Origin of the sequence: Streptomyces sp. NPDC058459, from assembly GCF_042721685.1 — a bacterium.
Taxonomy (GTDB): Bacteria; Actinomycetota; Actinomycetes; order Streptomycetales; family Streptomycetaceae; genus Streptomyces.
This window is the reverse complement of record NZ_JBHXLV010000024.1, coordinates 1-45607: the sequence shown is the minus strand read 5'-3', so window position 1 is coordinate 45607 and position 45607 is coordinate 1. Positions and strand designations below refer to the sequence as shown.

Sequence of the window (45607 nt, the reverse complement as noted above, 5' to 3'; positions counted from 1 at the left end):
ACGTCGCCGCCCTCCGCGGCCTCGCCCAGCCCGCCCCCCCCCTCCCCGCCCGCGTGCTCGCCGCGCACGCCGTGGATGTCCCCGACCAGACCCGGGCCGAGCACCGCGCCGAACCGCTGCCGCTGTCCTTCGCCCAGCGCAGGCTGTGGTTCCTCAACCGGTTCGAGGGCCCCAGCGACACCTACAACGTGCCGCTCGTGCTGCGCCTCGACGGCCCGCTGGACGCCGACGCCCTGGAGGACGCGCTCGCCGACGTGGTCGAACGCCACGAGAGCCTGCGCACCGTCTTCCCCGACACCGACGGCGTGCCGCGTCAGCTGATCCTCGACGCCCGCACCGCCGACCTCGACCTCACCCCCCGCGACACCGACCCCGCCCGGCTGGACGAGGTGCTCGCCGCCGAGGTCGCCCACGCCTTCGACGTGAGCGCCGAGGCACCGGTGCGGGCCCGGCTGGTGCGGCTCGGCACCGAGTCCCACGTCCTCGTGCTGGTCCTGCACCACATCGCGGGCGACGGCTGGTCACTCGCCCCGCTCGCCCGCGATCTCGGCGAGGCGTACCGGGCGCGCCTCGCGCGGGAGGAACCCGGCTGGACCGGACTCGCCGTCCAGTACGCCGACTACACGCTGTGGCAGCACGCGCTGCTCGGCGACGAGGAGGACCCGGCCAGCCGGGCCGCCGGGCAGCTCGCCTTCTGGCGGGAAGCGCTGGCCGGGGCACCCGAGCTGCTGGAACTGCCCGCCGACCGGCCGCGCCCCGCAACGACCGAGCACCGCGGGGACGCGTTCGCCTTCCCCGTGGACGCGGCCACCCACCAGGCCCTCGCCGCGCTGGCCCGCGCCCGCGGGTGCAGCCTCTTCATGGTGCTCCAGGCCGCCCTGTCGGTACTGCTGTCCCGGCACGGCGCGGGCGAGGACATCCCGCTGGGCACCGCCGTCGCCGGACGCACCGACGAGGCCCTGGACGACCTGGTCGGCTTCTTCGTCAACACCCTGGTCCTGCGCACCGACCTCACCGGCGACCCCACGTTCGCCGAAGTGCTGGACCGGGTGCGGGAGTTCGACCTCGCCGCCTACGACCACCAGGACGTGCCCTTCGAGCGGCTGGTGGACGCCCTCAGCCCGGACCGGGCGCAGAACCACCACCCGCTGTTCCAGACCATGCTGGTGCTCCAGAACACGGCAGGCGCCGACATCGAGCTGCCCGGACTCACCGTCTCGGAGCAGCCGGTGCGCACCGGCATCAGCAAGTTCGACCTCACCTTCACCTTCACCGAGACCGAGGACGCGGCCGGGCGGCCCGCGGGGCTCGACGGCAACCTGGAGTTCTCCACCGAGCTGTTCACCCACGCCACCGCCTACAGCCTCGCCGACCGGCTGACCCGCCTCCTCGCCGCCCTCGCCGCCGACCCCGGCCGGCGGGTCCACGAGGCCGACGTGCTCAGCGCGGGCGAGCGGCGGCGGCTGGCGGAGGCGGCGCTCGGGCCGGTGCGGCCGGTGGCCGTGCGGACGGCACCCGAGGCGTTCCGCGCCCAGTGCGCCCGGACCTCGGACGCCGTCGCGGTCCGCGCGGCCGACCGTACCCTCACCTTCGCCGAACTCGACCAGCGATCGAACGACCTCGCGCACCACCTCGCCGGGAAGGGCATCGGCCGCGGCGACCTCGTCGCCCTCGCCCTGGAGGGCACCTCCGACCAGGTGGTGGCGATGCTCGCCGTCACCAGGGCCGGGGCCGCCTATCTGCCCGTCGACCTGGAGCACCCCGAGGCGCGCATCGCGTACACCCTGTCCGACGCCCGCCCCGCCCTCCTGCTCACCCACGCCCACCGCATCCGGGAGCGCCAACTTGGCGTGCCTGTGCTCACGTTGGACGACCCGGCCGCCTGGTCCACCGGGCACACCGCGCCGCCCGCCACCGTGCCGGACCCGCGTGACGCGGCGTACGTCATCTACACCTCGGGCTCCACCGGCCGCCCCAAGGGTGTCGTCGTCACCCACGCCTCGCTCACCAACCACATGGCGTGGATGGCCGGCCACCTCGCCCTCACCGGCGACGACCGGGTCCTCGCCCGCACCTCACCCAGCTTCGACGCCTCGGTGTGGGAGACCTGGCTGCCGCTGCTGCACGGCGGCTCCACCTGCCCGGTACCGGCCGCCCTCAACCACGACCCCGCCGGACTGCTCGGCCGGGCGCGTGAACTGGGCGTTACCATCGCCCAGTTCGTCCCCTCGCACCTCTCGCTGGTCCTCACCGAGACGGCCGCCGAGGAAGCTCCCCCGACCCTGCGGGCCGTCCTGTGCGGCGGCGAACCCCTGCCGCGCACCCTGGCCCGGCGGGTCCGGGACGCCTGGCGGGCCGAGCCGCACAACCTGTACGGGCCCACCGAGACCACCATCGACGCCACCGCCCACCACCACACCGGTGACGCCACCGACACGGGCGAGGGGAGCGTGCCGCTCGGCCGCCCCGTCGACAACACGCGCGCCCATGTCCTCGACGCACGCCTCCAGCCCGTGCCGCCGGGCGTCACCGGCGAGCTGTACCTCGCCGGCGACGGGCTGGCGCGCGGTTACCTGGGCCGGGCCGGGCTCACCGCCACCCGCTTCGTCGCCGACCCGTACGGGCCCGCCGGAAGCCGGATGTACCGCACCGGCGACCTCGTCCGGCGGGACACGGACGGCCTGCTCACCTATGTCTCGCGCGCCGACGACCAGGTCAAGCTGAACGGCTTCCGCATCGAACTCGGCGAGATCGAGACCGCCCTCACCGCCCTGCCCGGCATCAGTGCCGCCTGCGTCCTCGTCCGCGAGGACCAGCCGGGCGAACGCCGCCTCGTCGCCTACGTCGTACCCGGCGGGGGCGCGGACGCGGGCCCGGCCGACGACGCGCTGCGCCGGGGGCTGGCCGACGCGCTGCCGCCGTACATGACGCCCGCCGTCTTCGTGCGCCTGGACGCGCTGCCGCTGATGACCAACGGCAAGACCGACCGGCGCGCCCTGCCCGCCCCCGAGCGCGCCACCGGCACCAGGCCCGGCGGACAGCCCCGTACCGAACGTGAACGCGTGCTGTGCGAGGTGTTCGGCTCCGTGCTGCGTGCGTCCGCCGTGCGCACCGACGACGACTTCTTCGCGCTCGGCGGCGACAGCATCCTCTCCATCCAGCTCGTCAGCCGGGTCCGGCAGGCCGGGCTCGCCGTCACCCCGCGCGATGTCTTCGTGCACCGCACCCCGGAGGCCATCGCTGCCGTCGCCACCGTGCTGACGGCGGACTCGGCCGAACCCGCCGAGGCGGGCACCGGCGAGATGCCGCCCACGCCGATCGCGGCCTGGTTCCTGGAGCGGCCCGGTGCCACGGACGGCTACAACCAGTCCGCCGTCCTGCGCACCCCGGCCGCCGCCGACGAGGAATCCCTCGTCGACACCCTCCAACTCCTCATCGACCACCACGACATGCTCCGGATGCGGGTCACCCGCTCCACCGAGGAAGAGCCGTTCCTGTACGCGCAGCCGCCCGGCTCGGTCCTGGCGCGCAAGCGCCTCACCCGGCTCGACATCACCGGCCTCGACGCGTCCGCCGCGTCGGCCGCGCTCGCCGAGGCGGGCGAACAGGCCCGCGCCCGGCTGCGGCCCGCCGACGGCCATGTCATCGAGGCCGTCTGGGGCGACGCGGGAGCGCACACACCCGGCCGGCTGCTGATCGTCGTCCACCACCTGGCCGTCGACGCGGTCTCCTGGCGGGTGCTCGGCGCCGACCTCGCCACCGCCTGGCAGACGGTCACCGGCACGGCCCCGGCGCTCCCGGCCGTCGCCACGCCGTACCGGAGCTGGGCGCGCCTCCTCGCCGCCCAGGCCCGCACCCCGGAGCGGGAACGCGAACTCCCGCTGTGGGAAGAGGTGCTGAACACGCCCGATCCGCGCATCGCGCACCGGCCGCTGGACGCCGAGCGCGACACCGCCGAGCACACCCGTACCGTGACCACCCGGCTGGACGCCCGCTGGACCGGCCCGCTGCTCACCACCGCGCCCGCCGCCTTCCACGCCGGCGTGGACGACGTCCTGCTCACCGCGCTGGCCCTCGCGATCCGCGCCTGGCGCGAGGACCGGGGCACCGGCCGCACGGACGACACCGCCGTCCTGATCGACCTGGAGGGCCACGGCAGGGAGCAGCTCGCCGACCACATCGACCTCTCCCGTACCGTCGGCTGGTTCACCAGCCTCTACCCCGTCCGCCTCGACCCCGGCCCCGGCCGGGTCGTGGACCCCGCACGGTTCGACGCGACCCTGATCGACCGCGCCGTGAAGCAGATCAAGGAACAGCTCCGGGCGATACCCGACCACGGCGTGGGCTACGGGATGCTGCGGCACCTCAACCCCGCCACCCGCGACCGGCTCACCGCCCCGGCCCCGCAGATCGGCTTCAACTACCTGGGTCGGTACGCCAGTTCGGCCGAGAGTGCGGGGGACTGGGAGATCCTTCCCGAGGGCGGCCAGCCGCGCAGCCAGGACCCGGACATGCCCGTCCACCACGTCATCGACATCAACGCGCACACCGAGGACCGCCCCGACGGGCCTGTCCTCGTCACCCGCTGGGCCTGGCCCGTCGACCTCCTGAAGGAGGAGGACGTGGCGGACCTGGCCGACGCCTTCGCCCGTGCCCTGCGCGCCGTCGCCGAACACGCCGAACAGCCCGACGCGGGCGGCTACACGCCCTCCGACCTTCCCCTGGTCTCCCTGGACCAGGCCCAGATCGACCGACTTCAGAACAAGTGGGGTGGACGCAAGTGACCGGGTTCCAGCTGGAGGACGTACTGCCCTTGACGCCGTTGCAGGCGGGCATGCTCTTCCACTCGCTCTACGACTCCCAGGCCGTGGACGTCTACACCACCCAGTTCGTGTTCGACCTGGAAGGCACCGTCAGCGTGTTCGCGCTGCGCGGCGCCATCGCCACCCTGCTGCGCCGCCACGCCAACCTGCGGGTCGGCTTCCTGCACGAGGACCTTGACCAGCCCGTCCAGGCGGTCGCCGCCGAAGTGCCGGTACCGCTGGAGGAGCTGGACCTCACCTCGGCGGACGGTCCCGAGGCGCTGGAGGCGTTCATCGCCGAGGACCGCACCCGCCGGTTCGACCTCACCACGCCGCCGCTGATGCGGTTCACCCTCGTCCACACCGGGCCCGCCCGGCACCGGCTGGTGATGACCAGCCACCACCTCCTCTTCGACGGCTGGTCCGTCCCGCTGCTGGTCCGCGAGCTGTTCGAGCTGTACGCCCGCCAGGGCGACGACCTCACGCTGCCCCGCGTCACCCCGTACCGCACCTACCTCGCCTGGCTGGCCGCGCAGGACCGGGACACCACGCTGGGCACCTGGCGGGACGCCCTCGACGGGCTGGAGACACCGACCCTGCTCGCCGGGCGGAGCGCGCCGGAGGGCCCGGACTCCGCCGAGCTGCCCGAGACCCTGGTACTGGAGCTGGACCGGGACACCACACACCGGCTGCGCGACACGGCCCGCGCCTCCCGGCTCACCCTCAACACCCTGGTCCAGGGCGCCTGGGGCCTGGTGCTGGGCCACCTCACCGGACGCTCCGACGTGGTGTTCGGCACCACCGTCTCCGGTCGGCCGCCGGAGATCCCCGGCATCGAGACGATGATCGGCCTGTTCATCAACACCGTCCCGGTACGGCTGCGGCCCGAGCCCGGTGAGAGCCTGGCCGCGCTGCTCACCCGGCTCCAGGAGGAGCAGGCGCGGCTGCTGGGCCACCAGTACGTCGGCCTGACCGAGATATGCGGGACCGCCGGACTCGACCGGCTCTTCGACACCCTCGCCGTCTTCGAGAACTATCCGCTCGACGCCGAGGCCCTGCGCACCGCCCAGCAGGGCATGGCCGGGCTCACCGTCGCCGGCATCGAGGGCACCGACGCCGCCCACTACCCCCTCACGCTCACCATCGCCCCCGGCGAGGACAGCCTCCGTATCACCTTCGGCTACCGCGCCGCCCTGCTCGACCAAGCGGAGATCGAGCAGACCGTGGCCCGTGTGCGCCGGCTGCTCACCCGGATGGCGGAGGGCCTCGACGTACCGGCCGACAGCCTGCCGCTGCTGCTGGAGGGGGAGCGGGAACGGCTGCTCGCGCTCGGGCGCGGCGCGGAACTCCGCCTCGACACGCGGAACTTCAGCATCCCCGACGCCGTGGCCCGGCAGGCCGTGCACCACCCGGGCACGGTCGCCGTCACCGGCGCGGGCGAGGAACTGACCTACGGGCAGCTCCAGGAACTGTCCACCGGGCTGGCCAAGGCCCTGACCGGCTCCGGGGTCGGCGCCGAGGACGGCGTGGGCATCCTGCTCGGCCGGTCCTCCGCCCAGGTCACCGCCTCCCTGGCCGTCCTGCGCGCGGGCGCCGCCTACGTCCCGCTGGACCCGCGCTGGCCCGCCGAACGCCTCGACCGCGTCACCGAGTCCGCCCCACTGCGCGCCCTGATCGTGGACGCGGGCACCCGCGAGAACCCGTGGGTGCGCGGCCTCGACATCCCCGTACTCACCGTGGAACCCGCCGGTCGCGTCGTCAGCGGCGGCCCCTTCGCCCCCGGCCCGCTGCCCGCCGTGTCCGGCGGCGACCGGCTCGCGTACGTCATGTTCACCTCCGGCTCCACCGGCCTGCCCAAGGCCGTGGGTGTCACCCACGCCGACATCGCCGCCCTCGCCGCCGACCGCACCTGGGCCGACGGCGTGGCGGAGGCCGTGCTGCTGCACTCGGCGTACGTCTTCGACGCGGCCACCTTCGAGATCTGGGCGCCCCTGCTCAGCGGCGGCCGGGTCGTCGTGGCCCCCGAGGGCACCCTCCAGCCCGCCACGCTCCGGGACCTCGTCGCCCGGCACGGCGTGACAGCGGCCTTCCTGACCACCGCGCTGTTCGACGTCATCGCCGAGACCGACCCCGGCGCCCTCGGCCTGCTCCGGCTCGCGGCCGCCGGCGGCGAGGCCGCCACCCCCGGTGTGCTCCAGCGGCTGGCCACGGCCCACCCCGGCACGACGGTCCTCAACGCCTACGGCCCCACCGAGACCACCACCTTCGCCACCCTGCACCGGGTAACGGCCGACGCCCCGCCCGGCATGCCCCCGATCGGCCGCCCGCTGGACGGCATGCGGGCCCACGTCCTGGACGCGGCCCTGCGCCCGGTGCCGGCCGGCGCCGAGGGCGAGCTGTACATCGCGGGCCCCGGTGTGGCGCGCGGCTACCTCGGGCGGCCCGGCCTCACCGCCACCCGTTTCGTCGCCGACCCCTTCGAGGGCGACGGCACGCGGATGTACCGCACCGGTGACGTGGTCCGCCGGGACGCCGAGGGTCTGATCCACTACGTCAGCCGGGCGGACCAGCAGATCAAGCTGCGCGGCCACCGCATCGAGCCCGCCGAGATCGAGGCCGCCCTCCGCACCGACCCGTCCGTGCGGGCCGCCTGCGTCCTGGTCCGCGAGGATCTCCCCGGCGACCGCACCCTCACCGCGTACGTCGTCCCCGCCCCCGGCCACACCGTGGACCCCGGCCGGCTGGCCGCGCACATCGGGCGCCGACTGCCCTCCTACATGGTGCCGTCGGCCATCCAGCCGCTCGACGCCCTCCCGCTCACCGGCAACGGCAAGCTGGACCGGGCCGCCCTGCCCGCCCCCGACACCACCGGTCCGGGGGCGACGGGGCGGGCGCCGAGCGGGGCGCACGAGGAGATCGTCGCCGGGCTCTTCGCGGACGTGCTGGGCGTGCCCCAGGTCGGCGTCGACGACGACTTCTTCGCCCTGGGCGGCCACTCCCTGCTCGCCACCCGGCTGGTCGGCCGCGTCCGTACCGCGCTGGGCACCGAGACCGAGATCCGCACCCTCTTCGAGCACCCGACCGTCGCGTCCTTCGCCGCCGCCCTCGCCGCCGGCGACCGCCCGGCCCGGCCCGCCCTGGTCCCGCAGCCGCGCCCCGAGGTGCTGCCGCTGTCCTACGCCCAGCGGCGCCTGTGGTTCCTGCACCGGCTCGACGGCCCCTCCGCCACCTACAACATCCCCTTCGCCGTACGCCTCGACGGCCCGCTGGACCAGCGGGCCCTGCGTGCCGCGCTGGACGACGTGGTGGCCCGGCACTCCGCGCTGCGCACCCTGTTCCCGGCCGACGGGGACGGTCCGCGCCAGCACATCACCGAACCCGGGGCTCACGGCGTGCCGTTCACCGTCCGCGGCACCGAAGAGGACCGGCTCGACGCGGCCGTGGCGGAGGCCGCCGCCGAGGTCATCGACATCGAGACCGAACCACCGCTCCGAGCGACCCTGCTGCGGCTCTCCGGCGACTCGCACGTGCTGGTCCTCGTCGTCCACCACATCGCCGCGGACGGCTCCTCGCTCGCGCCCCTCGCCCGCGACCTCGGCACCGCCTACCGGGCCCGGGTGCGCGGCGACGCCCCGGCCTGGACCGCGCCGCCCGTCGACCACGTCGACCACGCCCTCTGGCAGCGGGCCCTGCTCGGTGAGGAGAACGACCCCGACAGCGTGCTGTCCGGGCAACTGGACCACTGGAAGCGGGCGCTGGACGGGCTGCCCGAGCTGATCGACCTGCCGTGGGACCGGCCGCGTCCCGCGGTGCCCCACCACGTCGGTGCCACCCATGACTTCACCCTCGACGCCGGCACCGCCCGCCGGATCGCGGACCTCGCCCGCACCGGCGGCTGCAGCGTCTTCATGGTCCTCCAGGCCGCCCTGTCCCTGCTGCTCTCCCGGCACGGCGCCGGCGAGGACATCCCGCTGGGCACGGCGGTCGCCGGCCGCACCGACGAGGCCGCCACCGATCTGGTCGGCTTCTTCGTCAACACCCTCGTCCTGCGCACCGACCTGTCCGGTGATCCCACCTTCCGTGAACTCCTGGAGCGGGTGAAGGAGTTCGACCTCTCCGCCTACACCCACCAGGACCTTCCCTTCGAGCGCCTGGTCGAACTCCTCAACCCCGCCCGCTCGCAGAGCCACCACCCGCTGTTCCAGACCATGCTGGTCCTCCAGAACCACAGCCCGGCCGCCCCCGTCGAGCTGCCGGACCTCACCGTGAGCCCGGTACCTGTCGAGCTGGACGTCGCCAAGTTCGACCTGTCCTTCACCTTCACCGAGACCCACGACGACCGGGGCGCACCGGGCGCCATGCGGGCCGCCGTGGACTACGCGACGGAACTCTTCGACGCGGCCACCGTGCGGGCCCTCGGCGAGCGACTCACCGGGCTGCTCGCCGCCGTCACCGCCGACCCCGACCGCCCCCTGCGCTCCTACGACGTGCTCACCGACGCCGACCGCGCCCGCGTCACCGCCTGGGGCACCGGCCCGGAGGCCGGCCGGGCCGAGAGCGTCCCCGCCCTCTTCCGGCGCTGGGCGACGAGCACCCCGGACGCCCCGGCGGTCCGCGACGCCACCACCACGCTCACCTACCGCGAGCTGGACACCCTCGCGGACACCGTCGCCGCCGGCCTCACCGCGCGCGGCATCGGCCCCGAGGACCGGGTCGCCGTCGCGCTGCCCCGTGACCGCCACCTCCTCGTCACCCTCCTCGGCGTCCTGAAGGCCGGCGCCGCGTACGTACCGCTCGACCCGGAGTATCCGGCCCGCCGCCTCACCCACATGGTCGAGGACTCCCGCCCGCGCCTGCTGCTGACCACCCCCGAGGTGCGCGAGCGGCTGCCCGAACTGCCGGTGCCGTACGTCCACGCCGACGACCTCGCCGCCGGCACGGCGCCCGTCCCTTCCGCCGGTGACCTGGACCCGGCGCACCCGGCGTACGTCATCTACACCTCCGGCTCCACCGGCCTGCCCAAGGGTGTCGTGGTCACCCACCGGGGCGTCGGCGCGCTGGCCCGGACGCACGCCGAGCGGCTGCGGGTCGGGCCCGGCGACCGGGTGCTGCACCTGGCGTCCGTCAGCTTCGACGCCGCGTTCTGGGAGCTGTGCATGGGCCTGCTCACCGGGGCCTGCCTGGAGATCGACGAACGCGACGCCCTGCTGCCCGGCCCCGCCCTCGCCGGCACCGTCCGGGAACGCGGCGCCACCCACCTCACCCTGCCGCCCGCCGCGCTCGCCGTGATGCCGCCCGGCTCGCTGCCCGAGGGCACCACCCTCACCCTCGCCGGAGAGACGTGCCCGCCGCACCTGGTGCACACCTGGGCGCGCGACCGGCATCTCGTCAACGCCTACGGCCCCACCGAGACCACCGTCTGCGCCACCATGAGCGCCTTCCAGCACGCCGACGGGCCCCTCGCCCCCGACCGCACCGTGCCCATCGGCGTCCCCGTCGACGGCACCCGTGTGCACGTCCTTGACGACCGGCTGGCCCCCGTACCGCCCGGTGTGACCGGCGAGCTGTACGTCTCCGGGGTGAGCCTGGCCCGTGGCTACCACGAGCGCGCCGCGCTGACCGCGACCCGGTTCGTCGCCGACCCCTTCGACCGGGCGGGCGGCCGGATGTACCGCACCGGCGACCTGGCCCGCTGGAGCAGCGACGGCGAACTCGTCTACGTATCCCGCGTCGACGACCAGGTCAAACTGCGCGGCTTCCGTATCGAGCTGGGCGAGATCGAGGCCGCCCTGAGCGCGCTGCCCGGCATCGCGTCGGCCTGCGCGACGGTCCGCGAGGACCGGCCCGGCGACCGGCGCCTGGTCGCCTACACCGTCACCGAGGAAGGACAGCGGGCGCCGGACGCGGCCGAGGTGCGGGCCCGCCTCGCCGAGACCCTGCCGGACCACATGGTCCCAGCCGCCTACGTCACGCTCGACGCCCTGCCCCTCACCCCCAACGGCAAGACCGACCGGCAGGCCCTGCCCGCACCCGAGCGGACGGCACCCGGCACCGGCACCGCCCCGCGCACCGACCTCGAACGCGAACTGTGCACGGCGTTCGCGGAGACCCTCGGTGTGCCCCAGGTCGGCGTCAGGGACGACTTCTTCGCCCTCGGCGGTCACTCCCTGCTCGCCGTCACCCTCGCCCGGCGGATCGAGGAACGCTGCGGCCGGCGCCTCTCCCTGCGGGACCTCTTCGCCGCGCCGAGCGTGGAGGGCGTCGCCCGCCTGCTGGACCGGACGCCCGGCGAGCAGGGTTTCGGCGGCGGGCCCGACCTCACCGCCGAGGTGCGCCTCGCCCCGGACATCACCGCCACCGCCCGCAGGAGCTCCCGCCCCGGCGCGCGCCCGCTGCTCACCGGTGCCTCCGGGTTTCTGGGCGCGTTCCTCCTGCGGGACCTCGTCGAGAGCACGGACGGCCCGGTCGACTGCCTGGTCCGCGCCGAGGACCCCCGCCGGGCCGCCGAGCGGCTGCGCGCCAACCTGGAGCACTACGGGCTCTGGCAGCCCCGCTACGAGAGCCTGATCAACGCGGTGCCTGGCGACCTCGCCGCCCCCGCCCTGGGGCTGACCCCGAAGGACCGCACCGCGCTGGTCCGCCGGCTCGGCCCCGTCCTGCACAACGGCGCCCGCGTCAACTTCGCCGCCGGGTACGGGGATCTGCGCGCCCCCAACGTCGCGGGCACCGAGGAACTGCTGCGGCTGCTGGCCGACTCGGCGTCACCGGGGATGCACTACATCTCGACCACCAGCGTGTTCGCCCCGGCCACCGGTCCCGACCCCGTCACCATCACGGAGGCCACCCCGACCGGCCCGCCGGCCGCGCTGCCCGACGGCTACGCCCGCAGCAAGTGGGTCGCGGAGGGCCTCGTCGGGCTCGCCCGTGAACGCGGTCTGCCGGTCACCGTGCACCGGCCCGGCCGGATCAGCGGTGACACCGCCACCGGTGCCTGCCAGGACCGGGACCTGCTGTGGCAGCTCATCAAGGGCTGCCTCCAGGCCGGGGCGGTGCCCGACCTGCCGTACGGCTCCACCGACTGGGTGCCGGTGGACCACGTCAGCAGGGCGGTCGTGGCGCTCGCCGGGCCGGTGCAGACGGGCGGCGAGGTCTACCACTTCACCAACCCCGACGCCCCGGACCTCGGCCGCGTCTTCGCGGCGGCCGCCCGGCTCGGCCACGAGCTGAGCACCGTACCCGTAGAGGAATGGCAGGCGCGCGTCGCCGCCGACCCGGACAACGCGGCACAGCTCTTCCTCGGTGACGAGCCGCAGACCCGGCACGAGGTGGCTGACCGGCGCCGCTTCGACTCCCACCAGACGGCCAAGGCGGCGGGCGTCCTCGGCGTCCACCAGCCGGCGCTGACCGACGAGGTTCTCGACCGGTACCTCACCTGGTTCCAGCGCACGGGCTTCCTGCCCGCGCCGGGGAAGGGAGGCGAGCGGGCCGCGCGCTAGTGGTCGGCCTGCTCGGCGGCGCGCTTGATGCCGTGCAGGGCCTCCTCCAGGCCGCGGCTGACGTGCTCGCCCTCGACGTTGTCGGTGTGCAGCTCGACGGTCAGCCGCGAGCTGCCCGCCGCGTCGCCCGCGGCCACGTGCAGCCGGCCGTGGTAGTCGTCGGGGCCGGGCGCGCCCCACTCCAGGCTCTTGCCCGCCTCCAGCACATGGACCCACGCCTCGCTGGTGACGTCCTGCTCGGGCTTCCCGGGCGGGTCGATGTGCGCGGTGACGGTGACCCGGTCGCCGCCCTCCGGCTCGACCGAGGTCAGCCGGGGGAGGTAGGACGGGAGGTTCTCCACGTCCGAGAGATAGTCGAAGAGGCGGTCCGCCGGGACGGCCACGGTGATCGAGTTGTCGTAGTTACCCATGCTCCCGCTGTGCCCCGGCCCGGGGGGAGCTAACGGAACGCCGGGGCGGATTGGTCCGCACGGGTGAAGCGATGCAGACGGGTGGCGCAGCACGGGGTTCAGCCCTGTGCCCCCGCGCCCTGCACAGTGACGGACCCGCGCGGGCCGCGCTTTCTTCGTACCGCGCCGTCGGCGGTCCTTACCGAGTGGTGACGTGTGGCCGCCGCGCCGTGGCCGTGGCTCGCGGGGGGCCTAGCTTGGGGCCATGCGTGTATTGGTCACCGGCGGTGCCGGGTTCATCGGGTCGCATGTCGTGGACGCCCTGCGGGCGGACGGGCACGAGGCAGCGGTGTACGACGTCCGGGACGACCCCGCCGCCGACGTCCGCGACCCCGAGGCGGTCGCCCGTGCCCTGGCCGGGGTGGACGCCGTCTGCCACCAGGCGGCCATGGTGGGCCTCGGGAACGGTGTCGCCGACGCGGCCGAGTACGTCTCCCGCAACGACCTCGGCACCGCCGTCCTGCTGGCCGCGATGGCGGGCGCGGAGGTGCCCCGGCTGGTGCTCGCCGGGTCGATGGTGGTGTACGGCGAGGGCCGCTACGCCTGCCCGGCCCACGGCGTGGTGCGCCCCGGCCCGCGCGCCGAGGCCGACCTGAGGGCGGGCAGCTTCGAGCCGCCCTGCCCCGACTGCGGCACCGCGCTCGCCCCCGGCCTCGTCGGCGAGGACACCCCGGCCGACCCGCGCAACGTGTACGCCGCCACCAAGCTGGCCCAGGAACACCTGGCCGCCGCGTGGGCCCGCACCACCGGCGGCACGGCCCTCTCGCTGCGCTACCACAACGTCTACGGCCCCCGCATGCCCCGCGACACCCCGTACGCCGGAGTCGCCGCCTTCTTCCGCTCGGCACTCGAACGGGGCGAGGCGCCCAGGGTGTTCGAAGACGGCGCCCAGCGACGCGACTTCGTACACGTACGGGACGTGGCCGCCGCCAACCTGGCCGCGCTCCTGGCTCCCGACCGGCCCGGCGCGCTCACCGCGTACAACACCGGCAGCGGTGAGCCCCGTACGGTCGGCGAACTGGCGCACGCGCTGGCCGTCGCGCACGGCGGACCGGAACCGGTGGTCACCGGCGAGTACCGGCTCGGCGACGTCCGGCACATCACCGCCGACTCCGCCCGGCTGCGCGCCGAGCTGGACTGGGCGCCGAGGGTCACCTTCGCCGGGGGGATGGCGGAGTTCGCCGCGGCCGGCTGAGTTCAGGAGGCCGGCGCGGGCAGCGTCACCTCGAAGCGGCAGCCGCCGGGAATGTTCCGGACGCTCGCCCGCCCCTGATGTGCCTCCACGATCCCCCGCACGATCGCCAGCCCGAGCCCGGCGCCCGCCGGGGGCGTACGCGCGTCCGTGCCGCGCCAGCCGGTGTCGAAGACACGGGGCAGATCCTCCTCGGGGATGCCCCCGCAGCCGTCCGTCACCGACAGCACCACCCCCTCCGGACCACGCCGGGCCGCGACGGCGACCGTACCGTCGGCCGGGGTCCGCCGGATGGCGTTGACCAGCAGGTTGGCGATGACCCGGCTCATCTCCCGGCCGTCCACCTCGACCGGTACCGGCCGCACCCCGTCGCCCACCAGCCGCACCCCGTGCTCGCGGGCGAGCGGGCCCACCCCGGCGAGGGCGTCGCCCACCAGGTCGTACAGGGACATCCGGGTCGGGCTCAGCGGGAGCGTCCCGGCGTGGATGCGGGACAGCTCGAACAGGTCGCCGACCATGCCGTTGAGCCGCTCCACCTCGGTCCGGATCTGCCGGAGATAGCGGGCGGGGTCGGCGGCCACCCCGTCCTCCAGCGCCTCCGACATGGCGCGCAGACCGGCCAGCGGGGTGCGCAGATCGTGCGAGATCCAGGCGACGAGTTCACGCCGGGATGCCTCCAGAGCCCGCTCCCGGTCACGGGAGGCCGCCAGCCGGGCGCTGGTCGCGGCCAGTTCCCGGCTCAGGGCGTCGAGTTCGGCGGTGGCCGGGGCGGCGGGCGCGGCGAAGGCGTCACCGTCACCGAAGTTCCGCGCCGCGTAGGCCAGTTCACGGCTGCGGGCGACCACCCGGCGGCCGAGCAGGAGCGCGCTCGCGAGCGAGACGACCGCAGCCATGGCGACGACCATGGTGACCACCCGCAGGTCGTGCGGGGACAGGAACATCGCCCAGGCCACCGCCATGGTGCCCGCCAGCATGGCGAACACGCCGACGCCCGACACCACGGCCAGCGAGGCGGTCAGCGACCGGCGCCGCAGCAGCCGCAGCACGGCGGCGCCGAGCAGACCGGAGGAGGCGGCGCCGAGGAAGGCGTAGAGCGCGATGAGGAGGGTGTCCCGCACGTCAGTCCTCCTCCGGCCCGGCGGACAGGATCTGCTCCGCGGACGGGAACGGTTCGGCGGGCGCTTCCGGTTCGAAGCGGTAGCCGACGCCCCAGACGGTGCGGATCAGCCGGGGCCGAGCCGGATCGTCCTCGATCTTGCCGCGCAGCCTGCGGACGTGGACCGTCACGGTGGACAGGTCACCGAAGTCCCAGCCCCACACCTCCCGCATCAGCTCCTCCCGGCCGAACGCGCGCCCCGGATGCCGCAGGAGAAACGCCAGCAGATCGAACTCCCGCAGCGTCAGGGCTAGTTCGGTGCCGTTCTTGGTGGCGCGGCGGGCGCCTGGATGGATGGCGAGACCGGCCGCGGTGAGGGGTACGGGGTCGGACGGAGCCCGGTCGGCGGGCCGCGACCGGCGCAGTACCGACTCCACGCGCAGCACCAGCTCGCGCGGGCTGAACGGCTTCGTCACATAGTCGTCCGCGCCGACCTCCAGGCCGAGCACCCGGTCGTCCTCGTCGCCGCGCGCGGTGAGCATGATGACCGGCACCGGGCCGCGCTCGCGCAGCCGCGCGCACACCTCCAGGCCGTCCATGCCGGGCAGCATCAGGTCGAGCACCACCAGGTCGGGCCACCGCCCGGCGGCGGAGGCGAGGGCGGCGGGGCCGTCGGCGGCACGGTCGACCAGATGCCCGGCGCGGGCCAGGTACCCGGCGACGACCTCCGCGACGGTCGGATCGTCGTCCACCACCAGAACCCGGCCGGCGGTGTCGGGAGGCGGGGCTGTGTACGGCTGCTGCATGCCCTCCAGCCTGGCACCACGGCCGGACCAGGACGGCCGCACGGCCCCGACGTCCGCGTTTCGTAAGGAGCGGAAGTCCGCTTCGTGGTGATCCGGGTTCGTAGGGTGCAGGAGTGACCACCTCACCCCCTCCCGCCCGCCCTGCCGGTCCCGGCGTGGACATCGTGCTGCCCTGTCTGGACGAGGCCGGGGCGCTGCCCTGGGTGCTGGCCCGTGTCCCGGCCGGCTGGCGCGCGCTCGTCGTGGACAACGGCTCCACCGACGGCTCCGCCGAGGTCGCCCGAGCCCTCGGCGCGACCGTCGTACGCGAGGAACGGCGCGGCTTCGGCGCCGCCTGCCACGCCGGGCTGCTCGCGGCCACCGCCGACGTGGTCTGCTTCTGCGACTGCGACGCCTCCCTCGATCCGCGCCTGCTCGTGCCCTTCGTCGAGGAGGTGCGCGCCGGCGGGGCCGACCTGGTGCTCGGGCGGCGCCGGCCGCGGGGGCGCGGGAGCTGGCCGGCGCACGCCCGCGCGGGCAACCTCGCGCTCTCCCTGCTGTTGCGCCGCCGTACCGGCCTCGCCCTGCGCGACCTCGGTCCGCTGCGCGCCGCCCGCCGCGAGCCGCTGCTCACCCTCGGCCTCACCGACCGGCGCAGCGGCTACCCCCTGGAGATGGTGGTCCGCGCCGCCGACGCGGGCTGGCGGGTGACCGAGCACGACGTGCCGTACCTGCCCCGCTCCGGCGCCTCAAAGGTGACCGGCACCTGGCGCGGCACCTGGCACGCGGTACGGGACATGAGCCGCGTCCTGCGCGAGACACCCCCGGCGGAACGCCCATGACCACGCTCCTCGTCATCGCCAAGGAACCCCGGCCGGGCAGGGTCAAGACCCGGCTCACCCCGCCGTTCTCCCCCCACCAGGCCGCCCGCCTCGCCGAGGCGGCGCTCACGGACACGCTGCGCGCGGTGGCCGCCGCCCCCGCGAGGCGCCGGGTACTGGTGCTGGACGGGCGGCCGGGGCCCTGGCTGCCGGACGGGTTCGAGGTCGTACCGCAGCGCGCGGGCGGGCTCGACGAACGGCTCGCGGAAGCCTTCGCCCGCTGTACCGGGCCCGCCCTGCTCGTCGGCATGGACACCCCGCAGATCACCCCCGACCTGCTGGACATGGACTTCTCGGACTGCGACGCCCGCTTCGGCCCGGCCGAGGACGGCGGCTTCTGGGCGCTCGGCCTCGCCCGTCCCGAGCCCGCGCTGCTGCGCGGCGTACCGATGTCCGTGCCCGAGACGGGAGACGTGCAGCGCGAGCGGCTGGCCGCCGCCGGGCTGCGGGTACGGGACCTGCCCCGGCTGCGGGACGTCGACACCGCGGCCGACGCCCGTGCCGTCGCCGCCCTCGCCCCCCACACCGCCTTCGCCGCACGGCTGGCTGCCTTCACCTGCCCGGGAGCGTCATGACCACCGTCACCGCACCGCCCGCCTGGGCCGCCTCCGACCCGTACGCCACCGCACTGCGCGCCGGCCGGGGACCGCTGTTCCTGCGCCGGGGCGACGGCTGGCTGCTGCCGCTGGACGTGGAGCGCTGGTGCGCGGCCGCCGACGCCGTGGACCGGGCGGTGCTGGACCGCTGCGAGGGGGCCGTGCTCGACGTGGGCTGCGGGCCCGGCCGGATGGTCGCGGAACTCGCCGCACGCGGCCGCAGCGCACTCGGCGTGGATGTGAGCGAGGCCGCGGTGGCCCGTACCCACACGCTCGGCGGGCGGGCGCTGCACCGCTCGGTGTTCGACCCGCTGCCCGGTGAGGGCGGCTGGGGCACGGTGCTGCTCATGGACGGCAATGTGGGCATCGGCGGCGACGTGGCCGCCCTGCTGCACCGGATGCGTGAACTCCTGTGCCCCGACGGCCTGTTGATCGTCGAGACGGTGCCCGGAGACGTGGACGAGCGGGCCCGCGTGCGCGTGGTGGACGTGACGCACGGCCGGGGAGCGGTGGGCGAGCCGTTCCCCTGGGCCCGCATCGGCACCCCCGCGCTGCTGGAACTCGCGCGGCGCGGGGGCTGGCCGGAGACCGTTCAGTGGACGGACGGCGAGCGGTGCTTCGTGGCTCTGCGCAGCCGCAGGACGAGCAGCAGGGCGGAGCCGCCGAAGAGGACGGCCGTGATGAGCAGCCAGCGGAGCAGGAACACGTCCGGGTCGAGCCCGGTGGCGGACCGGTAGCGGTCGGCCGACAGGCCGAGGACCAGCGGGCACCACACCAGCAGCGTCAGCCCGGACAGCACGGCGGGCACGCGTACGTACAGCGTCCACCGCGCGGCGGTCCCGGCCCGCAGCGCGCGGTCGAGCGCGGAGTACAGCGGCAGCAGCACCAGGTCGTGCAGCAGCGCCGCCCCCACGAACCAGAGGGCCACCGCGAGCCAGTCGTCCTTCAGCAGGCGTACACCGGCATAGGCGACGAGCGCGAACGAGCAGACCAGCAACAGGAGTCGCACTGGACTGCCGATGACGGTGCGGAACCGCGGCAGGCGCATCACAGGTCTCCGAAGGTCAGCCGGCCCACCCACTTGGTGTTGTGGACGCCGGGAGCGGCGGGCACGATGATCCGCGCCGGATAGCCGTGGTCGAGGGACAGCGCCTCGCCGTTGACGGCCAGGGCGAGCAGGGAACGGGGGTCGGACACCTGGTTGGCCCGCAGCGCCGCCCGCCGGAAGGCACCGTGCCGCTGGAGCGACTCCACGAGCACGTCGGGCGGATCACCGTCGTACCCGGCGAGCGCGGCGAGGTCGCGCAGTCGCACCCCCCGCCACCACTGGTCCGCCGTGGACCAGCCCTCCACGCACGCGATCGGCAGCGACGCGCTGTGCTGCGGCAGGCGGAGCAGGTCGGCGAGGCTGAGCCGTGCCGTGCCGGCCGGTCCGGAGACGACCAGCCGGTAGGCGTCCGGACGCGTGTCGGCGTCGGTGATACCGGCGTAGCGGGCCGTCTTGTTGATCTGGAAGCCGTTCGGGCCGCCACCGGGATCGGAGCCGCCGTGCGGGGCGAGCAGCGCGGTACGCCGCAACGGGCCGCCGAGACTCTGCCCTACGGTCGTGACGAACAGCAGCAGCGAACCCCCGCCGACCAGCCACAGCGCACCGCGCCGGGAGACGGTGGGCGGCGCGGGTTCCGGTGCCTTCAGCCCGGCCTCGTCCCGCCGCCACGCGCGTACGGCCCGCACGGCCATCGGTGTCCTCAGTACCGCGTGCACGACGAACGCGCCGATGAACACCCAGGCGCCGTAGAAGTGCAGGGGGTAGAACGAGCCGGGGAACACGTACTCCAGCTGGACGTTGAGCAGTCCGGTGACGAACTGGAACAGGGCACCGCCGACCAGGAGCAGCAGCGAGACCCGCTCCAGCGCGTGCGCCGCCGAACGGGCCGGCGGGAGCGTGAACAGCTTCGGCACCACCGACCACAGCTTGGCCAGCAGCACCGGCACCAGCACGACCCCCAGGGTGACGTGGACGCCCTGGTTCAGCCGGTACAGCCAGGACGGCCCGGCGGGCCAGTCGAACAGGTAGAAGCCGAGCAGGCCCTTGTCCGGCGTCGTGTCGTTCACCGGCGACAGGTCCGGGTTGTAGGCGGCATAGGACACCAGGCCGGTCACGAACAGCACGCTGATGCCGCCCAGCAGTACCAGGCCGAGCACCGCGGTGAACCAGGTGCCGCGCACGGGGCTGCGCCAGAAGCGGGCAGAGGTGGGAAGCCGGGGATCGTCGCGCATGCCCCGACCGTAGGCCCGGACACACCCCGGAACGGGGGCGCGACCCATGACGAAACGCTGACGTCCGGCCCGGAAGGCGCACCGGAGCCGCCCCTGCGGCCTAGCGTGCCGGTGTGATCCACCACCGGCCCCACCCCTCGCGCCGTGACCTGTACGCCGCCGCCACAGCCGTCCTGCTGGCGACCGCCGCCGTCCTGGTCGGCCGTCACATCCAGGACGTCCACCACACGCTGTTCGTGCGCTGGCCCCCGCTCTTCGCCGAGTGGGACCCCCACGTCGGCCCCGGCACCCCGGCCGCGCTGGTCCTCGCGGCCGCCGGAGCGGCGTACGGGCCCGCGCTCGCCGCCCGGCTGCCCTGGCGCGCGCTGCCCTGGGTGACCTGGGCGGCGTCGACGGCCTGGATCGTCTCCCTCGCCCTGATCGACGGCTGGCACGACGGCATCGCCACCCGGCTCACCGCTACGAACGAATACCTTCGGGTCATCGGCCGGTTCCACGACATCCCGGCCACCCTGCGCGGCTTCGACGACCACATCCTCGCGGGCGTTCCCGGCAGTTGGCCCGCCCACGTGGCCGGCCACCCGCCCGCCGCGACCCTCACCTTCGTCCTGCTGGACCGGATCGGGCTGGGCGGTGGCGGCTGGGCCGGGATGTGGTGCGTGGTGCTCGGCGCGTCCGCCTCCGCAGCGGTCCTGATCGCGCTGCGGGCACTGGCGGACGAGCGGCTCGCCCGGCGGTCGGCACCCTTCCTGGTCCTCGCGCCGGCCGCTGTCTGGCTGGGCGCGTCGGCCGACGCGTACTTCGCGGCGGTGGCCGCCTGGGCGCTGGCCTGTCTCGCGCTCGCGCTCACCCGGCGCTCCCTGCCCCGGGCGGGCGCCTGCGGCCTGCTGTCCGGCCTGACCTGCTACCTCTCCTACGGCCTCGCCCTGATCGCCGTGATCGGCCTCGCGGTCCTCGTCCTCGCCCGCGCGGACCTGAGGGCCCGCCCCGTGCTCGTGCTGCCCTTCCTCGCCGGACTGGCCGTCGTCCCGGTGGTGTTCGGCCTGCTCGGCTTCAACTGGTGGACCGCGTACCACCTGCTGGTGACCCGCTACTACCAGGGTGTCGGCGGCATCCGCCCCTACGGTTACTGGATCTGGGCCAACCTCGCCTGCACGGCGGTCATCACCGGCCCGGCGACGGCGGCGGCCCTTCCCCGCACCGCCAACTCCCTCACCCACCGGGACTACCGTCCCACCACCCACCTCGCCCTGCTCGTCGGGGCCGCCCTGGCCGCTCTGCTGATCGCGGACCTCTCCGGCATGAGCAAGGCCGAGACGGAACGCATCTGGCTGCCCTTCGCGGTATGGCTGCTGCCCGCCTGCGCCCTCCTGCCAGGCCCCCGAGCGTGGCTGGCGGCCCAGGTGACCCTGGCCCTCCTGCTGAACCACCTTCTGCTGACGGGGTGGTGAGTCGTCCGGGGCTCTCGCGGCCGGCCGACGGCTCAGGACGTCCCGGGGCGGGTGCGAGGCCGGAGCACGCCCCGGCGCGATCCGGACCACCTGGCGGAACCGCGTCTCCTCGCCGGCGAGTACCGGCCCCGGCCTGTGCCCGTTCGGGTGAGGACCCATACGCTGCTATGGGTGACATCCGCACAGTGGACCGGTGAGAGGGGCTCCCACGTGACCGTGAACCGACAGGGCGGCACCCGGACCGGCGCCGACCTGCCCGAGCGCCTCCCGCCCGGCCAGCGCCGCGTCAACGGCTGGCCCGTCTCGCACTACGGCACCGTGCCCCGCTTCCGCCCCGCGCGGTGGAATCTCCGGGTGACCGGCGCCACCGCGGACGGCGCCGAACGAATATGGCTGTTCGACGAGCTGACGGCACTCCCGCACACGACGGTCGTCGCCGACCTGCACTGCGCCACGGGCACCACCTCCACCGGCCACGAGTGGTACGGCATCCCCGCCCGAGCCCTCCTCGACCTGGTCCCGCCGGCCCCGGGCGTCACCCATGTGATGGGCTGGGCGGAATACGGCTACACCGCCAACCTGCGGCTCGCCGACTTCGACTCCCCCGGCACCATCCTGGCCACGCACCACAACGGCGAACCCCTCACCGCCGAACACGGGTTCCCGCTCCGCCTGGTCGTCCCCCACCTCTACGGCTACAAGAGCCCCAAATGGCTCCGCGCCGTCGAGTACCTCACCGAGGACCGCCGCGGTTTCTGGGAGCAACGCGGCTACCACAACATCGGCGACCCCTGGCAGGAACAGCGCTACTCGCATCAGGAGTGACACGGGTCCGGAGAGAAGGGGCTCAGAACGCGTACCGCACCCGCAGCCAGGGCGCGTGTGCGGCGACCAGTTCCGTCAGCCGCTGTACGCCCTCGCGCTTGACGTCGTTGCGGTAGCGCACGTTCAGCGCGCCGTTCTCCGAGCGCTTGGCCTGCTGGATCTCCGGCCGCCAGAGCACGTCCTCGGCGCGCGGGTGCCAGCGCAGGTTCACGTCGTGCAGCTGCCGGTTGTGCGTCAGCATGATCACCTCGGCCGCGGCCTGCGCCTTCACCCGCTCCGGCAGTACGTCGTCCAGGTGGCGCAGCAGCTCCGCCCAGTCGTTCTCCCAGCCGGGACGCAGTACGACGGGGGAGAGGTTGAAGTGCACCTCATAGCCCGCGTCCAGGAAGTCGCCGGCGGCGGCGATCCGTTCCGCCACCGGGCTGGTCCGCACGTCAAGCAGCCGGGAGTCGCCGGGCGGCATCAGCGAGAAGCGGATGCGGGTCGAGCCGCGCGGGTCGAGACCGAGCAGGTCGCGGTTGACGTACTTGGTCGCGAAGGAGGCCATCGCGGTGGGCCACCGCCGGAAGGCCGCGACGAGATCGGCGGTGTTGTCGCAGATCAGCGCGTCCACCGAGCAGTCCCCGTTCTCGCCGGTGTCGTACACCCAGCGCTCCTCGTCGCACTGCGTGGGCTCCTGCTTCGGGCCGAGAGCGGTGATGTGCCGGTCCAGGGCGCCGATGACGTCCCCGATGTTGGTGAAGACGGTGATCGGGTTGGCGTACCCCTTGCGGCGGGGCACGTAGCAGTACGCGCAGGACATGGCGCAGCCGTTGGACGCGCCGGGCGCGATCCAGTCCGCGGAGCGCCCGTTGGGCCGGACGGTCAGCGACTTGCGCACTCCGAGGACCAGCGTCTGCCGCTTGACCCGCACCCACCGGTCGGCGTTGCCCTCGTTGCCGTGCAGGTGGGGGATGTTCCAGTGCGAGCCGACCTCCAGCACGCGCGCCCCGGGGAAGCGGGCGATGACCTGTCGGCCGCGCGGGGAGAGCGCGGCGGCGGGCTCGGCGTAGATCTCCCGCACGTCGAGCAGCCGGGACGCCGGCTCCGGTGTGCCGCTCGGCTCCGGGTCCTTGGTGCGGTCCTCGGTTCCCAGCAGCTCGGTCAGCCCGAAGAGGGCGTCGGGGTCGCCGGAGGCGGGCGACGAGGACGGTGACACGGCGGCTCCAGCGTTACGGGGGTGATGCGGTGGGCGAGGAGTGACGGCTCGGTCCCTTTCCAGCATCCCACTCCGGTGGGGTGTCCCGTCCGCCCGCGGGGGCGCGCCGGCGGTCGGGGGCGGCGCCGAGCGAGTCCTCGCGCCGGGATGGCTGGGCGACGCGCGTCAGGGGGCGGCGGAGCCGACCCGCGTCGCACCTCCCTTCGACCTCACCACCGCGCCGTCGCCCTCTCGCGCCCGTGCCGCCCGGAGCCGGTCGACGCGGCCCGCGCCCGGCACAGCCGAGTTGCTGCCACCCGCCGATGCGAGAAGGTGAGGGGAAACGTCCGCGAAGGGAGCTTGTGGTGGCAGGCGGTCCCGTCGACGATGCCGAGGTGCTGAACGCGCTGTTCGGTGACTCTCCGCAAGGGCTGTTCGTCTTCGACTCCGAGCGGAAGGTCACGCGCTACAACCCGTCCGGACGAGGGGTACGGCACCTGGCGGCCGAGGACGTCCTCGGGCATGACGCCGAGGACTTCGCGACCGGTTTCGAACCGGGTGAGCTGCGGGCCCTGATGGACGAGGCACTCGCCGGCGGCGCCCCGTTGCGGCGGCGTCTGGTCCGTGGAGTGTCGCCGTCGGGCCCGCGCCGGACGTTCACGGTCGAGGTGTCGTTCTTCCCGCTGCCCGACTCGCACGAGGGCGCCCCCGGACTGGTCGGCGTGATCGAGGACGTGACCGAGCGGCAGGCCGCGGCGGACCGGCTCGCCGTGCTCAGCACGGTGCACCGCACCGTCGGTACCACGCTGGACGCGCGGACCACGAGTGACGAGCTGACACGGGCCCTGGTGCCCGCCTTCGCCGACGCCGCGGGCGTCGACCTGCTGGACGACGGGCCCGCTTCCGGCCCCCTGTCGTCGGGGGTGCCGCTGCGCCGGATCTCCTTCGCCCCCGCCCACATCGCGACCGCGAGGAAGGAGGGGGACAGCCGTCCCTTCCCCTTCCCCACGCCGTACACGCAGGCCCTCAACGACACCGAGGCCCGTATCGTCCCGGTGACGCCGGACGCGCCGTGGCTGGTCACTGCCCCGGACATGTCCGCGCCGCTGCTCGACGCGAACATGCACTCCATGATCGTCGCACCGCTCAGGGTGCGGGACACCGTGCTCGGCCTGCTCACCCTGTACCGGCACCGGACGGACCCCTTCGAGGAGGCCGACCTCGACGTGGCCCGGCAGGCGGCCGCCACCGCCGCCGCGCACCTGGACAACGCGCGCAGCTACCGCCGTGAGCACGCCGTGGCCTCGACCTTGCAGCGCAAACTCCAGCCCAGCACCACCCCGCGCCTCTCGGCGGTGGAGACCGCCCACATGTACCTGCCCGAGAGCGCGGGCGGCGACTGGTACGACGTCATCCCCCTCTCCGGGGCCCGCGTCGCCCTCGTCGTCGGCGATGTTGCCGGACACGGCATCGAAGCGGCGGCCACGATGGGCCAGCTGCGTATCGCCCTGCGCACACTCGCCCTGCAGGACCTGGAGACGGACGAGCTGCTGACCCATCTGGACGAGGTCGCCGCCCAGCTCGTGGACGCCCCGGCCACCCATGTGGCGACCTGCGCGGTCACCGTCTACAACCCGGTCTCGCGCCGCTGCGCGATGGTGCGGGCGGGACATCCGGCGCCGGTGATCATCGACCCGGCGGGCTCGCCCGTCACCGTGGACGTCCCTCTGGGGCCGCCGCTGGGTGCCGGGGGCGGCCGGGTCTTCACCCCGGCTGTGATCGATCTGCCCGCCGGGTGCCTGCTCGCCCTCTACTCCAACGGCCTTCTCGGCGCCCGGGGCCATGACCCGGCCGTCGCCCGGCGCAGGCTCGAACAGACCCTCGCCTCTCCCGCGCGGCCGCTGCGGGAGCTGTGCGACGACGCCGTCTACCGCATGGCGCCCTCCCGCGACGACGACGCGGTCCTGCTGCTCGCCCGCACCCGCACCCTGCCGGAGGAGAACGTCGCGGACTGGACGCTGCCTGCCGAGCCGTCCGTCGTGCACATGGCCCGCAGGCTCGTCGGCCGGCAGCTTGCCGCGTGGCATCTCGGGGAGGCGGCGTACACCACGGGGCTCATCGTCAGTGAACTCGTCACCAACGCCATCCGCTACGGCACCGGCCCCGTCCGGCTGCGCCTCATCCACGACAGCGGGCGGCTCCTGACCGAGGTCACCGACGCCAACAGCACCAGCCCCCATCTGCGCCACGCCTGCGACAGCGACGAGGGCGGCCGCGGCCTCTACATCGTCATGAGCCTCAGCACCCGCTGGGGCGTCCGGCACAGCCACCAGGACAAGACGATCTGGGCCGAACAGCGGCTCCACGAGGACCCGTAGCCCCGTCCTCGCGGCACCTCAAGGGCGATCCCGGTCGCACCACGGGCCGTCCGGCACCAAGGTTCCCAGTACCGACAGCAGTCGCGGCGGTTCGACCGGGTCCGGCAACGAGTCCAGCTCCTGCCACGCGAACCAGGCGTGCGTATCCAGGGCGGCCAGCTCGTAGGGGAGCAGGCCGGTTCGCGCCAACGGTGGCTGCTCGACGGCGAATCGGGCGATGAAGAAGTGCTCCGTGCCGACGTACCGCTTGCCGTTCCACCGCACATCACGGTCGACGAGCACCGAGCGGTCCAGGACGGCAGCCGGGTCGAGTCCGGTCTCCTCGACCAGCTCGCGCCGTGCCGCCGTCAGCGGTGTCTCGCCAGGCTCGATGCCACCACCGGGCGGCTCCCAGACCCAAGCCCCGTCGAACGGGTCGCGCCAGCGCAGCAGAAGCACGCGGTGGGCGGCGTCCAGGCAGACGACCCGGGCGGCGGGCCGATGCGTCGATGTCATGGCCGGGACGCTACGCCCCTCACACCGCCACCGACCCCGTCTCCGCGCACGCCCCCCTCCTTCGCGGTCGCGGTCAAGCTCGACTCGGCGGGGACCCACCGGCCGATGGAGGTCGGCGGCCACGCCGGCACGACCTCCTGGTGAACGAATATCGACCCTGTATCCGTCACCGAACGCCCCCCGGATTGGTGTGAGATGCGTCTTCACCCGATCTGAGGAACGCACCAATCCGGGCCCCTCCCGGGACCGGATTCCCCCCGTGAGCGAGGAACAGAGGGACCCAAGGACAGCACCAGGTCCGGCGCGTACGGCGCTGGGCGCGCTGAGCGGTGTGCTGGCCGGGTTCTCCTCGCTGGCCGTGGCCGAGCTGGTGGCGGCGGGGGTGCGGCCCCAGGCCGGCCCGGTCGTCGTGGTCGGCGGAGCCTCCATCGACCAGACCCCGGCGGCCCTCAAGGACTGGGCGATCCGCAACTTCGGCACCAACGACAAGCTGGTGCTCCAGCTCGGCATCCTCGTCGTCCTCGCACTCCTCGCCCTGGCCCTCGGCGCTCTCGCCGTACGCCGCCGGGTCGCCGGAGCCGCCGGGGTCCTGCTCTTCGGTGTGATCGGCGCGGCGGCCGCCCTCACCCGCCCCGATTCCCGGGGTCTCACGGACACGCTGCCCTCCCTGGCCGGGGCCGTCGCCGGAGCGCTCCTGCTGTACTTCCTGGCCGGACGCCTCACCGCCCCCGTACCCGTCACCGGTGCCGAGTCCACCGCGCCCGCCACCTGGGACCGCCGGGGCTTCGTCGTCGCGGCCACCGCCGCGTCCGCCGCGTCCGCCGTGGCGGGCGGAGTGGGCCGGACGCTGAGCGCCTCCCGGGCGGGGGATGCCGTCGCCTCACGCAAGCGGCTCGTCCTGCCCAGCCCCGGCTCGCCCGCGCAGCCGACACCGCAGCGAGCGGCCCTGCGGGTCGACGGCGTCAGCCCCTACGTCACACCCAACCAGAGCTTCTACCGCGTCGACACCGCCCTGGTGGTGCCCAAGGTGGACGCCACCGCCTGGCAACTCCGCGTCCACGGCAAGGGCGTGAGCCGGCCGGCCACGTTCACCTTCGACGACCTGCTGCGCCGGCGGCTGATCGAGCGCAACATCACTCTGACCTGCGTGTCGAACGAGGTCGGCGGCCCCTATGCGGGCAACGCCCGCTGGATAGGCGTACGCCTGGCCGACCTGCTCGCCGAATGCGGGGTCAAGGCTCCCTCGCGCGGCGGACCGGCCGACCAGCTGGTCGCCCGCTCGGTCGACGGCATGACCATCGGCACGCCGGTCGAGGACATCATGGACGGCCGCGACGCCATGCTCGCCGTCGGCATGAACGGCGAACCGCTCCCCTTCGAGCACGGCTTCCCCGTCCGGATGCTCGTCCCCGGCCTGTACGGCTACGTCTCCGCCTGCAAGTGGATCAAGGAGATCGAACTCACCACGTTCGACTCCTACGACCCGTACTGGGTCAAGCGCGGCTGGGCGCGGAAGGCGCCGATCAAGACCCAGTCCCGGATCGACACGCCCAAGCCGTTCGCCCGGCCGAAGACCGGGACCGTGATGGTCGCCGGTGTCGCCTGGGCCCAGCACCGGGGCATCGACAAGGTCGAGATCCGGGTGGACGACGGTCCCTGGCAGGAGGCGCGGCTCGCCGCCGAGGACACCCGCGACACCTGGCGTCAGTGGTCCTTCCCCTGGCAGGCCACCAAGGGGTCCCACACCCTCACCGTGCGCGCCACCGACCGCACCGGAAGCACGCAGACGGAGAAGCGCGCGCGGACCATCCCCGACGGTGCCAGCGGCTGGCACTCCGTCGTCGTCACCCCGGAGTGAGCCGGCCCCGGCCCTCCGCCCCCTGACCAACTCGCACCATCCAGCAGCCCATCGCTGTCCTTCAACAACAGGAGAAAAACCAGATGAACGCCCGTATCCGCCGCACCACCGGTCTCGTCTCCGCCGCCGTGCTGCTGCCCCTCGCGCTCAGCGCCTGCTCCGGCAGCGACAGCGACAGCGACGCGGCGAAGTCCGACTCCAAGGCGTCGGCGTCGGTGTCCGCGCCGGCCCCGGCGAGCAGCGAGGGCATGAGCACCATGGACCAGCCGTTCGGCCCGGCCTGTACCTCGGTGCCGAAGAACGGCGCGGGTTCCTTCGACGGCATGGCCAAGGACCCGGTCGCTACCGCCGCCTCCAACAACCCGGCGCTGTCCACCCTGGTCACCGCCGTGAAGAAGGCCGGCCTGGTCGACACCCTCAACAACGCCCAGAACATCACGGTGTTCGCCCCCACCAACGACGCCTTCAACAAGATCCCGAAGGCCACCCTGGACAAGGTCCTCGCCGACAAGGCCCAGCTGACGAAGATCCTGACCTACCACGTCGTCGGCCAGAAGCTCGCGCCGAAGGACCTGGAGAACGGCTCCTTCGACACGCTGGAGAAGTCGAAGGTCACGACCTCCGGCATGGGCGAGTCCTACACCGTGAACGACTCCTCGAAGGTCGTCTGCGGCAACGTCAAGACCGCCAACGCCAACGTCTACATCGTCGACACCGTCCTGATGCCGAAGAGCTGACCCGCTCGGCTCAGAGCTGGACCACCGCCAGCGGCGCGGCCGTCGGCTGCTTGGAACCCCCCGCCGGCTCCGCCGTGATGCCGACGGCCGTCGCCCGGCCGAGGGGGCCGAGGAGTACGCGGCCCTGGCGACCGCCCGTGCCGGAGAGCAGGCCGGCCGGGCGGAAGGCGCCGTTGTCGGCGTACCAGAGCTGGTACACCCTCCCTCCGCCGAGGGCGGGCAGCCCGGCGGCGACGAACGCGCTCCTCTGCCGCTGCCGGGACACGACGACGCTAGCTCGTGCACCGTTGCTCAGCTCACCGGTGCGCACGGTGGCGTCCGGGGCCGTGACCACGTCGGCCAGCGAGGCGGTGCGCCGCTCCTGCTCCTGGGCGGTGCGCCGCGCGTCCCGCGCCTCCTCGTGCTGCCACCAGGCGACCGAGCCGCCGGCGACGGCCACCGCGAGACAGGCGGCGAGCGCCCAGGGAAGCAGCCGGCGGGCGCGGTCCGCCCGTGCGGGCGGCGTCTCCTGCCGGGTGTTCCGGATGCCGGCCAGCACGCGGGCGCGCGCCGCGTCGTCCGGGGGCAGCGCGGTGGCCTCGGCGAGTCCGACCACCGCCTCCATGAGCCGCGCGGCCTCCTCCCGGCAGGCCGCGCAGGCCGCCAGGTGGTTCTCGAAGGCCGCGCGCTCGTCCGGGGGCAGGGCGTCGAGCACATAGGCGCCGACCGCGTCGTGGTCGCCGGGCACCGAGTTCATCCGCCGGCCTCCAGGCACTCCCGCAGCCGGTGCAGTCCGGTGCGCATCCGCGTCTTCACGGTCCCGGTCGGCTTGCTCAGGGCGCGGGCGACCTCCTCGTACGTCAGGCCCTCGTAGTAGGCCAGCACCAGCGGCACCCGCAGGTTCCCGCACAGCGCCGCCAGGCAGCGGTACAGCCTGCGCCGCTCGTCGCGGTCCTGCACCAGCTCGGCCACCATGTCGAACGGACGCTCGCTGTCGGCCTGCGCCACCCGGCGGTCCCGGTCGGACGCGGCCTGCGCCGAGCGGACCCGGTCGACCGCGCGGTGGTGCGCCAGGGCGAACACCCATGACCTGGCCGACGCGCGCTCGGGGTGGAAACGGGCCGCCGTACGCCACACCTCCAGCATGACCTCCTGCGCCACCTCCTCCGCCTGCGAGGCGTCGCGCACCACGCGCAGGGCCAGACCGCGCACCGAGCCGGACAGGCTGTCGTACAGCAGGGTGAACGCCTCCTCGCTGCCGCGCGCGGTCGCCGTCAGGTAGCCGTCGAGACGGCGGTCGTCGGCGGACCTGTCGCTGTGCATCCGCGTGGTTCCTCCCCTCGTCCTCGCACTCCTCCCCTCTCAGCCTGGGTGTCCGGTGCCGGCCCCGCGCCCGCTGGACGCCCGCCTGCCCGGAAGTCCGTCCGTTCGAGTGCCCGGGGCCGCCCACGGCCGCCGGTCAGCCGTCCGCGCCGTAGAGCACGGCCCAGACGGTGTGCCCGTGCCGGGTCGGCTCGTCGCCCCAGCGGCCGGCCAGGGCGTCGACCAGGAACAGACCGCGGCCGGACTCCTCCAGCGTGAAGGACGGATGCCGCCACCGGGCCCGGACCAGGGTGGTGTCGAAGCTCGGCCCCGCGTCGGCCACCTCGATACGCAGCGTCGCCCGCCCGGTGCACCGGCGGCGCAGCGCGCACGCGACCCGCACGGGCGGCCGGCCGTGGCGCAGCGCGTTGGACAGCAGCTCACTGACCACCACGGTGGCGTCCTCCGCGAACTCGGCCGCCCGCAAGCGGGCGAGCCGGTCGCGCAGCTGGTCGCGTACCGCGTCGGCGGGTCCGGCGGGGTCGTGGCTGAGACGGGGGGAAGCGCGCTTCATGATGAACACCTTCAGTGGCCTTTCAGGTAATTCGTCACTGAACGCGCCATGGATGGGCGGCCGGCGGACGAGTGCGACGACCGCCGGCGGAAAATTCCTGAACGGCGCAAACCATGACATCCGCCGCTCCGAATCAGAGACATGAATGCTTCGAGAGCTGAAGGGAGGTGTACTCAATGCGCGCACTCAGTGTGAAGAGGGCCGCTGTCCTCGCGGCGGCCGGAGCGATGCTGGCGGGCGGCGCCGCCATCGGGACGGCCGGCACCGCGTCGGCATCCGTGCCCACATCGGCGCCGGCCTCGCACAGCCAGCACCACGGCGACCGGGGGCCGGGCAACTACGGCCACGACAACCGGTACGGCCACCACGGCTACGGCTACGGCTACGGCTACGGCCACGACCGCCACGGCTGGGGTCATGACGGCTGGGGCAACTCGCACCACCGCTGGCACCACCACTGGCATGACGGCTGGTGGGGCAACGGCCGCTGGCACTCCGGTTACTGGTACTGACCCGACGGCCGGAGCGAGCGGTGGGGCAGGCCCATGAGCGGGGGCCGGCCCCACCGCCCATGCCGTCGGCCCGGCGCCACGTCGGACGGACAGCGCACGGACAGCGGACGGACAACGCACCGCGACCCCTTGTCCCGGGCACGCGGGTCTGGTTTCGTACCGCGCGACGACTGCATGATCATGGAGACACGAGGAGAGCGGGCGGCGTGGAGCGGGGAACGGAGAGCGGCACCGGGGATTCCCTGCCCGAGGGGCTCGGCCGGGCGATTCGGGAGACCGCCGAGGCCGTCGCCGCGCTCCTGGACGGCGCGACTGACCCGGCCACTCCCGTGCCGGGACTGGAGTGGACCGTCGGGGAGACGGCTGCCCATCTGGCCCTGGCCAACGGGCTGATGGCCGAACTCGCGGCCGGCCGGGAAAGCCCCTACGGCGACGGCACACCGCGGAGCCTCGCGGCGGCCAACGCGCGCGGTCTCGCCGCGTTCCCCGAGCGCGGGGCGAAACCGCTGGCGGAGCTGATCGTGGGGCGGGCGGAAGCGTTCCTGGACGTGGTGGGCCGGGCCGGGCCGGACCGGACGCCGCTGACCCCGCTCGGCCCCATGAGCGAGGACGTGCTCGCCTCCTACCTGCTGACCCATATGCTCGGCCACGGCTGGGACCTCGCCCGTGCGGTGGGCCGTCCGCACATGATCGACCGGACGCGGGTGCGGTTGTGCCTGCCGTTCCTGAAGACGGCGATGCCGCGCGTCGCCGTCGCCCCCTCCGAGCTGACGGCCCGCTACACCCTGCGCGTCCGGGGTGGCGAGACGTTCGGCGTCACCTTCGCCGGCGGCGGGGTGGAGGTGCTTCCCGGCCCGCCGGAGCGTTCGGAGTGCACCATCCTCACCGAGCCGGTCACCTTCCTCCTCATCGCCCTGGGCCGTCTGGGTCCCTGGCAGGCCGTGGCCCGTGGCGGTGTGCTCGCGTGGGGCCGCAAGCCCTGGCTGGCGCCCCGCTTCCCCACGCTGTTCAACGCGCCCTGATTCAGGGGGTGATCGCCGGGTAGGCGTAGCCGGGAACGACGTACGCACTGACTGCGGGAGGTTTCCCATGAGCAAGTTCGGCGATCTGGCGAACAAGGCCAAGGAGCTGGCCAAGGGCCACCCTGACCAGGTCGACAAGGGTGTGGCGAGTGCCGAGCGGCTGATCGACGAGCGTACGGGAAACAAGTACGACTCCCAGACCGACAAGGCCGCCGACGCCATCCGCCGCTCCTACGGCGGCGGCGCGACCGCGACCGAGGGGACGACCGGGGCGGACGGTACGGCCGAGCGCTGACCGGCCGGTTCGGAGGACACCGGGGGCGGGAGACGCTGCGATGGCGTCTCCCGCCCCCGGTGTCTCATCCGGTGCCGCGCAGGGGGTCTTCCTGGGTGTCGCCCGGATGGCGGACCGGAGCACGCGCCAGGTCGCGCACCAGGAGGAGCGAGGTGTGGCCGCCGGAGACGATCAGAACCACGCGGGGGCCGGGCGGCGGACCACGGCACGCGGTGCGTGCGGCCGGGCCCGCGAGGCGATCTCCGGCACCACTCCGCCGTAGCGGGCGTGCTCGTCCGTGCTCGACGCCACCGCATGTCCCAGCAGCCGCCCGTCACGGACGGGTCCCGCCCCGCCAGAGATCGCCCCGGACGGGAACCCGGGGCACAGGGGTGTGCGGTGGGGCCCGGTAGAGTCCGGCTCTGTAGTCCCCGAACCCGAGGTGCCGAGTCAGTGACCCCCGCTCCGCCAAGCCCGCCCGCCGTCACGCTCGTCGGGATCGGCGCCGACGGATGGGCGGGCGTCTCCGGCGCCGCCCGTGACGCCCTGCGAGACGCGGAGGTCGTCATCGGCGGCCCGCGCCAGCTGGACCTGCTGCCGGACGAGTGCGCCGGCCGGCGGGTCCCGTGGCCCAGCCCGCTGCGGCCCGCCGTACCCCGCCTGCTCGCCGAGCACGCCGGGCGGCGCATCGCCGTCCTCGCCAGCGGCGACCCCATGTTCTACGGCATCGGCCGCGCCCTGGCCGAGGAGCCGGTCACCCTCCGGGTCCTGCCCCACCCCTCGTCCGCCTCCTACGCGGCGGCCCGCCTCGGCTGGCCCCTGGAGGACGTCGCGGTGGTCTCGCTCGTGGGCCGCCCGGCCGCCCGGCTCGCGGCGGAGCTGCATGACGGGCGCCGGCTGCTGGTGCTGAGCGCGGACGCCACCACCCCGGCCGTGATCGCGGCCCTGCTGCGCGAGCGCGGTTTCGGCCCCAGCGGGATGCGCGTGCTGGAACAGCTCGGCGGACCGGCGGAGGACACGCGCACCGAGGGCACGGCGGACGACTGGCGGCACCCGCCCGGCGACCCCCTGAACATCGTCGCCGTGGAATGCCGCCGCGCTCCCGGCACCCTGCGCCTCGGCGCCGTACCCGGCCTGCCGGACCACGCCTACGAGCACGACGGGCAGCTCACCAAGCGGCATGTCCGCGCCGCCACGCTCGCGGCCCTCGCACCCGCTCCGGGGGAGCTGCTGTGGGACATCGGCGGCGGGTCGGGCTCGATCGCCATCGAGTGGATGCGGACCCACCCCTCCTGCCGGGCGATCACCGTCGAACGGGACCCGGCCCGCGCCGAGCGCATCACGCGCAACGCCGAACACCTGGGCGTCCCCGCCCTGCGCGTCGTCGTCGGCGCGGCTCCCGGCGCACTGGCGGAACTGCCCCGGCCGGACGCCGTGTTCATCGGCGGCGGACTCACCGCGCCCGGCATCGTCGACACCTGCTGGCAGGCCCTGGACGAGGGCGGACGGCTGGCCGCCAACACCGTGACGCTGGAGTCCGAGGCCCTGCTCGCCGACGCCCGCCGGCGTCACGGCGGTGAGCTGGTACGCCTGTCGGTGGCCCACGCCGTACCCGTGGGCGGCTTCACCGGCTGGCGGCAGGCGATGCCGGTGACCCAGTGGACCGTCCAGAAGACCGCCGAACCCGTTCCAGGAGCAGACCGATGACCGTGTACTTCATAGGCGCCGGGCCCGGCGCCGCCGATCTGATCACGGTGCGCGGCGCCCGCACGCTCGCCGCCTGCGGAGTCTGCCTGTACGCGGGCAGCCTCGTCCCGCGCGAACTGCTGGCCGAATGCCCGGCGGACGCGCGGCTGGTGGACACCGCCGACCTCGATCTGGACCGGATCACCGCCGAGCTGGTCCGCGCGCACGAGGAGGGGCACGACGTGGCCCGGCTGCACTCGGGCGACCCCTCGGTCTTCAGCGCGGTAGCCGAGCAGATGCGCAGGCTCGACGCGGCCGGCATCCCCTACGAGGTGGTTCCGGGCGTTCCCGCCTTTGCCGCCGCGGCGGCCGCGCTCAAGCGGGAGCTGACCGTGCCCACCGTCGGCCAGACAGTGATCCTCACCCGCGTCGCCCACCGCGCCACGCCCATGCCCCCGGGCGAGGACCTGGCCACCCTCGGCCGCAGCGGCGCGCTGATCGTGCTGCACCTGGCCGTCCGGTACGTGGACCGGGTCGTCGGCGAACTCCTCCCGCACTACGGCGCCGACTGTCCGGCCGCCGTCGTCGCCTATGCCTCCCGCCCCGACGAGCTGGTCATCCGGGGCACCCTGGAGGAGATCGCCGGCCGGGTGAAGGAGGCCGGGGTGCTCCGCACGGCCGTGATCATGGTCGGGCGGACGCTGGGCGCCGAGCAGTTCCGCGACAGCCACCTGTACTCGCCCGAGCGTGACCGGCACCTCTGCTGAGACCCCGGCCGCGTCAGCGGGCCGGCGCCCGCCCGACCACGGTGCCGGCCCGGTCCACGCAGATGACGTCCACGGCGACCGGCGCGCCGCGCAGCACCGCCAGCGCCTCGTCCCGGGCCGCCACCGCCACCAGGTCGCCGAGCGGGACCCCGGCGTCCTGGCACAGGTGCAGCGCGGCGAGCCCGGTGTTGGCGGCGGCCACCCCGGCGGCCAGCGCCCCGTCCGCGCCGCCCCGCCGGGCCAGCTCGGCGAGAAACCCCTTGTCCACCTGGGAGCGGCCGGAGTGCAGATCGAGATGACCGGCGGCGAGCTTGGACAGCTTGGCGAAACCGCCGCAGACGGTCAGCCGGTCCACGGGATGCCGGCGGAGGTACTTGAGGACCGCGCCGGCGAAGTCCCCCATGTCCAGCAGCGCGTCCTCCGGCAGGCCGTGCTCGGCGACCACCGTCCGCTCCGACGTCGACCCCGTGCACCCGGCGACATGGGTACGCCCGGCCGCGCGGGCCACGTCCACACCCCGCCGGATGGAGTCGATCCAGGCCGAGCAGGAGTACGGGACGACGATCCCCGTCGTCCCCAGGATGGAGAGGCCGCCGAGGATGCCCAGCCGGGGATTCCACGTGGAGCGCGCGATCTCCTCACCGTGGTCCACGGAGAGGGTGATCTCCACGTCCGCGCCCACCCCGAACCGGCGGGCGACCTCGGCGACGTGCTCGCCCATCATCCGGCGGGGCACCGGGTTGACGGCGGCCTCGCCCACGGCCAGGGGAAGTCCGGGGCGCGTGACCGTACCCACCCCGGGCCCGGCCCGGAAGACCACGCCACGGCCCGCGGCCAGCCGCCGCACGGTGGCCCGGATCAGCGCGCCGTGGGTGACGTCCGGATCGTCGCCGGCGTCCTTCACCACCCCCGCCGTAGCCGACCCCGCGCCCAGTTCCTCCACCGCCAGGGCGAAGGCGGGCGTCTGGCCCCGGGGCAGCGTGATCGTCACCGGGTCGGGGAACTCGCCGGACAGCAGCGCCGTGTACGCGGCCGTGGTGGCCGCCGTCGCACACGCCCCGGTGGTCCAGCCGTGCCGTAGCCCGGTGTGCTCCAACTGCGCGCGGCGACCTCCCTGAGCCCTCTCGGAACCCCGCGCTCCGCCCCGCTGCTCACTGCTTCCCATGAACGGACCCGTAACTCCCATGCACGTGCTGATCCTCGGCGGCACCTCGGAGGCCCGCCGCCTCGCCGAACTGCTCCACGGAACCGGGGTGCCGAGGCTCACCAGCTCCCTCGCCGGACGCGTCTCCAGCCCCCGGCTGCCCCCCGGTGAGGTCCGGGTGGGCGGCTTCGGCGGGGTGGACGGACTGGTGGCGTGGGTCCGCGACCACGGGGTCGACGCGATCGTCGACGCCACCCACCCCTTCGCTGAGACGATGAGCTTCCACGCGGCACGGGCCGCCGCCGTCACCCATGTTCCCCTGCTCGCCCTGCGCAGGCCCGGCTGGGTCCCCGTCCGGGGCGACCGCTGGCACGGGGCGGGGTCGCTGGAGGAGGCCGCCGCGCTGCTGCCGGCCCTCGGCCGCCGGGTGTTCCTCACCACCGGACGCATGGGCCTCGCCGCCTTCGCGGGCCTCGACGACCTGTGGTTCCTCGTGCGGTCCGTGGACGCCCCCGAGCCGCCCTGCCCACGGCAGACGGAGACACTGCTCGCCCGGGGGCCCTTCACCCTCGACGGCGAACGCGAGCTGATCCGCCGTCACCGCGTCGACGTCGTCGTGACGAAGGACAGCGGCGGAGCGGCCACCGCCCCGAAACTCACGGCCGCCCGTGAGGCCGGGGTGCCGGTCGTGGTGATCCGCCGGCCCCCGGTCCCGGAAGGGGTGCCGGTCGTCCCCGACCCCGAACGGGCCGCCCGGTGGGTACTGGACCGGCTCGGAGGGCGCTCTTCCCCCACCCTCGGCTGAAGGACCCAGGAGGGGCACTCCCACCCGGCCGTCACCGGGTGCGAGCGACCTCACGCCTCCGGATACCGGCGAGGGGTCCAGACGACCGACTCGCCGTCCCCGCGCCGCACGGCGACGGTCTGGGAGGAGCCGACCAGCAGCAGCGTGCGCATGTCGACCACGGCGGGGTCGAGTCCGTCCAGCCGCACGACCGAGATCCGCTCGTCCGGGCCCCCGACGTCCCGCGCGACCACCACCGGCGTCCCCGGGTCCCGGTACTCCAGCAGCAGGTCCCGCGCCCTGCCCACCTGCCAGGTGCGGCTGCGCGAGCCTGGGTTGTACAGAGCCAGCACCAGATCGGCCGAGGCCGCGGCCCGCAGCCGCTCCTCCACGACCTCCCACGCCTTGAGCCGGTCGGACAGTGAGATGCTGGCGTAGTCGTGTCCCAGGGGGGCGCCCACCCGGGCCGCGGCCGCGTTGGCTGCGGTCACACCCGGCAGCACGCGCACCGGCACGCCGTGGTACTCCGGCTGCGAGGCCACTTCGAGCACGGCCGTGGCCATGGCGAAGACGCCCGGGTCGCCGCCGGAGACGACCGCCACCCGCCGCCCCCGCCGGGCCAGCTGGAGCGCGAACTCCGCCCGCTCCGCCTCGACCCGGTTGTCCGAACCGTGCCGTGCCTGACCCGGCCGTACGGGCACGCGGGCCAGATAGGTCGTGTAGCCCACGAGGTCGTCGGCGGCGGCCAGCGCGCCGCGGCTCTCCGGGGTGAGCCAGAGCGGCCCCGCCGGTCCGGTGCCGACCACGGTCACCTCGCCCTCGCCCTCCTCCCGCACCGGCCGCCCGGAATCCACCTGGCTGGGCAGCACCGCCACCGCGAAGTACGGCACCGAGTCCGGGTCCACGTCCGCGAGTGCCGACGTACGCTCCTCGCTCATGGTCGCCCGCTCCACGTACCTGGCCCGCTCCAGCTTCCCGGAGCGCTCGAACGCCCGGCTCACCTTGGGGAAGGTGCGTCCGAGCTTCATCACCACCGCCGCGTCGGCAGCGGCCAGACGTGCGGTCAGCTCCTCCTCGGGCAGGGTGCCCGGCAGGACGGTCAGCACCTCCTCGCCCTCCACGAGCGGGGTGCCCAGGCGGGCCGCGGCGGCGGACACGGACGTGACGCCCGGGATCACCTCGGTGTCGTAGCGGTCGGCCAGCCGCTTGTGCATGTGCATGTAGGAGCCGTAGAAGAACGGATCGCCCTCCGCCAGCACCGCCACCGTCCGGCCGGCGTCCAGATGGGCCGCCAGCCGGGCCGACGCCTCGGCGTAGAAGTCCTCCATGGCCCCCCGGTAACCGCCCGGATGGTCGGTGGTCTCCGTGGTCACCGGATAGACGAGCGGCTCCTCGATGTGGTCGTCCCGCAGCCGGCGCCGCGCGATCGACCGGGCGATGGACCGTCCGTGCCGGGCGCTGTGGTACGCGACGACATCGGCCTCGGCGATGGCCTCGACCGCCCGGACGGTCATCAGGGACGGGTCGCCGGGGCCGAGCCCCACGCCGTACAGCTTGCCCTTCACTCTTCCTCACTCGCTATCGCGTTGAGCGCGGCAGCGGCCATGGCGCTGCCCCCGCGACGGCCGCGGACGATCAGGTGCTCCAGACCCGCCGGATGGGCCGCCAGCGCGTCCTTCGACTCCGCGGCGCCCACGAAGCCGACCGGGACACCGATGACGGCGGCGGGGCGGGGAGCACCCGCCTCGATCATCTCCAGGAGCCGGAAGAGCGAGGTGGGCGCGTTGCCGACGGCGACCACCGCGCCCTCCAGCCGGTCGTGCCACAGCTCCATGGCGGCTGCGCTGCGCGTGGTGCCGAGTTTCGCGGCCAGCTCCGGAACGGACGGGTCCGACAGGGTGCACAGCACCTCGTTGCCGGCCGGCAGCCGCTTGCGGGTCACTCCGCTGGCCACCATCTGCACATCGCACAGGATCGGCGCACCGGCGCGCAGGGCCTGGCGGGCGCGGGCCACGACCGAGGGTGTGTAGGACAGGTCCCGCACGAGGTCGACCATCCCGCAGGCGTGGATCATGCGGACCGCGACCTGGCTGACATCGGCGGGCAGGCCCGCGAGGTCCGCTTCCGCGCGGATGGTGGCGAAGGACCGGCGGTAGATGGCCGCCCCGTCCTTCTCGTAGACATGGGGCATCACGGTGCTGCTCTTCTCGCTGCTCTCGGTCGGCTGATGGCTCAAGAGGTCATCCCCGCCAGAGCGGCGGGTACTCGGTCGGCGTCGCCCGCCACGAGGGGGACCGCGGCGGGTCCGCCGGCGGTGTCCGAGATCCGGTATCCGGCACCGGGGACGGCGACCACCTCGATGTGGTCCTCGCCGGGGTGCCCGCAGCGGCGTTCACATCCCGACCAGTACACGGTCCGCCCCGTGCGGGCGGCGGCGTCGACCGTGCGGGCGGCGTCCGCACGGACATCGGTGAGGGCTCTGGCGCATCCGGGCCGGCCGACGCAGGCCCCCACGCCCAGCCAGGGGGACGCGGCGTCGGTGACGAGTCCCGCCGCCTCCAGGCGCGCCAGGGAGGCTCCGGCGCTCGCGCCGCCGGCCGGGATCACGACGCCCCGCCACGGGGTCAGCCGCAGCTCGGTCTCCGCGACGTCGGTCAGCGCTCGCCACTGGCCGGCCGAGAGCCGTCCGAACGGCACATGGACGCAGAGCGCGGCGCCCCGAACTCCCGGCGCGGGACCCGTCTTCGTCCCCGTGGGCCCGGCGCGGCGCTCGTGCCGGACGCCGAGGGCGTCCAGCCGGCGGCGCACCCGCGCTGCCAGCTCCTCCTCCGGCAGGCGGAGGCCGGACACCCGCCAGGCATGCGTGCCGTCGTCCCGGCCGGCCTCCAGGAACACCTCGGCTGCGGCGACCGCGGCACCGGCCACGTCCGTACGCGCGATCCGCACCCCGCCCGGGGACAGCTGTGCCGCCCCGCCGGAGAGGGCGCGCACCGTGATGTCGGCTCCCAGGCCGGCCATGTCACCGCGTCCGTCGTCGAGCGCGAACAGGAACCGCCCCGAGAGGTCCCGCGCGGCGTCGCTCGCGCACAGGGCGGCGTCCAGTGCGGTCAGCCAGGGGCGGACGTCCAGCAGCCCCACGGTGTCGAGGCCGGACAGGGGTGAGGCCACGATGTTGCGCACCCGCTCGTGGCCGGGCGACGGCAGCAGTCCCGCCGTGCCGAGCCGGTCGGCGAGTTCGCCGCCGCAACCGTCCCGCAGACCCCGCAACTGCACGTTCCCGCGCGAGGTCAGCTGAAGATCGCCGTCGCCCAGATCTCGTGCCGCCGCCGCCAGCGAGCGCGCCTGACGCGTGCTCAGCACCCCGCCCGGTATCCGGACGCGGGCCAGCGCTCCGTCGTCCGCCGGGTGCAGCCGCAGCGCACCCGGGCACGCGTCACCCTGTCCGGGAGTGACTGGCGTGCCCCGGGAAGGGGAGGGGGAGGCGGCCATGGACATGGCCGTGAGCATACATACGATCACACCAAATGTATGCCCTGCGCATTTTGCGTGACCCTTACTATGCTCAACGGTGGATCACTTGATCCACCACCGCCCATACGGCGACAGGGGAGGAAGCCCGGTGCGAATCCGGCGCGGTCCCGCCACTGTGAGCCCGCCCTCCAGGGGGCGAGCGAGTCAGGAACTCCCGTTCCGCTGCCCGGACTTGACCAGGCAGCGGAGACCATTCAGCTACCGGCCGGGGCGCGGACCCCGAGGAAGGCCAGGTGCCGCATGCCCACTCCCCCCGGAGAGCGCGTCCCGCACGCCCACACGATCCTCCTTCTGTCGACATCCGACACCGACCTGCTCAGCGCCCGCGCCGCCGGCGGACCGGTGCCGTACCGCCTCGCCAACCCGACCCGCCTCGCACCCGGCGAGCTGACCACCCTGCTCGACGGGGCCGATCTCGTCGTCGTACGCCTGCTCGGCGGCGTCCGTGCCTGGCAGGACGGGCTCGACCAACTCCTCGCGGCCGGGGTGCCGGTGGTCGTCCTCACCGGTGAACAGGCGCCGGACGCCCAGTTGATGGCCGTCTCCACCGTCCCCGTCGGTATCGCCGCCGAGGCCCACGCCTACCTCGCCCACGGCGGCCCGGCCAACCTGGAGCAGCTCGCCCGGTTCCTCACCGACACGGTCCTGCTCACCGGACACGGCTTCGACGCCCCCGCCCCCGCACCGTCGTGGGGCGCCCTGGAGCGCCCGGCGGGACGACCCGGCGGTCCGGTCATCGCGGTGCTCTACTACCGCGCCCACCACATGAGCGGCAACACGGCGTTCATCCACGCCCTCTGCGACGCGATCGAGAACGCGGGCGGCCGGGCCCTGCCCCTCTACGTCGCCTCCCTGCGCGCGCCCGAACCGGAGCTGATCGAGGAACTCCGCGCCGCCGACGTGATCGTCACCACCGTGCTGGCCGCCGGCGGCACCCGGCCCGCCGAGGCGTCGGCCGGCGGTGACGACGAGTCTTGGGACGCGGGAGCGCTCACCGGCCTCGACGTCCCGATCCTCCAGGCGCTCTGCCTGACCGGCTCACGTGCCGCGTGGGAGGAGAACGACGAGGGCGTCTCCCCCCTCGACGCGGCCGGCCAGATAGCCGTCCCCGAGTTCGACGGCCGGCTGATCACCGTCCCCTTCTCCTTCAAGGAGATCGACGCCGACGGCCTGCCCGTCTACGTCGCCGATCCCGAGCGGGCCGGCCGGGTGGCCGGAATCGCCGTACGCCACGCCCGGCTGCGGCATCTCGCGCCCGGTGACAAGCGGCTCGCGCTCGTGCTGTCCGCCTACCCGACCAAGCACTCCCGTATCGGCAACGCGGTCGGCCTGGACACCCCCGCCAGCGCCGTCGCCCTCCTGCGCCGGCTGCGGGCCGAGGGCTATGACTTCGGCGGCGACGACATCCCCGGGCTCGCCTCGGGGGACGGCGACGAACTGATCCGCGCGCTCATCGAGGCGGGCGGCCACGACCAGGACTGGCTCACCGCGGAGCAACTGGCCCGCAACCCCGTCCGTATCCCCGCCGCCGACTACCGGCGCTGGTTCGCCGCGCTCCCCGAACGGCTCCGCAGCTCGGTGGAGGAGCACTGGGGCCCGCCGCCCGGCGAGATGTTCGTCGACCGCAGCCGCAACCCGGAGGGCGACATCGTCCTCGCCGCGCTCCGCTTCGGCAACCTGCTCATCCTCATCCAGCCGCCGCGCGGCTTCGGCGAGAACCCGATCGCCATCTACCACGACCCGGACCTCCCGCCCTCCCACCACTACCTGGCCGCCTACCGCTGGATCGCGGCAGCGCCGGACGAGGGCGGGTTCGGTGCCGACGCCATGATCCACCTCGGCAAGCACGGCAACCTGGAGTGGCTGCCGGGCAAGAACGCCGGTCTCTCGGCCGCCTGCGCCCCGGACGCGGCCCTCGGTGACCTGCCCCTCGTCTACCCCTTCCTGGTCAACGACCCCGGCGAGGGAACGCAGGCCAAGCGCCGGGTCCACGCCACCCTCATCGATCACCTGATCCCGCCGATGGCCCGCGCGGAGTCCTACGGCGACATCGCCCGCCTGGAACAACTCCTCGACGAACACGCGCAGATATCCTCGATGGACCCGGCGAAGCTCCCGGCCATCCGGGCCCAGATCTGGACCCTCATCCAGGCCGCCCGCCTCGACCACGACCTGGGCCTGGACGACCGGCCGGACGACGACGGCTTCGACGACTTCCTCCTCCACGTCGACGGCTGGCTCTGCGAGGTGAAGGACGCCCAGATCCGCGACGGACTGCATGTGCTGGGCGCCGCGCCGGAAGGTACCGACCGGGTCAACCTCGTCCTCGCCATCCTGCGCGCCCGGCAGATCTGGGGCGGCACGACCGCGCTGCCCGGCCTGCGCGAGGCGCTCGGCCTCGACGAGTCCGCCGCGACCCGGACCGGAGCCGACGAGGCGGAGGAGCGGGCCCGCGCCCTGGTCCAGGCGATGGAGGACGCGGACTGGGACCCCTCGGCCGTCTCCCGGGAGCACGGCGAACAGGTCGCGGCGGTAATGGAGTTCGCCGCGCGTGAGGTCGTGCCGCGGCTCGCGGCGACCACCGCCGAGCTGGATCACGCCGTACACGCCCTCGCGGGCGGCTTCGTGCCGGCGGGGCCGTCCGGCTCCCCGCTGCGCGGTCTGGTCAACGTCCTGCCGACCGGCCGCAACTTCTACTCCGTCGACCCCAAGGCGGTCCCCTCCCGGCTCGCCTGGGAGACCGGCCAGGCCCTGGCCGACTCGCTCCTGGAGCGGTACCGCTCCGACCACGGTGAATGGCCGACGTCCGTGGGGCTCTCGCTCTGGGGGACGAGCGCCATGCGCACCGCGGGGGACGACGTTGCCGAGGCCCTCGCGCTGCTCGGAGTGCGGCCGGTCTGGGACGACGCGTCCCGCCGGGTCACCGGCCTGGAGGCGGTCCCGGCGGCGGAACTGGGCCGCCCGCGCATCGACGTCACCCTGCGCATCTCCGGCTTCTTCCGCGACGCCTTCCCGCACACCGTCGACCTCATGGACGACGCCGTACGCCTGGCGGCGGGCCTGGACGAACCGGCCGAGGCCAACCACGTACGCGCCCACGTGCAGGCCGACCTCGCCGAGCACGGCGACGAGCGCCGCGCCACCACCCGTATCTTCGGCTCGCGTCCGGGCACCTACGGCGCCGGACTGCTCCAGCTCATCGACTCGCGTGACTGGCGCACCGACGCCGACCTCGCGGAGGTGTACTCCGTGTGGGGCGGCTACGCCTACGGCCGGGACCAGAACGGCCGCCAGGCCAGGCAGGAGATGGAGACCGCCTACCGGCGCATCGCCGTGGCCGCCAAGAACACCGACACCCGCGAACACGACATCGCCGACTCCGACGACTACTTCCAGTACCACGGCGGCATGGTCGCCACGGTGCGCGCCCTGCGCGGCACGGCGCCGGAGGCGTACATCGGCGACTCGACCCGGCCCGAGACCGTCCGCACCCGCACTCTGACGGAGGAGACCTCGCGTATCTTCCGGGCCCGGGTGGTCAACCCGCGCTGGATCGAGGCGATGCGGCGCCACGGCTACAAGGGAGCCTTCGAACTCGCCGCCACGGTCGACTACCTCTTCGGCTACGACGCCACGACCGGCGTGATAGCCGACTGGATGTACGACAAGCTCACCGAGACCTACGTCCTCGACCCCGTCAACCGGCAGTTCCTGTCGGAGGCGAACCCCTGGGCGCTGCACGGCATCGCCGAACGCCTGCTGGAGGCCGAGTCCCGAGGCATGTGGGAGAAGCCCGACCCGGAGGTGCTGAGGCGGCTCCAGGAGGTCTACCTCGAGACGGAGGGAGACCTCGAAGGCGAGGACTGACGCACCGGTACGACTCGGGTCCCGGGACTGATGCCTGATCAGCGGGGCACCTTGTCGCTGATAGCGTGCAACTGCACATCACTCGCAATTATCGCGGAGGACGTTGACATGGCGGTGTACACGCTCCCGGAGCTCCCGTACGACTACGCGGCGCTCGCCCCGGTGATCAGCCCCGAGATCATCGAGCTGCACCACGACAAGCACCACGCTGCGTACGTCAAGGGTGCGAACGACACGCTGGAGCAGCTGGCGGAGGCGCGGGACAAGGAGTCCTGGGGCTCGATCAACGGGCTGGAGAAGAACCTGGCCTTCCATCTGTCGGGCCACATCCTGCACTCGGTCTACTGGCACAACATGACGGGCCAGGGCGGCGGCGAGCCGCTCGACAAGGACGGCGTCGGCGAACTCGCGGACGCCCTCGCGGAGTCCTTCGGCTCGTTCCAGAAGTTCAAGGCCCAGCTCACCAAGGCGTCCGCGACGACCCAGGGTTCCGGCTGGGGCGTCCTCGCCTACGAGCCGCTCAGCGGCCGGCTGGTCGTCGAGCAGATCTACGACCACCAGGGCAACGTCGGCCAGGGCTCCACCCCGATCCTGGTCTTCGACGCCTGGGAGCACGCCTTCTACCTGCAGTACAAGAACCAGAAGGTGGACTTCATCGAGGCGATGTGGGAGGTCGTCAACTGGCAGGACGTGGCGAAGCGCTACGCCGCCGCCAAGGAGCGCGGCGACAGCCTGCTCCTCACCCCGTGACCGCGTAGCACTCCGTGAAGAGCCCCGGCGGCACCTGCCGGGGCTCTTCGTGCCACAGCGGCCCGTGGCCGGCGTCCGGGTCGGCGTGCCCCGGTCACCCCCGTGCCCCCGCGTGAGGAGAATCGGGACATGGCCGCACACGCCCAGCCCGAGAAGACGCCCGACGGACACTTCGTCGTCATCGACGGACGGCGATGGCGGGCGACCGACCCGGACGTGCCCGAGGACGCCGCGGCGCGCCTTCGGCGGCATCTCATGGCGGCGCGGCGAGCCGTGCGCGGGGCCGGGGACAAGGAGGCCGAGCGGGCGGCGAGGGCCCGGGTCCAGCGCGCCAAGGTGGCACTGGGGGAGCGCGGGACGCCGTGGTGGGAGGAGTCCGGGGAGCAGCGGCGCCGTCGGTGGGAGGAGGGGCTCGCGGGGCTCGACGCCGACTTCCCGGAGTGACCGGCTTCCACGGAGTTCCGGCAGAGTCGGTCCCTACGCCGCCCGTGACCCAACAGCGGACACTGTACCCCGCATTGACCTGCCTTCAGGAATCTCGTGGGCACCGAGTCGTGCGCGGAGGCCGGACGCGCGGGGCGGTGAAACGCGGTGCCGCCGAGGTGACTGCCGGACCCCTTCACGGGCATCAGGTCTGTGTTCCGGAAGACCTCACACACCCGTAGGGGAGCACCTCATGCTGGCCATCGTCTCGGCGGTCCTGTTCTTCATCTCCTTCCTCATCAACGCGGCGGACATCTCGACCAACGACGTCTTCACTTCGACCAACATCATGCTGATCGGCCTCGCCCTGCTGGCGCTGCACGTGGCGGGCATCGGCGCCGGCTGGAACACCCGCGGCCGCAGACGCTGAAGCCCCGGCGCCGGGCGGCCGCACCACCGCCCGGCGCGACAGGCCGAACTCTTGTGCGTTCCTT

The 45607-nt window shown here is 74.1% G+C and carries 34 protein-coding genes, 1 pseudogene and 1 riboswitch; of the genes and pseudogenes, 21 read left to right on the top strand and 14 right to left on the bottom strand.

Annotated features, from left to right (window positions below):
* A partial coding sequence (locus tag ACFWN1_RS07560; protein WP_384359196.1) for an amino acid adenylation domain-containing protein occupies positions 1–4784 on the top strand: 4784 nt, incomplete at its 5' end.
* Positions 4781–12298, top strand: a complete 7518-nt coding sequence (locus ACFWN1_RS07555) for an amino acid adenylation domain-containing protein (RefSeq protein ID WP_384359195.1) — start codon at positions 4781–4783, stop codon at positions 12296–12298. The genes ACFWN1_RS07560 and ACFWN1_RS07555, both read left to right, overlap by 4 nt.
* Here ACFWN1_RS07555 and ACFWN1_RS07550 read toward each other — a convergent pair.
* The gene (locus ACFWN1_RS07550; protein ID WP_384359194.1) at positions 12295–12708 is read right to left on the bottom strand and encodes an SRPBCC family protein; all 414 of its coding nucleotides are present in this window, start codon (positions 12706–12708) and stop codon (positions 12295–12297) included. The genes ACFWN1_RS07555 and ACFWN1_RS07550 overlap by 4 nt on opposite strands.
* A 244-nt stretch (positions 12709–12952) precedes the next feature.
* Between ACFWN1_RS07550 and ACFWN1_RS07545 the strand changes: the two genes are divergently transcribed.
* On the top strand, positions 12953–13942 hold the full coding sequence (locus ACFWN1_RS07545) for an NAD-dependent epimerase/dehydratase family protein (protein ID WP_384359193.1): 990 nt from the start codon (positions 12953–12955) through the stop codon (positions 13940–13942).
* A gap of 2 nt (positions 13943–13944) precedes the next feature.
* Here the strand turns inward: ACFWN1_RS07545 and ACFWN1_RS07540 are convergent, their stop codons facing one another.
* Both ACFWN1_RS07540 and ACFWN1_RS07535 read right to left on the bottom strand, forming a co-directional pair.
* Positions 13945–15057, bottom strand: a complete 1113-nt coding sequence (locus ACFWN1_RS07540) for a sensor histidine kinase (protein ID WP_384359192.1) — start codon at positions 15055–15057, stop codon at positions 13945–13947.
* A 1-nt stretch (position 15058) separates the two neighbouring features.
* Positions 15059–15841 (bottom strand): response regulator transcription factor, encoded by a 783-nt coding sequence (locus ACFWN1_RS07535; protein ID WP_384359191.1) that lies wholly within the window; start codon positions 15839–15841, stop codon positions 15059–15061.
* Positions 15842–15954: 113 nt separating this feature from the next.
* Between ACFWN1_RS07535 and ACFWN1_RS07530 the strand changes: the two genes are divergently transcribed.
* Genes ACFWN1_RS07530 through ACFWN1_RS07520 form a run of 3 tightly spaced genes read left to right on the top strand, consistent with a single transcriptional unit; the run spans position 15955 to position 18034 of the window.
* Positions 15955–16662, top strand: coding sequence for a glycosyltransferase family 2 protein (locus ACFWN1_RS07530; protein ID WP_384359190.1), 708 nt, complete (start codon positions 15955–15957; stop codon positions 16660–16662).
* Entirely contained in the window at positions 16659–17276 is a 618-nt protein-coding gene (locus tag ACFWN1_RS07525) for a DUF2064 domain-containing protein (RefSeq protein WP_384359189.1), read from the top strand. Before ACFWN1_RS07530 ends, ACFWN1_RS07525 begins: the two co-directional genes overlap by 4 nt.
* A complete protein-coding gene (locus ACFWN1_RS07520) occupies positions 17273–18034 on the top strand; it encodes a class I SAM-dependent methyltransferase (RefSeq protein WP_384359188.1) in 762 nt (253 codons plus the stop codon). Before ACFWN1_RS07525 ends, ACFWN1_RS07520 begins: the two co-directional genes overlap by 4 nt.
* A 310-nt stretch (positions 18035–18344) precedes the next feature.
* On the opposite strand, the gene ACFWN1_RS07515 is transcribed toward ACFWN1_RS07520, so the two are convergent.
* Positions 18345–19577, bottom strand: a complete 1233-nt coding sequence (locus ACFWN1_RS07515) for a molybdopterin-dependent oxidoreductase (protein WP_384359187.1) — start codon at positions 19575–19577, stop codon at positions 18345–18347.
* Between the two features lie 113 nt (positions 19578–19690).
* On the opposite strand from ACFWN1_RS07515, the gene ACFWN1_RS07510 reads away from it, so the two are divergent.
* Both ACFWN1_RS07510 and ACFWN1_RS07505 read left to right on the top strand, forming a co-directional pair.
* The gene (locus ACFWN1_RS07510) at positions 19691–21028 is read left to right on the top strand and encodes a hypothetical protein (RefSeq protein ID WP_384359186.1); all 1338 of its coding nucleotides are present in this window, start codon (positions 19691–19693) and stop codon (positions 21026–21028) included.
* A 210-nt stretch (positions 21029–21238) separates the two neighbouring features.
* Entirely contained in the window at positions 21239–21853 is a 615-nt protein-coding gene (locus tag ACFWN1_RS07505; protein WP_384359185.1) for a molybdopterin-dependent oxidoreductase, read from the top strand.
* A gap of 22 nt (positions 21854–21875) precedes the next feature.
* On the opposite strand, the gene ACFWN1_RS07500 is transcribed toward ACFWN1_RS07505, so the two are convergent.
* Positions 21876–23051 carry a spore photoproduct lyase family protein gene (locus tag ACFWN1_RS07500; RefSeq protein ID WP_384359184.1) on the bottom strand — a complete coding sequence of 392 codons (1176 nt, stop codon included), beginning with the start codon at positions 23049–23051 and terminating at the stop codon, positions 21876–21878.
* Between the two features lie 344 nt (positions 23052–23395).
* On the opposite strand from ACFWN1_RS07500, the gene ACFWN1_RS07495 reads away from it, so the two are divergent.
* Complete coding sequence (locus ACFWN1_RS07495) at positions 23396–25408, top strand: SpoIIE family protein phosphatase (protein WP_384359183.1); 2013 nt, start codon at positions 23396–23398, stop codon at positions 25406–25408.
* An 18-nt stretch (positions 25409–25426) separates the two neighbouring features.
* On the opposite strand, the gene ACFWN1_RS07490 is transcribed toward ACFWN1_RS07495, so the two are convergent.
* Complete coding sequence (locus ACFWN1_RS07490; RefSeq protein WP_384359182.1) at positions 25427–25903, bottom strand: NUDIX hydrolase; 477 nt, start codon at positions 25901–25903, stop codon at positions 25427–25429.
* Between the two features lie 259 nt (positions 25904–26162).
* Between ACFWN1_RS07490 and ACFWN1_RS07485 the strand changes: the two genes are divergently transcribed.
* Together ACFWN1_RS07485 and ACFWN1_RS07480 are read left to right on the top strand one after the other, a co-directional pair.
* The gene (locus ACFWN1_RS07485) at positions 26163–27761 is read left to right on the top strand and encodes a molybdopterin-dependent oxidoreductase (RefSeq protein ID WP_384359181.1); all 1599 of its coding nucleotides are present in this window, start codon (positions 26163–26165) and stop codon (positions 27759–27761) included.
* 83 nt (positions 27762–27844) lie between these two features.
* Positions 27845–28498: a fasciclin domain-containing protein gene (locus ACFWN1_RS07480; protein ID WP_384359180.1), complete on the top strand. Its 654-nt coding sequence runs from the start codon at positions 27845–27847 to the stop codon at positions 28496–28498.
* Positions 28499–28508: 10 nt separating this feature from the next.
* Here the strand turns inward: ACFWN1_RS07480 and ACFWN1_RS07475 are convergent, their stop codons facing one another.
* The 3 genes from ACFWN1_RS07475 to ACFWN1_RS07465 form a co-directional block, all read right to left on the bottom strand.
* A complete protein-coding gene (locus ACFWN1_RS07475) occupies positions 28509–29234 on the bottom strand; it encodes an anti-sigma factor domain-containing protein (RefSeq protein WP_384359179.1) in 726 nt (241 codons plus the stop codon).
* Positions 29231–29800: a sigma-70 family RNA polymerase sigma factor gene (locus tag ACFWN1_RS07470; protein ID WP_384359178.1), complete on the bottom strand. Its 570-nt coding sequence runs from the start codon at positions 29798–29800 to the stop codon at positions 29231–29233. The genes ACFWN1_RS07475 and ACFWN1_RS07470 overlap by 4 nt, the downstream gene beginning before the upstream one ends.
* 136 nt (positions 29801–29936) lie before the next feature.
* On the bottom strand, positions 29937–30353 hold the full coding sequence (locus ACFWN1_RS07465; protein ID WP_384359177.1) for an ATP-binding protein: 417 nt from the start codon (positions 30351–30353) through the stop codon (positions 29937–29939).
* Between the two features lie 176 nt (positions 30354–30529).
* On the opposite strand from ACFWN1_RS07465, the gene ACFWN1_RS07460 reads away from it, so the two are divergent.
* From ACFWN1_RS07460 to ACFWN1_RS07450, 3 genes are all read left to right on the top strand, one after another.
* Complete coding sequence (locus ACFWN1_RS07460) at positions 30530–30865, top strand: hypothetical protein (RefSeq protein WP_384359175.1); 336 nt, start codon at positions 30530–30532, stop codon at positions 30863–30865.
* 206 nt (positions 30866–31071) lie between these two features.
* Positions 31072–31887, top strand: a complete 816-nt coding sequence (locus ACFWN1_RS07455) for a maleylpyruvate isomerase family mycothiol-dependent enzyme (RefSeq protein WP_384359173.1) — start codon at positions 31072–31074, stop codon at positions 31885–31887.
* A gap of 67 nt (positions 31888–31954) precedes the next feature.
* On the top strand, positions 31955–32182 hold the full coding sequence (locus ACFWN1_RS07450) for an antitoxin (RefSeq protein ID WP_384359171.1): 228 nt from the start codon (positions 31955–31957) through the stop codon (positions 32180–32182).
* Between the two features lie 85 nt (positions 32183–32267).
* On the opposite strand, the pseudogene ACFWN1_RS07445 reads toward ACFWN1_RS07450, so the two are convergent.
* A pseudogene (locus ACFWN1_RS07445) lies at positions 32268–32551 on the bottom strand (hypothetical protein); the annotation flags it as partial.
* A 63-nt stretch (positions 32552–32614) separates the two neighbouring features.
* Between ACFWN1_RS07445 and cbiE the strand changes: the two are divergent.
* Together cbiE and cobM are read left to right on the top strand one after the other, a co-directional pair.
* Positions 32615–33868, top strand: a complete 1254-nt coding sequence (gene cbiE, locus ACFWN1_RS07440) for a precorrin-6y C5,15-methyltransferase (decarboxylating) subunit CbiE (protein ID WP_384359169.1) — start codon at positions 32615–32617, stop codon at positions 33866–33868.
* A complete protein-coding gene (cobM, locus tag ACFWN1_RS07435; protein ID WP_384359167.1) occupies positions 33865–34614 on the top strand; it encodes a precorrin-4 C(11)-methyltransferase in 750 nt (249 codons plus the stop codon). Before cbiE ends, cobM begins: the two co-directional genes overlap by 4 nt.
* 13 nt (positions 34615–34627) lie before the next feature.
* Here the strand turns inward: cobM and ACFWN1_RS07430 are convergent, their stop codons facing one another.
* The gene (locus tag ACFWN1_RS07430; protein ID WP_384359165.1) at positions 34628–35779 is read right to left on the bottom strand and encodes a cobalt-precorrin-5B (C(1))-methyltransferase; all 1152 of its coding nucleotides are present in this window, start codon (positions 35777–35779) and stop codon (positions 34628–34630) included.
* Positions 35780–35798: 19 nt separating this feature from the next.
* Between ACFWN1_RS07430 and ACFWN1_RS07425 the strand changes: the two genes are divergently transcribed.
* Complete coding sequence (locus ACFWN1_RS07425; RefSeq protein WP_384359198.1) at positions 35799–36563, top strand: cobalt-precorrin-6A reductase; 765 nt, start codon at positions 35799–35801, stop codon at positions 36561–36563.
* Between the two features lie 50 nt (positions 36564–36613).
* Here the strand turns inward: ACFWN1_RS07425 and ACFWN1_RS07420 are convergent, their stop codons facing one another.
* The 3 genes from ACFWN1_RS07420 to cobG are packed head-to-tail and all read right to left on the bottom strand — an operon-like array spanning position 36614 to position 40037.
* The gene (locus ACFWN1_RS07420; protein ID WP_384359163.1) at positions 36614–38107 is read right to left on the bottom strand and encodes a precorrin-2 C(20)-methyltransferase; all 1494 of its coding nucleotides are present in this window, start codon (positions 38105–38107) and stop codon (positions 36614–36616) included.
* Entirely contained in the window at positions 38104–38733 is a 630-nt protein-coding gene (locus tag ACFWN1_RS07415) for a precorrin-8X methylmutase (RefSeq protein ID WP_384359197.1), read from the bottom strand. The genes ACFWN1_RS07420 and ACFWN1_RS07415 overlap by 4 nt, the downstream gene beginning before the upstream one ends.
* Before the next feature lie 41 nt (positions 38734–38774).
* Complete coding sequence (gene cobG / locus ACFWN1_RS07410) at positions 38775–40037, bottom strand: precorrin-3B synthase (RefSeq protein ID WP_384359161.1); 1263 nt, start codon at positions 40035–40037, stop codon at positions 38775–38777.
* A 77-nt stretch (positions 40038–40114) separates the two neighbouring features.
* Positions 40115–40246: riboswitch (cobalamin riboswitch) on the top strand.
* 67 nt (positions 40247–40313) lie between these two features.
* On the opposite strand from cobG, the gene cobN reads away from it, so the two are divergent.
* The 4 genes from cobN to ACFWN1_RS07390 all read left to right on the top strand — a co-directional run bounded on the left by cobN (position 40314) and on the right by ACFWN1_RS07390 (position 45543).
* The gene (cobN, locus tag ACFWN1_RS07405) at positions 40314–43940 is read left to right on the top strand and encodes a cobaltochelatase subunit CobN (protein WP_384359159.1); all 3627 of its coding nucleotides are present in this window, start codon (positions 40314–40316) and stop codon (positions 43938–43940) included.
* Between the two features lie 108 nt (positions 43941–44048).
* Positions 44049–44690, top strand: coding sequence for a superoxide dismutase (locus tag ACFWN1_RS07400; protein WP_384359157.1), 642 nt, complete (start codon positions 44049–44051; stop codon positions 44688–44690).
* A gap of 129 nt (positions 44691–44819) precedes the next feature.
* Entirely contained in the window at positions 44820–45134 is a 315-nt protein-coding gene (locus ACFWN1_RS07395) for a hypothetical protein (RefSeq protein ID WP_384359155.1), read from the top strand.
* Between the two features lie 232 nt (positions 45135–45366).
* Positions 45367–45543, top strand: coding sequence for a hypothetical protein (locus ACFWN1_RS07390; RefSeq protein WP_384359153.1), 177 nt, complete (start codon positions 45367–45369; stop codon positions 45541–45543).
* Positions 45544–45607 lie beyond the last annotated feature (64 nt).

Excerpts from the sequence above, each read along its gene's own strand:
- ACFWN1_RS07550 (WP_384359194.1), bottom strand. The coding sequence starts at position 12,708 with ATGGGTAACTACGACAACTCGATCACCGTGGCCGTCCCGGCGGACCGC.
- ACFWN1_RS07545 (WP_384359193.1), top strand. The coding sequence starts at position 12,953 with ATGCGTGTATTGGTCACCGGCGGTGCCGGGTTCATCGGGTCGCATGTC.
- ACFWN1_RS07535 (WP_384359191.1), bottom strand. The coding sequence starts at position 15,841 with ATGCAGCAGCCGTACACAGCCCCGCCTCCCGACACCGCCGGCCGGGTT.
- ACFWN1_RS07525 (WP_384359189.1), top strand. The coding sequence starts at position 16,659 with ATGACCACGCTCCTCGTCATCGCCAAGGAACCCCGGCCGGGCAGGGTC.
- ACFWN1_RS07520 (WP_384359188.1), top strand. The coding sequence starts at position 17,273 with ATGACCACCGTCACCGCACCGCCCGCCTGGGCCGCCTCCGACCCGTAC.
- ACFWN1_RS07515 (WP_384359187.1), bottom strand. The coding sequence starts at position 19,577 with ATGCGCGACGATCCCCGGCTTCCCACCTCTGCCCGCTTCTGGCGCAGC.
- ACFWN1_RS07490 (WP_384359182.1), bottom strand. The coding sequence starts at position 25,903 with ATGACATCGACGCATCGGCCCGCCGCCCGGGTCGTCTGCCTGGACGCC.
- ACFWN1_RS07480 (WP_384359180.1), top strand. The coding sequence starts at position 27,845 with ATGAACGCCCGTATCCGCCGCACCACCGGTCTCGTCTCCGCCGCCGTG.
- ACFWN1_RS07475 (WP_384359179.1), bottom strand. The coding sequence starts at position 29,234 with ATGAACTCGGTGCCCGGCGACCACGACGCGGTCGGCGCCTATGTGCTC.
- ACFWN1_RS07470 (WP_384359178.1), bottom strand. The coding sequence starts at position 29,800 with ATGCACAGCGACAGGTCCGCCGACGACCGCCGTCTCGACGGCTACCTG.
- ACFWN1_RS07465 (WP_384359177.1), bottom strand. The coding sequence starts at position 30,353 with ATGAAGCGCGCTTCCCCCCGTCTCAGCCACGACCCCGCCGGACCCGCC.
- ACFWN1_RS07460 (WP_384359175.1), top strand. The coding sequence starts at position 30,530 with ATGCGCGCACTCAGTGTGAAGAGGGCCGCTGTCCTCGCGGCGGCCGGA.
- ACFWN1_RS07450 (WP_384359171.1), top strand. The coding sequence starts at position 31,955 with ATGAGCAAGTTCGGCGATCTGGCGAACAAGGCCAAGGAGCTGGCCAAG.
- cobM (WP_384359167.1), top strand. The coding sequence starts at position 33,865 with ATGACCGTGTACTTCATAGGCGCCGGGCCCGGCGCCGCCGATCTGATC.
- ACFWN1_RS07430 (WP_384359165.1), bottom strand. The coding sequence starts at position 35,779 with ATGGGAAGCAGTGAGCAGCGGGGCGGAGCGCGGGGTTCCGAGAGGGCT.
- ACFWN1_RS07425 (WP_384359198.1), top strand. The coding sequence starts at position 35,799 with ATGCACGTGCTGATCCTCGGCGGCACCTCGGAGGCCCGCCGCCTCGCC.
- ACFWN1_RS07415 (WP_384359197.1), bottom strand. The coding sequence starts at position 38,733 with ATGCCCCATGTCTACGAGAAGGACGGGGCGGCCATCTACCGCCGGTCC.
- cobG (WP_384359161.1), bottom strand. The coding sequence starts at position 40,037 with ATGTCCATGGCCGCCTCCCCCTCCCCTTCCCGGGGCACGCCAGTCACT.
- cobN (WP_384359159.1), top strand. The coding sequence starts at position 40,314 with ATGCCCACTCCCCCCGGAGAGCGCGTCCCGCACGCCCACACGATCCTC.
- ACFWN1_RS07400 (WP_384359157.1), top strand. The coding sequence starts at position 44,049 with ATGGCGGTGTACACGCTCCCGGAGCTCCCGTACGACTACGCGGCGCTC.
- ACFWN1_RS07395 (WP_384359155.1), top strand. The coding sequence starts at position 44,820 with ATGGCCGCACACGCCCAGCCCGAGAAGACGCCCGACGGACACTTCGTC.
- ACFWN1_RS07390 (WP_384359153.1), top strand. The coding sequence starts at position 45,367 with ATGCTGGCCATCGTCTCGGCGGTCCTGTTCTTCATCTCCTTCCTCATC.